This is a genomic window from Mesorhizobium sp. LMG17149 (genome assembly GCF_024518695.1).
Taxonomy (GTDB): Bacteria; Pseudomonadota; Alphaproteobacteria; order Rhizobiales; family Rhizobiaceae; genus Mesorhizobium.
On record NZ_JANIFL010000003.1, the window covers coordinates 57,187 to 114,280 of the forward strand.

The window sequence follows — 57,094 nt, forward strand, 5'->3', positions numbered from 1 at the left end:
ACGCCACGATGTAGCCGAGCCGCAGGCCCGGAGCCAGCGTCTTGGACATCGAGCCGACATAGACGACGCGGCCAGAACGATCGAGGCTCTTCAGTGCTTGCTGCGGTGCCTCGTCGAGAAGCTGGCTGTCATAGCCGTCCTCGATGATGATCTGGTTGTAGCGGTTGGCTCGCGCCAGAAGATCCTGCCGCCGCTCCGCCGACAACGGCACCATGGTCGGGCAATGATGGCTGGGCGTGACGAAGACGAAGCCGGAATCGTTGGGGATAGAAGCAGTTACGATGCCGGACTGGTCGACCGGCACCGGCTGTATCTCCGCGCCGGCAAGGCGGAAGATCGAGCGGGCATCGGGATAGCCCGGGTCTTCCATCGCCACCTTGGAGCCTTTGGACATCAGCAGCGTCGCCAGCATGTAGAGCGCGTTCTGGGCGCCCAGCGTGACGATGATCTCGTCCGGGTTGGCAAAGATGCCGCGCCGGGGCAGGAGCCGCGCCTGGATCTGCTCGATCAGCAGCGGATCGTCACGGTCGACCATGTCGGACGCCCAGTTACGGATTTCCAGCACGGCAAGGGCCATGCGGTTGCACTCGCGCCACTCGGCGGTCGGGAACAGCGCCGGGTCGAACTGCCCGTAGACGAAAGGGTAGGACGACTTGATCCAGTTCTCGTGCTTCGCTGGCGGCGGCATGTCGCTTGCGGCGATCTTGCGGCGTGCCTTCCAGTCGATCTCGTTGGCCTGGTCGGGCGCCTTCTGGTGCGGCTTGGCCGGTGTCGCCAGCACATCGGGATTGACGAAATGGCCACGCCGCTCGCGCGCCACCAGGAAACCCTGGTCGACGAGCTGCTGGAACGCCAGCACCACGGTTCCGCGAGCCACGCCAAGTTTTTCGGCCAGGATCCGGCAGGAAGGAAGCGGCATCGAAGCGGCGATCTGGCGGTCGAGAATGGCGGCTACGATGGCCTGGCGGATCTGCGCCTGCAGGGTTTGGCCGGATTCGGCCGAAATCCGGAACAGGCCGGACCATATCGCCGTGTCGTTTCGCTGTGGCATGGGAGATTTCCTCGATGGCCAGTCTTTTTCGCTTGGCTGGACCAGCCGAACGTAACCGTGGCACAAGGGGTTGCGCCAATCAATTTTTCTGATCGTTGGGATTTATGCCAGTGATCCTTCACGTCCTTTTGATGCCGCGTTGCGGCATCCTGGGGTGACGCGGCGCCTCATCCCGGCGATGACACCGTACGTGACGTCTGCGTGATCGCCGCGTGACGTCTGCGTCATCGCTGGGGTGACGGTGTGCGTCATCGCTGCGCATTGAAACGGGTGGAGTTCGGCCCGATAGATTGTCGCGACGACACGCGCCGGAAACATCCGGTCCGTAATGATGGCTCGAGGTCTCGGAGTTTGGCAGTGGATCAATCGTCCTTTCAAAAACAGCTCGCCGCCTTGCGTGACCACCGCGCGGCGGCGCCCGCCAGCATGCGCCAGGCCTTCGCCGCCGATCCCAAGCGGTTCGTGGAATTCTCCGCTGCCGACGGCGATCTGCTGCTCGACTGGTCGAAATGCGCGGTCGACGCGACCACCATGGAGCTGCTGGAAAAGCTCGCCCAGGCCGCCGATCTCGAAGGCCGCCGCGCCGCCATGTTCGCCGGCAAGAAGATCAACGTCACCGAGGACCGTGCCGTGCTGCACACGGCGCTGCGCAACCTGACCGGCAAGGGCGTCACCGTCGATGGCCAGGACGTCAAGGCTGACGTCATCGCCGTGCTCGACGCCATGGGCGCCTTTGCCGATGCCGTGCGCTCGGGCAAGGCGGCTGGCGCCACCGGCAAGAAGATCACCGACATCGTCAACATTGGCATCGGCGGTTCCGATCTCGGCCCGGCCATGGCGACGCTGGCGCTGGCGCCCTATCATGACGGGCCGCGCGCACATTACGTTTCCAACATCGACGGCGCCCATATCCACGACACACTGAAGGGCCTCTCCGCCGAAACCACGCTTTTCATCATCGCTTCCAAGACCTTCACCACCGTCGAAACGATGACCAACGCCGAAACCGCTCGGAAATGGGTGCAGGAAGCACTGGGTAAGGAAGCGGTCGGCAAGCATTTCGCCGCCGTCTCCACCGCACTCGACCTGGTGGCCAAGTTCGGCATCGAGCCGGATCGCGTCTTCGGCTTCTGGGACTGGGTCGGCGGCCGCTATTCGCTCTGGGGCGCCATCGGCCTGCCGGTGATGATCGCTGTCGGCCCGCGGAATTTTCGCGCCTTCCTCGATGGCGCGCATGAGATGGACGAGCATTTCCGCACCGCGCCGGTGCAGGAGAACCTGCCGGCGCTGCTTGGACTGGTCGGCTGGTGGCATCGCGTCATCTGCGGCTACCCGGCGCGCGCCGTCATCCCGTATGACCAGCGCCTGTCCAGGCTGCCGGCCTATCTGCAGCAGCTCGACATGGAATCGAACGGCAAGAGCGTCACCCTCGAAGGCACAGAGGTGACGACGCCGACCGGACCGCTGGTCTGGGGCGAGCCCGGCACCAACGGCCAGCATGCCTTCTTCCAGCTGCTGCACCAGGGCACCGATATCATCCCGGTCGAGTTCCTCGCCGCGGCCGTCGGCCACGAGCCCGATCTCAAGCACCAGCACGATCTGCTGCTCGCCAACTGCCTGGCGCAGTCGGAAGCGCTGATGAAGGGCCGCACGCTGGACGAAGCCCGCGCCCAGATGCTGGCCAAGGGCATGAAGCCGGCCGAGGTCGACAAGATAGCGCCGCACCGCGTCTTCTCCGGCAACCGGCCCTCGCTGACCATCCTCTACCGCAAACTCGACCCGCGCACCTTCGGCCGGCTGATCGCGCTCTACGAGCACCGCGTCTTCGTCGAGGGCACGCTGTTCGACATCAACTCCTTCGACCAGTGGGGTGTCGAGCTCGGCAAGGAACTGGCCACCGGCCTTCTGCCTGTCGTGGAGGGCAAGGAAAGTGCCGCGAAGCGGGACGCATCGACCGCAGGCCTTGTGGGATTCATCCACCATTTGCGTGGCGCGGAGTGAAAAGTTTGGCAGACATCAAGGGAATATTGTTCGACAAGGACGGCACGCTTGTCGATTTCAACGCCACCTGGCTCGGCGTTGCCGACTTCATGGCCATGGATGCGTCCGAAGGCGATCGCTGGAAAGCCGACAGGCTGCTGGCCGCCGCCGGCTTCGATTTCGCCAACAAGCGTTTCAAACCGGATTCGATCTTTGCGTCCGGCACCAATCTCGACGTCGTCGAATTGTGGTTTCCGCGCCTGTCCAACGAGGACCAGATGCTTGCGGTTGCCCGCTTCAACGAAATCACCTCGGTGCAGGGCTCGGCAATGGCCGTGGCGCTGCCGGGCATCGTCGACACGCTGACGGCACTGCACAGGAAATCTTACCGGCTTGGCGTCGCCACCAATGATTCGACCAGCGGCGCGGAAAAGACGCTGGTGACGCTCGGCGTCGCCCAATTGTTCGACGCGGCCTATGGCTACGACGCGGTGGCCAATCCGAAGCCGGCGCCCGACACCATCCTGGCTTTCAGCGACCTCACCGGCCTCAGGCCGGCGGAGATCGCCATGGTCGGCGACAACAGGCACGACCTCGAAATGGCGCGTGCCGGTGGCTGCGGGCTGGCAGTCGGCGTGCTCTCCGGCACCGGCACCCGCGAATCGCTGGCCGGCATTGCCGATGTGATCCTGGATTCGGTCGCCGACCTGCCGGATTTTCTCTCGGCGCGGGTCAAGGAGACGATCTGACGGCGGAGGCCGGGCAAATCAACTTGGGCTTTTCCCGCCAACGGCTGAGATTGGTGGAAAGGAGACGGGCTGTTCCTTCAAAGGCGGACTTTGGTCCACCGCCAGATTTGGGACCGCTACGCACCTGCAGAGGGGCGCGATCGATTTTGCACGATCAGGGCTACCTCGGACGTATGATGAGTTCCCCATTCGCACAAGGGCGCGAGTACTCCGGCCAGGCTTTGACCAAAGTCGGTTAGTTCATACTCGACGTGCGGCGGCACCGTCTGAAAGTCAATGCGACGAATAACGCCATCATCCGTCAGTTCTTTCAGGTGCTGGATCAGCATTTTCTCGCTCACGTTGGTAACGAGCCTGCGGAGTCGACCGGTGCGTTTGGGCCCGCTGGCCAGATGATAGACGACAAGCGGCTTCCACTTGCCTCCAAGGATGGCAAGAACCGCTTCCAGGCCGCATTGGAAATTTGTCTCGGTCACGTCGATCTCCGAATTTTGGCACTTACCAAATAGTCGGTACTGGTTTGCAGGTCTGTTCTGACTTACCTGGATCGGACGACGGTGTCGATGTGCAAAAGCCCAAAGGAAATCACCATGGCCAAGATCCTCGTAACCGGCGCAACCGGCAATATCGGCCGAAAAACTCTCCAACATCTCCTAAAGCGGTTGCCCGCCAGCGATCTCGTCGGCCTGGCCCGCGATCCCGCCAAGGCGGCCGATCTGGCGGCCGATAGGATTGAGATCCGCCAAGGCGACTATCTCGACTATGACGGACTGGTGCGCGCGTTCGAGGGCATTGATAAGCTAATGCTCGTATCCGCCACGGCCTTTACCGATCGCAATACCCAGCACCAAAATGCCATTAGCGCAGCTCGGCAGGCGGGCGTTAAGCACATCGTCTATATGCCGATCATCCACGAAGCAGGATCCGCCTTCACCTTGTCGGATATCACCGAGCAGGATCTGTTCGTCGAGGAAAAACTGAAGGCGTCCGGCCTAGCCTACACGCTCGTCCGTCATCCGCCCTTTATCGAGAGCATCCCATTCTACATCGGCGGAAACGCCCTGGAGACCGGGGTTCACGTGCCGGCTGGTGCGGGCAAGGCGGGCTATGCCAGCCGTGACGACCTAGCAGAGGCGCATGCCATTGTGCTGAGCCAAGACGGCCATGAATACAAGACATACTCGCTGTATGGCGATCCCGCCGTGTCCTTCGCGGATGTCGCACAGATCCTGTCGGATGTCAGCGGCAAGCGAGTGCCGTTTGTTTCCGGCTCGGATCACGATTACATCGCCCACTTAGTGGCGGCGGGTCTGCCCGAGCAGGCCGCCCGCTTCGCGCTTGTGTGGGTGCAAGGCATCAACGCCGGAGAATGGGGCGGCACGGCGGGGGATCTCGAGAAACTCTTGGGCCGCAAGCCGATGACAGCGGCCGAGTTCTTGCGGGCCAACCATGCGGCACTCCAAGCTTGAGACGGGGACCTTGAAGAACTGAGCGTTAGACAACGCAACATCGACATTGCCGGGGTGATGGCAGCAACGCGCCATCCCGCCGTTTTGCGACTCGCCGAGCCACCCTACGACGCCCGAATAACGCGCCTTGGATCATACCCCAATTTTGCGCCGCCGAATGTCAGCTCTGTATGGCAGCCTTCTGGCAGTCGTACTCACCTGACAAAGGTCCGGAACGAGGTCGAACCCGGCCATTCCGAGTGACTGGGATTGATCTCAGCGCCAGCGGTCATCCGCCTCGAAGGAAAACACACCGCTCGGCTTGGTCGCAGCTCCCTTCGCGTCGCCGAAATCCGGCACCTGGTATTCGGCGAGCAACCGCAGTCGGGGCAGCGGCAGATCGTTGCGACGGGGATCGCCGACCAGCACGTCGATGCCGGCTGCCAGGCAGCGATCGAGGAACGGGGTGACGCGTAAAGCAACGTCGCGCCCGTAGAAAACATCGCCTGCGAGCACGAGGTCAACTGCCGGCGGCGGGCCGGCGGTGATGTCTACGCCTATTACCGTGATGGCAACGCCGTTGGCGGCCGCGTTGAGCTCAAGAGCGGCAACGCCGTTGCGGTCGATCTCGGCGGCGATCACTTCGCGTGCCCCAGCCTTAGCTGCGGCGATGCCGACAAGGCCGGAGCCGGCACCAAGGTCGAGCACGCGGCGTCCCGCCACGGTTGTTGGATGGTCAAGGACATAGCGTGCGAGCACGGTGCCGCCGGCCCATGCATAGGCCCAGTAGGGCGGTTGTGGCTCCGGCGCGTCTTCCGCATCGTCTTCGGGCTCGACGAGCCGCCTCAGTCCGCTGCCGGGGTGAGCTGTATAAAACTGGATTTCTGGAAGCGCAGGCACGGGGACAAGGCGCATGTTCGCCTTGATGAAGGTTGCCGGGTCGAGGCGTGAGCATCGATTCGGAGCATCGTTGTCGGCAAGATCGCCGTCCACTATTCGCGCAGTGCTCGCCGCAGGATCTTGCCGACCGGCGTCTTCGGCAGCTCGGTCCTGAATTCTATGTATTTGGGCCGCTTGTAGCCGGTCAGGTTCTCGCGGCAAAAGGCGGTGAGCGTCTCTGCGGTCAGCGCCGGATCCTTCTTGACCACGAACAGTTTCGGCACCTCGCCCGAATGCTCGTCCGGCACGCCGACCGCCGCCACTTCGAGCACGCCCGGATGCATGGCCACGACTTCCTCGAGCTCGGTCGGATAGACATTGAAGCCCGAGACCAGGATCATGTCCTTCTTGCGGTCGACGATCTTGGTGTAGCCGCGCTCGTCCATGGAGCCCATGTCGCCGGATTTGAAGTAGCCATCCTTGGTCATCACCTTGGCGGTCTCATCGGGCCGGTTCCAGTAGCCCGCCATCACTTGCGGCCCTCGGATGCAGACCTCGCCGACCTCGCCGAGCGGCAAATTGTTGCCGTCGTCGTCGCGGATGGCGATCTCGGTCGAGGGCAGCGGCAAGCCGATGGTGCCGGTGAAGTCGCCGGCGGTGAACTTGTTGGCGGTGGCGACCGGCGAGGTTTCCGAGAGGCCGTAGCCTTCGGTGACCGAACAACCGGTCAGCGTCTTCCAGCGTTCGGCGACGCCCTTCTGCACCGCCATGCCGCCGCCCAGCGTCAGCACCAGCGGCTTGAAGTCGAGCTTGCGGAAATCCTCATTGTTGAGCAGCGCGTTGAACAGCGTGTTGAGGCCGGGAAAGATGTGCACCGGATACTTCTGCAGTTCCTTGACGAAGCCGGGAATGTCGCGCGGATTGGGAATGAGCACATTGCGGGCGCCTTGCTGCATGCCCATCAGTGCGTTCACGGTCAGCGCGAAAATATGATAGAGCGGCAGCGCGCAGATAAAGTTGGGGTGCGCCGGTTTCGGCTTGATCGTGTAGGCGTCCTCCATCCACTGCGCGTTCTGCGCGACGTTGGCGAGCACGTTTCTGTGCAGCAGTGTGGCGCCCTTCGACACGCCCGTGGTGCCGCCCGTATATTGCAGGAAGGCGACATCGTCGGCTTCCACCTTGGCCGGCTTGAAGCCCATGCCGGCGCCGGCCTTCATGGCGGCATTGAACTTGACATGGCCGGGCAAGGACCATGCCGGCACCATCTTCTTCACGCGGCGCACGACGAAATTGACGATGGTGCCCTTCAGGCCGCCGAGCATGTCGCCCATCGCGGCGACCACCACATGCTTGACCGCCGTCCTCGCGATCACCGCCTGCAAGGTGTTGGCGAAGTTTTCCAGGATGACGATGGCTTGCGCACCGGAATCCTTCAACTGGTGTTCGAGCTCGCGCGGCGTGTAGAGCGGATTGATGTTCACCACGACATAGCCGGCGCGCAAGATCGCCATCATCGCCACCGGATATTGCAGCACGTTCGGCATCATCAGCGCAACGCGCGCGCCTTTCTGCAGGCCCTTCGATTGCAGGTAGGCGCCGAAGGCCGCCGACAGCCGCTCGACATCGGTGTAGCTGATGGACTTGTCCATGCAGGTGAAGGCCGGCTGCGCGGAAAACTGCTTGCAGGCGCCGACGAGGAAATCGCCGATCGAGCTGTAGGGCAGGGCGCCGATCTCCGCCTGCACGTTTTTCGGATAGCTCTTGAGCCACGGCTTTTCCGGCAAGCCGGCGGCCAGCGCCGTCAATGCTTTAGGCAATCGGTTGGCGGTGGCGTCGGCCGGCCTTGCCGCCGGTGGGGCCTTCACCGCCGCCGCAGCCTTCGACGCCTGCTTGACAGCGGGCTTTGCCGCACCCGCTTTACTCCCCGGCGCCGTCTTTCCGGCCGCGGCCTTGGCCGGGGCTTTCACCGCCGGCTTTGTGCTTGCCCTTACGGGCGCCGCGGCCGCCTTCGGCGTGGCGGCTTTGGCAACGGGTGCTTTCGGCTTGGCAGTACCGGCTGCTTTCGACGGCGCCTTGGCTCCCGCTTTCACCGTCGTCGTCCTTGATGCTTTTGCCACCCGTTCCTCCCTGGACAAGTTTGTTCATTTGCGCCGCGCTCGCCCCTGAATTGACCTCGCCTCTGAATTGACAAGGGCGCCCTCCGCTGCGGCCGTTATACCCTATGTATTGCCTCCCTTGGTGACCGTGCAAGTCTTGCCCTTGCGGCAACACGGCGAAAGATTTGCCGTCGAAAGTCCTTGCCGCCGCCGGCGCTGCCAAATGGTGTCCTGGCGCATCCCTCGGCCGCTCGGAAGCGCGGGGAACATTTATATCGTCAGCTTGGCGATCAATAAAAAAATGCGGTTGTTAATAATCTCGTGAATGGAAGAAACTGCTAATTTTTTCTGCAATTTGGCAAAATAGCGGATTTTTTTCCTGCTTCCCGCGGGGTAAGCAAACGGGGTGTTCCAAAGCCGGAAAAACGGTGCTTATATGCGCGCTTCGCGAGCCTGATAGAGGGGCTTGGAAGAACATCAGGGAGTGCTCAATGAATAAGAAGCTGACTTTTGCAGCCGCGTTGCTGGCTGCAAGCGTCCTGGGCGGCATGGCGAATGCGAAAACTCTGGTCTACTGCGCGGAAGCTTCGCCGGAAGGTTTCGATCCGGCGCCGTATACCGCAGGCCAGACGTTCGACGCGTCATCGCGCACCGTCTTCAACCGCCTTGTCGAATTCGATCACGGCAAGACGACGACCTCGCCGGGCCTGGCCGAGAGCTGGACGATCTCCGACGATGGCAAGGAATATGTCTTCAAGCTGCGCAAGGGCGTCAAGTTCGCCGCGACCGACTATTTCACCCCGACGCGCGACTTCAACGCCGACGACGTGGTGTTCTCGTTCGAACGCCAGGTCGACAAGAACGGCCCTTGGTTTCAGTACATTCCGGGCATTGCATACCAGTATTACAATGACCAGTTCGGCGAAAACATCGCCAAGGTCGAGAAGGTCGACGACCTGACGGTGAAGTTCACCCTCAAGGAGCCGGCGATCACTTTCATTCCAACGCTGGGCATGGATTTCGCTTCGGTCGTCTCCAAGGAATATGCCGACAAGCTGCAGGCCGACAAGACGCCTGAGCTGTTCAACCAGAAGCCGATCGGCACCGGTCCGTTCATCTTCGTCGACTACCAGACCGACGCCGCCATCCGCTACAAGGCCAACCCGGACTATTGGGGCGGCAAGCAGAAGATCGACGATCTGGTCTTCGCCATCACCACCGATCCGGCGGTGCGCGCGCAGAAGCTCAAGGCCGGCGAATGCAACATCATGTCGTACCCGGCACCGGCCGACATCGCCGGCCTGCAGGCCGATCCGAACCTGAAGGTCGAGGAGCAGGAAGGCCTCAATGTCGGCGCGCTGATGTACAACACCCAGCAGAAGCCGTTCGACGACGTGCGCGTCCGCAAGGCGCTCAACATGGCCATCAACAAGAAGGCCATCATCGACGCCGTCTTCCAGGGCGCCGGGCAGGTGGCGATCAATCCGATCCCGCCGACCATGTGGTCCTACAACAAGGAAGTGAAGGACGATCCTTACGATCCGGATGCAGCCAAGAAGCTGCTTGAAGAGGCCGGCGTCAAGGACCTCAAGATGAACGTCTGGGCCATGCCGGTGTCGCGCCCATATATGCCGAACGCGCGCCGCACCGCCGAGCTGATCCAGGCGGACTTCGCCAAGGTCGGCGTCACCGTCGAGATCGTCAGCTACGATTGGGGTGAATACCTCAAGCGCGCTTCCGCGGTCGATCACGACGGCGCCGTCATCGTCGGCTGGACCGGCGACAATGGCGATCCGGACAACTTCCTCGGCGTGCTCCTGAGCTGCGCTTCCGTCGGTTCGAACAACCGCGCGGAATGGTGCAACAAGGACTTCGATGCGCTCATCAACAAGGCCAAGACCGTTTCGGACCAGGCCGAGCGCACCAAGCTCTATGAACAGGCACAGGTCATCTTCAAGGAACAGGCACCCTGGGCGACGCTCGCTCACTCCAAGGTGTTCATGCCGATGCAGAAGACCGTCACCGGCTTTGCGATGGATCCGCTCGGGATCCACCGCTTCGACGGCGTCGATATCGCCGAATAAGGTTGCGAAACGGGGGCGCCACCATGTGGTGACGCCCCCACTCGCCCGCCATGCTGCGTTATATCCTCGGCAAGCTCGCCCTCATCATCCCGACCTTCATCGGGATAACCATCCTCGCCTTTGGCTTCGTGCGCATCCTGCCCGGTGATCCGGTGCTGGTGCTTGCGGGCGAACGCGGCCTGTCGCCCGAACGTCACTCGGCGCTGATGCACCAGTTCGGTTTCGACCTGCCGATATGGCAACAATATCTGACCTATCTGACCAACATCCTCGGCGGTGATTTCGGCACCTCGTTTTCCACCAAGACGCCGGTGCTCAAGGATTTCCTGGTGCGCTTCCCGGCAACGGTCGAACTCGCCATCTTTGCCATGATCTTTGCCGTTGTCCTGGGTGTCGCCGCCGGCATCTTCGCCGCCATCCGCCGCGGCTCCTGGTTCGACCAGCTGACCATGGGCACGGCGCTGGCTGGCTATTCCATGCCGATCTTCTGGTGGGGCCTGCTGCTGATCATCGTGTTTTCTGGCACGCTGCACTGGACGCCGGTTTCCGGCCGCATCGACCTTCTCTATTTCTTCAAGCCGGTGACCGGTTTCATGACCATCGATTCGCTGATCTCGGGCCAGAAGGGCGCATTCCGCTCGGCACTGTCGCACCTCGTCCTGCCCACGATCGTGCTCGGCACTATCCCGCTCGCAGTCATCGCCAGGCAGACGCGCTCGGCAATGCTCGAAGTGCTGGGTGAGGACTATGTCCGCACCGCGCGTGCCAAGGGCCTGGCGCCGCGCCGCGTCATCGGCCTGCATGCCTTCCGCAACGCGCTGATCCCGGTCGTCACCACCATCGGCCTGCAGGTCGGCACGCTTTTGACCGGCGCCATCCTGACCGAGAGCATCTTCTCCTGGCCCGGCATCGGCAAATGGATGATCGACGCCATTTCCAAGCGCGACTATTTCACCGTGCAGGGCGGGTTGCTTTTGATCGCGCTGATCGTCATGTCGGTCAACCTCATCGTCGACGTGCTCTACGCCGTCATCAACCCACGCATCCGGGCCAACTGACATGAGCAACGAAGGCCCAGCCACCATCGAAGCCGCGACCGTCGTCAAGCCGCAGGACGCCAGGCTGCAGATGTTCGGCGAGTTCTGGCACTACTTCTCCGTCAACAAGGGCGCGGTGATCGGGCTCTTCGTCTTTGCGCTGCTGATCCTGATCGCCATCTTCGCGCCGCTGCTGGCGCCCCATTCGCCGGACGATCAGTTCCGCGACTTCTTCCTGACGCCGCCGGCCTGGCAGGAAGGCGGCAACGCGCAGTTCCTGCTCGGCACCGACGCTGTCGGCCGCGATATGCTGTCGCGGCTGATCTACGGCTCGCGGTTCTCGCTCGCCATCGGCTTCGTCGTCGTCACGTCAGCGCTGATCTCAGGCGTCATTCTCGGCCTGCTCGCCGGCTACTGCCGCGGCTGGGTCGACACGCTGATCATGCGCATCATGGACATCATCCTGGCCTTCCCGTCGCTGCTGCTGGCCCTGGTGCTTGTCGCGGTTCTCGGCCCTGGCCTCGTCAACGCCATGATCGCCATCGCCTTTGTGCTGCAGCCGCATTTCGCCCGGCTCACCCGCGCCGCCGTGATGGCCGAGAAGACCCGCGAATATGTCGTCTCGGCCAAGGTCGCCGGGGCCAGCCATCTCAGGCTGATGCTGGTCACCATCCTGCCCAACTGCATCGCGCCGCTGATCGTGCAGGCGACGCTGTCCTTCTCCAACGCCATCCTCGAGGCGGCGGCCCTTGGCTTCCTCGGCATGGGCGCGCAGCCGCCGACGCCGGAATGGGGAACCATGCTGGCCGAAGCGCGCGAGTTCATCCTGCGCGCCTGGTGGGTGGTGACCTTCCCGGGCCTCGCCATCCTGATCACCGTCTTCGCCATCAACCTGATCGGCGACGGCCTGCGCGACGCGCTCGACCCCAAGCTGAAGAGGTCGTGAGCATGCCTCTGCTCGAGATCAAGAACCTCACCGTTTCCTTCGACACCGCGGCCGGACCGTTCATGGCCGTGCAAGGCATCGACCTCTCGATCGAGCCGCGCGAAGTGCTGGCGATTGTAGGCGAGTCCGGTTCCGGCAAGTCCGTGGCGATGCTCGCGGTGATGGGCCTGTTGCCCAACACGGCAACCGTCAAGGCAGACCGCATGGCCTTCGACGGCGTCGATCTCCTGAAGCTCAGCCCGTCCGAACGCCGCAAGATCGTCGGCAAGGACATCTCGATGATCTTCCAGGAGCCGATCGCCAGCCTCAATCCGTGCTTCACCGTCGGCTTCCAGATCGAGGAGGTGCTGCGCTTCCATATGGGTATGGATCGCGCTCAGCGGCGGGCCCGCGCCATCGAATTGATGAAGCTGGTCGGCATCGCCGATCCGGAAGAACGGCTGAGCTCGTTTCCGCACCAGATGTCGGGCGGCCAATGCCAGCGCGTCATGATCGCCATCGCCATCGCCTGCAATCCGAAGCTGCTGATCGCCGACGAGCCGACGACGGCGCTCGACGTCACCATCCAGAAGCAGATCCTCGATCTGCTGGTTTCGCTGCAGGCAAAATACGGCATGGGACTGATCATGATCACCCACAATATGGGCGTGGTGGCCGAGACCGCCGATCGCGTCATCGTCCAGTACAAGGGCCGCAAGATGGAAGAGGCCGACGTGCTGTCGTTGTTCGAATCGCCGAAAAGCAATTACACGCGGGCGCTGTTGTCGGCTTTGCCGGAGAACGCCGTCGGCGACCGGCTGCCGACCGTTTCCGACATGCTGTTCGAGCCGGCGCCTTCGGCAGTTGGAGCCGCCTCATGAGCACCACGGTTCTCGAAGGCAAGAACATTGTCCGCGACTACCACATCGGTGGTGGCCTGTTCACCGGGCCGCGCACCGTGCACGCGGTCAAGGGCGTGTCCTTCAAGGTAGACAAGGGCAAGACGCTGGCCATCGTCGGCGAAAGCGGCTGCGGCAAGTCGACGCTCGCCCGCATCATCACGCTGATCGATCCGGCGACGTCAGGCGACCTGTTCATCGACGGCAACAAGGTCGACATCGCCAAGGGCGGATTGACCAAAGAGATGCGCCGCAAGGTCCAGATCGTCTTCCAGAATCCCTATGGATCGCTCAATCCGCGCCAGAAGATCGGCGACGTGCTGGGCGAGCCTCTGCTGATCAACACCGACAAGCCGGCGGCCGAGCGGCGCGACCTTGCGATGAAGATGCTGAAGAAGGTCGGCCTCGGCCACGAGCACTACAACCGCTATCCCCATATGTTCTCGGGCGGCCAGCGCCAGCGCATTGCCATTGCCCGCGCGCTGATGCTCAACCCAAGCCTGCTGGTGCTGGACGAGCCGGTCTCGGCGCTAGATCTTTCCGTGCAGGCACAGGTGCTGAACCTTCTCGCCGACCTGCAGGACGAGTTCCAGCTGACCTATGTCTTCATCAGCCACGATCTGTCCGTGGTGCGCTACATCGCCGACGATGTGATGGTGATGTATTTCGGCGAGGCGGTCGAATACGGCTCGCGCGACGAGGTCTTCGCCGACCCCAAGCACAGCTACACCAGGACGCTGTTCGCCGCGACCCCGCGTGCCGACGTCGCCTCGATCAAGGCAAGACTGGCGAAGAAGAAGGCGGCTTAACGTCTCTTCGTCATCCTAGGGCGGAGCGGCGCGAAGCGTCGCGCAGACTCTAGGATCCATGCCGTTACCTCAGCCGAAGGGTGCAGCGGAGCAGAATTCTGCACCGTGGCAACACTCGAACATCACGGCATGGATCCTCGGGTCTGCACTGCGTCGCTACGCTCCTTGTTCCGCCCGTGGATGACGACGCTGGAGAGGCCGCCTCTCACGACAGCTTCGCGATAATCGCGCGCAGTGCCTCGCCGAAACGGTGGATCTCCTCGACCGTGTTGTAGTGGACCAGCGAGGCCCGGATGGCGCCGCTGTCCATCGAGAGGTTGAGACGCTTCATCAGTCGCGGCGCATACATGTGGCCGTCGCGGATGCCGATCTGCATCTCGGCCATTTCCTCGACGATCCGCTGCGGCGACAGTGTGCCGATGTTGAAGCAGAAGGTCGGCACGCGCTCGGTGATGCGGGCCTCGTCGGCAACACCGTAGATGGTCGCGCCGCAACTTTTCAGCACGGCGAGCATCTCACGGGCCAGCACCAGCTCGTAGTCGCGGATGGAGCCCATGCCGGCAACGATGTTGTCGCGCCGGGAGCGGTTGTTGGACGGCGCCAGATTGCGGCCGATCAGTTCCAGATACTGCACGGCCGCATCCATGCCGGAGACGTTCTCGTAGATGAAGGTGCCGGCCTCGACCTTGTACGGCGGCTCGTTGGGGATGAAATCCTCGCGGAAGGTCGGCAGCCGCTTCAGCGTTTCGAAGCGGCCCCACAGGAAGCCCATATGCGGCGAGAAATTCTTGTAGCCGGAGCAGACGAGATAGTCGCAATCCCAGGCCTGCACGTCGATCAGCCCATGCGGTCCGTAATGCACGCAGTCGAGGAACACTTCGGCGCCGACCGCGTGCGCGATCTCTGCCACCGAAGCGACATCGACGATCGAGCCGATCGAATGCGCGGTGACCGTGCAGGCGACGAGGCGGGTACGGTCGGAAACCAGCGGGCGCAGATCGTCGACATGCAGATTGCCGTCCTCGCGCATGCGCCACCATTTGAACTTTGCACCGGCGGACTCCAGAGCCAGCCAGGTCGCGATGTTGGCGTCATGGTCCATGTCGGTGATGACGATCTCGTCGCGCTCCTGCAGCATCTGGCCGATGCCGAGGCTGACCAGGCGGATGAACGAGGTGGCGTTCATGCCGAAGCAGATTTCCGCCGGGCTATAGGCATTGATCAGCAGCGCGACGCTTGTGCGCGCATCGGCGACCGACTGGTCGACGGTGACGCTGCGGCCATAGCGGCCGCCACGCTGCACATTGTGCGAAACCAGATGGTTGGTCACCGCGTCGAGCACGCTCTGCGGGATCTGCGCGCCGGCGGCATTGTCCAAAAAGATGAAGTCGCCGGCCTGCTGCAAGGCCGGAAACATGGCGCGGATGGCGTCGACGGGGAACGCGGTGGCATTCGCATTGTCGGTTTGATGCTTGTTCACGGGGTAGGCTCCTGCGGAGGACTTGGGCGGGGTGGGATCGGTTGACGAGGTCAGCGCTTCTTTTCGGTCTTGAAGCGCTCTTCAAGCAGGCTGACGAGGCGGACCATCGGCCAGAGAAAGATGAGATAGACAAGGGCTGCGCCGATCAGCGGCGAGGGGTTGGCGTAGAGCGACTGCGCGTTGGTCGCCTCCTTCAAGAGTTCCGGCAGCGCCACGGTGGAGGCGAGCGAGGTGTCCTTGAACATCGAGACGCAGTTGCTGGTCATCGGCGGGATGACGACGCGGATCGCTTGCGGCAGCACCACCTTGCGCAAGGTCAAGAGGAACGGCAGGCCAAGCGCCTGCGACGCCTCGAATTGGCCACGCGGAATGCTTTCGATGCCGGAGCGGAACACTTCGGCCGAGTAAGCCGACATGATGAAGGCGAAGGCAGTCACCGCCGACGCCCAGGACGACAGGCGTATGCCGAGGAAGGGCAGCGCATAGTAGATCAGGATCAGCACGACCAGCACAGGCAGGGCGCGGAAGATGTCGGTGTAGCCGACCGCAAGCCAGCGCAGCGGCTTCGGCGCATAGAGCCGCACCAGGCTGATCCCCAGGCCGATGGGGATGCCGATGCCGATGCTCAAAATGCCGAGCAGCAGCGTGTTCAGGAAGCCGCGCAGCAGCGCCGGCAGGCTGGACATGATGACGTCGGGGTTGAAGAAGGTATCCAGCAGCGACATGGGAGCGTTCCCGAACCCGAGAGCAATCATGCTCAGGTTAAAACCAATATGCCTCGCAGATGGCGAGGCGGTCTGTGCGGAAGCCGGCGCTGGAGCATGAAATGAATCGTGCCGGCCTGGAAAGCCGGCACGATGTCAGCGCAGCTTTCAGCTCAGGCCTTCGGCAGCGGCATTTCCTTCATGGTCGAAGAGTCGGCGGGCGCGTCGCTGCCGAACCACTTCTTGTGGATGGCGGCCAACGTGCCGTCCTTCTTCATCGCGCTTAGCGCGTCGTTCAGCTTGCCGAGCAGCGGGTGGTCCTTGGTCATCATCAGGCCGTATTGCTCACCGGTCTTGATGCGCTCCTTGACCACCAGGTCCTTCATCTTGGTGAAGGAATACTCCATGCCCGGAATGTCGCTGACGGCGGCATCGACGCGGCCGGCGCTGAGGTCGAGCAGCAGGTTCTGCTGCGTGTCATAACCCTTCACATCGCTGAAGCCGTCGGCTTCCTGATGCGCCTTGACCCAGGTCTCGCCGGTCGAGCCGGACAGCACGCCGATGATCTTGCCCTTGAGGTCGGCCTCGGCCTTGATCGCGCTGTCGGTCTTGGTGGCGATGCCCATGTCTGAATCATAATAGGGCTGCGTGAACGACTGTGACTTCAGCCGCTCCGCCGTGATGGTGATCGACGAGATGGCGACGTCGATGCGCTTCGACGTGGTGGCGGCAAACAGCGCCTGAAAGCCGAGATCGGCGATGTCGGTGGTCATGCCGATGCGCTTGGCCGCTTCGTTGACGATGTCGACTTCGAAGCCTTCGAAAGTGCCGCCCTCGTTCTTGAATTCGAAGGGCGGATTGGTCGGATAGGCGCCGACATTCAGCACATCCGCGGCATAAGCGGTGGCGGGGCCGGCGGCGATGCCGATGGCGGCGGCAAGAAGAAGCAATTTGCGGCGCGTGAAGCTCATTTGTGTTCCCTCTGTTGTTGATCGGGCGGGTTGCTCCCGCACGGTTTTTTGCCGCCCCGCTTCACGCAGGGCGTCAATTCATGGCAGCGACCATGCGGTCACGGTTGGCGATTTTGTGTGTTGCAGACCGCGAATCCGCGCGCACGTCATCGAAGGCATGGCGCGTGTTGGATGATGACTGGGGCAGTATGAACGACAAGAACTGAGACTCCCATCCGGAGCACCCACGATGGACTGGCCGGCACGATGGACTGGTCTGCGCGATGGACTGGCCGGCAAGCCCGTCCCGCACGGCAATCGCCATCGACTCTGGAATGCTTATCCAAAGTGCGGCGCTTTTCAAGGCGAAAGTTTTAAGCTTAAAAAGCTGTGGTGTCCGTTGCGTCGCGGACACGGTGCGGACCACTGGAACCGATACCCGCAAGCGATGGCGACGCGAAGCTATTTCAGGCTTGAAATATCTTCGCACGGGCCTAGCGTGCGATCTTCGCCGGGAGGTCGCGACATGAACAAACCACATCCCTTGCACGGCCCGAACAGACTGAAGCTCGGCGTCTTTTCGACCAATGCCGATGGCGGCCTTGCTATCACAGACGTTCCGGAACGCTGGACGGCGAGCTGGCAGGACAATGTGACGGCGGCGCAGATCGCGGACCGGGCAGGTCTGGAGTTCATACTGCCGATCGCGCGCTGGCGCGGCTTCGGCGGTCGTAACAAGGTGCGGGAATGGTCGTTCGAGACCTTCACCTGGGCGGCGGCGCTTGCCATGGCCACCGAGCAGATCGGCCTGTTCATGACCGTGCATGTGCCGCTGGTGCATCCGCTCTATGCCGCCAAGGCGCTGGCGACGGTCGACCATATCAGCCAGGGCCGCGCGGGCTTGAACATCGTCTGCGGCTGGAACCCGAAGGAATTCGGCATGTTCGGCACGCCTTTGGTCGAGAAGGGCTACGACCAGGCGGCCGAATGGATCGAAATCCTGGAAAAGCTTTATGCCTCGGCCGAGCCGCTCGATTACGAAGGCACCTACTATCGCCTCAAGGAGGCTGTCAGCCGGCCGGCCAGCCTGCAGGTTCCGCGACCGGTGACCATGAACGCCGCGTTCGGCGGGCCGGGCCGCGATTTCGCCGCCGCCCGGTGCGACTATCTGTTCACGACTTTTTCCGAGATGAGCGATGCCGGCAAGCATGTCGCCGATATCAGCGAGCGGGCCGACAAGGCAGGTCGCGATGTCGGCGTCTACACTGTGGCGCATGTCGTCTGCCGCCCGACGATGGAAGAGGCGCAGGCCTATTATAACAGCTATGCGGTCGATATGGCCGATCACGAAGCTGTCGATGCCCATATGGCGGGCAAGAAGGAATTCTCGCAGTCGCACGACCCGCATGCCTATGACCGCTACCGGCAACGCTTCGCCGGCGGCGCCGGTACCTATCCGCTGATTGGAACGCCGGAAACGATCGCCGCCGACATGGCCGCCATCGCCGGGCATGGCTATCAGGGCATCGCGCTGTCCTTCGTCAACTACACCAGGGAGTTGCCCTATTTCTGCGATCACGTGCTGCCGATTTTGAGACAGGCGGGACTGCGCGAATAGTAGCTTTGCTCCGGGAAGCGGCTGCCTGTTGGCGGTCAGGGATTTCATCATCAGTTTAGGTAGAGCATTCGGAATTTGCCGAAGCCTCCCCAACTTCGTCATCCACGGGCGGAGCAGGAGCGAAGCTCCGTCGCGGAGACCCGAGGATCCATGCCGCGACATCGGCCAGCAAGTGCGACGGAGCAGAACCATGCATTGCTGCAACGCTTTGAGGTCCCGGCATGGATCCTCGGGTCTGCGCCGCGTCGCTTCGCTCCTTGCTCCGCCCGTGGATGACGAAGCGAGGGGCGTTTACTCCGGACGAACGAACTCCCTATTCCGGGATGACGGCAGTTGCCTGAATCTCCACCTTGGCCCGGTCCTCTACCAGCGCCACCACCTGCATGGCGGCCATCGCCGGAAAATGCCGGCCGATCACCTCGCGATAGGCCTCGCCGATGCCCCTGAGATTGGCGAGGTATTCGGCCTTGTCGGTGAAATACCAGGTCATCGAGGTGATGTGCTGCGGCCCGGCACCGGCTTCCGCCAGCACCGCGACGATGTTCTGAAGCGTTTGCCGCACCTGGCCGACAAAATCGTCGGTCTCGAACTGGCATTGCCCGTTCCAGCCGACCTGTCCGCCGACGAAGACGAGCTGCCCGCGTGCCGCGACGCCATTGGCGTAGCCGACAGGTTTTGCCCAGCCTTCGGGCTGCAGAATCCTGTGCATTCAAAACCTCCCGGTATTCCAAAACCCAATTTTCAAAATCGAACGCTCGTCAAAATCTCTGCCGTCAGGCCGCGCCCATCACTTGCCGCGCGATCACCACTTTCTGCACGTCGGAGGCACCCTCGTAGATGCGCAGCGCGCGGATCTCGCGATACAGGCTTTCGACGATATGGCCTTTGCGGACGCCGTCGCCGCCATGCAGCTGCACGGTCTTGTCGATGACCTCTTGCGCCTTGTCGGTGGCAAACAGCTTGGCCATCGCCGCCTCGCGGGTGACGCGGGGCGCGCCCATGTCCTTGGTCCAGGCGGCGCGGTAGACCAGAAGCGCCGCCGCATCGACGTCGAGCGCCATATCGGCGATGTGGCCCTGCACCATTTGCAGCTCGGCCATCGGCGCGCCGAACAGTTTGCGCTCGGCCACCCGTTTGATGCTTTCATCCAGCGCGCGGCGGGCAAAGCCGAGTGCCGCCGCCCCGACGGTCGAGCGGAACACGTCGAGCACCGACATGGCGATGCGGAAGCCGTCGCCGGGTCTGCCGATCAGCGCAGCGGCCGGCAGGCGGACCTGATCGAAAGACAGCCGTGCCAGCGGATGCGGCGCGATCACTTCCAGCCGTTCCGCGATGCCAAGGCCCCTGGCGTCGCCAGGCACGAGGAAGGCGGAAAGCCCCTTGGCGCCCGGCGCCTCGCCGGTGCGGGCAAAGACGACATAGAGGTCGGCGATGCCGCCATTGGAGATCCAGGTCTTTTCACCCGACAGAACGTAATTGTCGCCGTCGCGGGTCGCCGTCATTTCCGTGTTGGCGACATCCGATCCCGAGCGCGGTTCCGACAGGGCAAAGGCTGATATCGCCTTGCCGGCACGTGTCTTCGAAAGCCATTGCTGCTGCTCCGGCGTACCGAACAGGCTGAGCGCGCCGGTGCCAAGCCCCTGCATGGCGAAGGCGAAATCGGCCAACCCGTCATGACGGGCGAGTGTCTCGCGCGTGATACACAAAGTGCGGACGTCGAGGGGGCCAGGATTGTCTGGGTCGATCGCCGTCGGCTTCAGCCAGCCGTCTCGCCCGAGCTTGCTGACCAGCTCGCGGCAGGCGGCGTCGACATCATGGTGGGAGACCGGCAGGTTTTTCGCGCACCATACGTCGAGGCGCTCGGCGAGCTGACGATGGCGGTCTTCGAAGAACGGCCAATGGAGGAAGGAACGATCAGGCATGGGTGCTTCCACCACTATTCTCCAGGCCCTGCGCTCTACGGCGCCCCCCTCTGTCCTGCCGGACATCTCCCCCTCTAGGGGGGAGATTGGCAACGTCGACGTCGGCGCCCTTCTTGAGACGTTGGCGATTTGCGAAGGCGTGCGCGACAGCCGATCTCCCCCTTGGAGGGGGAGATGTCCGGCAGGACAGAGGGGGGCGCTGCCCCGCCGACGTCTCCACGGAACGCATCATCCTCAATCTCCCTCGAACACCGGCTTTTCCTTGGCCACGAACGCCTTGTAGGCGCGCTCGAAGTCGCGGGTCTGCATGCAGATCGCTTGCGCCTGCGCTTCCGCCTCGATCGCCTGGTCGAGACCCATCGACCATTCCTGGTTGAGCTGCGTCTTGGTGATGCCGTGCGCAAAGGTCGGGCCGGAGACGATGCGCGCCGCCATGTCGAGCGCGTCGGCCTCCAGCAAGGCGGCATCGACCAGCCGGTTATAAAACCCCCAGCGTTCGCCTTCATCAGCCATCATGGTGCGGCCGGTGTAGAGCAGTTCGGCGGCGCGGCCCTGGCCGATGATGCGCGGCAGGATCGCGCAGGCGCCCATGTCGCAGCCGGCGAGGCCGACGCGGGTGAACAGGAATGCGGTCTTGGCTTCCGGCGTGGCGATGCGGATATCGGAGCTCATCGCAATGATGGCGCCGGCGCCGACCGCGACACCGTCGACCGCAGCAATGATCGGCTTGCCGCAATTCAGCATCGCCTTGACGAAATCGCCGGTCATGCGGGTGAAGGCCAAGAGCTCCTTCATGTCCATCTTGACCAGCGGGCCGATAATGTCGTGGACATCGCCGCCGGAGCAGAAATTGCCGCCATTGGAGAGGAACACCACGGCGTCGACATCGTCGGCATAGACGAGGTCGCGGAACGTGTCGCGCAGCTCGGCATAGCTGTCGAAGGTCAGCGGGTTCTTGCGCTCCGGCCGGTCGAGCCGGACCTTGGCGATCCTGCCCTCGACCTCCCACAGGAAATGCTTCGGCTTGCGCCCGGCCATTGCGGTCATTCGCGTCCCTCCCAGTTGCTGCGAAACGAGGTCAGCATGCCGGTCAGCCGGCGCGCGTCGTCCTCGCTGACCTTGCCCAGCAATTCACCGATCCAGCCTTCATGCGCCGCGGCGATTGTGGCGAAGGCTTGCGTGCCTTCCTCGGTCAGCCGCACCATCGACGTGCGGCGGTCGCCATTGCGCCTCGCGCGGGCGACAAGTCCTTCCGAAACCAGCCGGTCGACGATGCCCGTGACATTGCCGTTGGAGACCAGCAGGAAGCGCGACAGGTCGCTCATCAGCATGCCTTCCGGCATCCTATAGAGTGCTGCCATCACGTCGAAGCGCGGCAGCGTCGTGTTGAACTCCTTCTTCAGCCGCTCGCGCAGCTCGGCCTCGATCGTGCGCGAGGCTCGCAGCAGCCTGATCCACAGCCGCAAGCGGTCCTTGCCGGGTCCCGACGGCGCGGGCAGGGGGCCGGCTACCATGTTTCGCCTCCTGAGATGGAAATCGCCTGTCCGGTTATCGATTGGGCGGCGTCGCCGCACAGCCACAGCACGGCGGCGGCGACCTCATCCGGCTGGATGAAGCGGCCTTGCGGGTTGTTCGAGGCGAGGCTTGACCGCGCTTGCTCGACCGAGCGGCCGGTCTTCTCGATGATGCGCTGGATGGACTCTTCCAGCATTTCGGTTTCCACAAAGCCTGGGCACACCGCGTTGACGGTGACGCCCGATTTCGCCGTCTCAGCGGCAAGAGCTCGCATCAGGCCGACGACGCCATGCTTGGCGGCGACGTAAGACGCGACGTAGGCGTAGCCTTTCAGGCCGGCGGTCGAGGCGATGAAAACAATTCGTCCTGTTTTCCGCACGGCCATGCCGGCCAGCGCCGGCTTCACCGTCAGGAAGGCGCCGGTCAGATTGACGTCGAGCGTTCGCTGCCAGTCGCTGAGCGCGGTTTTGTGCGCCGGGGCGCTGCCGGCCATGCCGGCATTGGCGACGACGATGTCGAAGGGTCCGCGCGCGGATTGCGCCCTCTGGTAGAGCGCCGCCATTGCCGCCTCGTCGGTGACATCGGCGGCGATGCCGAAGATGCGGTCGTTCTCGCCGGCCACTTTGGCGAGTTCCGCTTCCCGGCGGCCGCAGATGGTGACGTCGATGCCGGCAGCAGCCAGCGCCAGTGCGATGGCCCGCCCGACGCCGGAGCCGCCGCCTGTGACCAGCGCATGCTTGCCAGGGATCGTCGCGGCGGCCGTCATACTTTCAGCCCCGCTGCGGCGTCGCGCTCGGCCAGACGGTAGAGCTGGTCGCGCCCGGGCAGATAGGCATCCGGCCATTTGACACCACGGTCGCCGAGCGTGACGGCGGCATGCAGTGTCCAGTAGGGATCGGCGAGATGCGGCCGTGCCAGTGCGACGAGGTCGGCGCGGCCGGCCATCAGGATCGAATTGACATGGTCCGGCTCGTAGATGTTACCGACCGCCATCGTCGCCATGCCGACTTCGTTGCGGATGCGGTCGGAAAACGGCGTCTGGAACATGCGGCCATAGACAGGCTTGGCCAGTGCCGAGGTCTGGCCTGCCGAGACGTCGCAGATGTCGACGCCGGCCTCGAGCAGCAGCCGTGCGATCTCCACCGCGTCGGCCGGTGTGACGCCCTCGATGCCCACCCAGTCATTGGCCGAAATGCGCATCGAGATCGGCTTCTCCGCCCGCCAGGCAGCGCGCACCGCGCGGAAGATTTCGAGGGGATAGCGCATCCGATTGTCAAGCGAACCGCCATATTCATCCGTGCGCCGGTTGGTGACCGGCGTGATGAAGGACGACAAGAGATAGCCATGCGCAGCGTGGATCTCGAGCATGTCGAAGCCGCAACGATCGGCCATCTCGGCCGAAGCCACGAATTCGTCGCGCACGCGGTCCATGTCGGCGCGATCCATCGCCTTCGGCACCTGATTCTGCGGCGACCACGCCACGGCTGAGGCCGCCATCACCGGCCAGTTGTCTGAGACCAGCGGCACGTCGGTCCCCTCCCAGCCGAGCCGGGTCGAACCTTTGGCGCCGGAATGGCCGATCTGGGCGCAGATCTTGGCTTCGGTTTCGGTATGGACGAAGTCGACCAGCCGCTTCCACGCCACCTCATGTTCGGGCGCATAGAAACCGGGACAACCAGGCGTGATGCGGCCTTCCGGGCTGACGCAGGTCATCTCGATATAGATGAGGCCGGCGCCGCCCTTGGCCCGCTCGGCATAATGGGTGAAATGCCAGTCGGTCGGACAGCCGTCGACGGCCTTGTACTGCGCCATCGGCGAGACGACGACGCGGTTCTGCAGCCTCATGTCGCGCAGCTTGAACGGCGCGAACATCGGCGCGCGGCGCAGGTTGTTGCCGCCGGCACCCGCCTGGCGTTGGAACCATTCTTCGGCGCTTTCAAGCCATTTGGCATCGCGCAGCCGCAGATTCTCGTGACTGATACGCTGCGAGCGGGTCAAAAGCGAATAGTTGAACTGCACCGGATCGAGGCCGAGATAGCGCTCGACCTCCTCGAACCATTCGAGCGAATTGCGCGCCGCCGATTGCAGCTTCAGCACCTCGGTGCGGCGGGCATCCTCATATCTACGGAAGGCGGCGTCGAGGTCCGGCTCGGTTTCGACATACTCGGCCAGAGCCACGGCACTTTCCAGGGCCAGCTTGGTGCCGGAGCCGATCGAGAAATGCGCTGAGGCCGCCGCATCGCCCATCAGTGCCAGATTCTTGTACGACCAGCGCTCGCACAGCACGCGCGGAAAATTGATCCAGGCGGAACCACGGATATGGTTGGCATTGGTCATCAGCGCGTGGCCGCCGAGGTGTTTTTCAAAGATCCGCTCACAAACGGCGATCGATTCCTGCTGCGACATCGCGCCGAAGCCGAAGGCAGCCCAGGTCTGTTCGCTGCACTCGACGATGAACGTCGCGGTGTCGCTGTCGAACTGGTAGGCGTGCGCCCACACCCAGCCATGCTCGGTCTTCTCGAAGATAAAGGTGAAGGCGTCGTCGAACTTCTGGTTGGTGCCGAGCCAGACGAACTTGCATTTGCGGGTGTCGATGTCGGGCTTGAAGATGTCGACGAAAGCGTTGCGCGCCCTGGAGTTCAGGCCGTCGGCCGCGACGACCAGATCATGCGTCTCCATGTAGGGCTTGGGATCGGCAATGTCGGTCTCGAACATCAGCTTGACGCCGAGTTCGCGCGCCCGGCGCTGCAGCAGGACCAGCAGCCGCTTACGGCCGATGCCGCAGAAACCGTGACCTGACGAGACCGTGCGCACGCCGTCATGGATGACGGCGATGTCGTCCCAGTAGGCAAAGTGCTTCTTGATCCAGACAGCGCTGACCGGGTCGTTTTTCGACAGATTGTCGAGCGTCTCGGCCGACAGCACGACGCCCCAGCCGAACGTGTCGTCGGCGCGGTTGCGCTCGAACACCGTCACATCGTGCGCGGCGTCCCTCAGCTTCATCGAAATGGCAAAGTAGAGGCCAGCTGGTCCGCCGCCGAGAACCGCAACCTTCATGTCTGCGATCTCCTCTTCGCTTGCTGGAGTTCAGTATCGCGCCGGCGACAAGATATTTCAAGCTTAAAGTTTTATATCAAAACGATTGTCCTGACATGGCGAAAGCGCGCCTGCGTGTCATCGCGCAAGCGCGCTGCCGGATCACTTTTCCGGGTTCTTCGGGCTCCACAGCACCGTCTCGGCGTCCTTCTCATAGGCCATTCCGTCGGGATAGCTGATCGCTTCCAGCTGCAGCCCCCACGGCGCCTGGAAATAGAGGATGGTCTGGCCGGCCGCCGGCCCTTCCTTGACCGGCAGCGGCCCCATCCGCGTCTTGACGCCCTTGCCTTCGAGATAGGCTTTGGCGGCAGCGACGTCGTCGACATAGAAGGCGATGTGGAAGCCGCCAATGTCGCTGTTCTTCGGCGTCAGGTTCTTCTGGTCGGGCGCGGTGTATTTGAACAGCTCTATGTTCGATCCATAGCCGCAGCGGACCATGGTGACCTCTTCGATCACCGCCTTCGGGTCGACGCCCAGGAGATCCTGCATGAAGGTGCCCTTGTCGTCGGCGAACGGACCGAACGACATCGCCTTCTTGCAGCCGACCACTTCGGTGAAGAAGTCGACCGCTTGCTTCATATCGGGAACGGTGATGCCGGTGTGGTCGTGGCCGCGCATGCCCGGGATCGAATCCGCCGAGGCCATGCCGGCGCTGCCGAGCATCGCGGCGGCCAGCGTTGCAATTGCGATAGTGGTCTTCATGTCAGTCCTCTCCATTTGGCGGGACTTGGGTCTTTTGGTCGCACGCCCGAGGCCCGCTCTTCGGCGTGCGTATGCATTCATGTCGGCGCCTTGGCGGCGGAAGGAATGTCCAGCCAGCTCGCATCGATCTCGGGCAGCGGAATGGCCGCGATGAGATCGCGCGTGTAGGCCTGCTGCGGCTTGTCGAACAAGGCGTCGGTGGCGCTCGCTTCGACGATCACGCCTTCGCGCATGACGATCACTTGCCGGCACAGCCGCCGGATGACCGACAGATCGTGGCTGATGAAAGCGACGGTCAGCCCCATTTCCGCCGCCAGCTTTTCCAGCAGCGTCAGGATCTGCGCTTGCGTCGACACGTCGAGCCCTGAGACGATCTCGTCGGCCAGCACGAATTTCGGCGACAGCGCCAGCGCCCGCGCAATGCCGACGCGCTGGCGCTGGCCGCCCGATAATTCGTGGCGATAGCGGTTGGCGAAGCTTTGCGGCAGGCCGACGCGCTGCAGCGCCTCGGCAACGCGCGCCTTGAGATTGTCGCCGAGGCCATTTTGCTTGAGTGGCGCGGCGATGATGCTGGCAATGGTGCGGCGCGGGTTGAGCGACGACATCGGATCTTGAAAAATCATCTGCAGATTGCGCCGCAGTGGCCGCAGTTCCGCCTCCGGCAGATGCGTGATGTCGCGGCCGTCGAAAGTAATGTTGCCTGCGCTGGGTTCCAGCAGGCGCACCAAAGCGCGGCCGAGCGTCGACTTGCCGGAACCGGATTCGCCGACGATGCCGGTCACCGAGCCCCTGGGCAGGTCGAAATCCAGGCCCTTCAGGATTTCGACCAATGGCGCGCGGCCGATCAGTGGCTTGCGCGTCATGTCGGGCAGCGCGACCTTCAGCCCGCGCACGGAGAACAACGGTTCAACCATGCGGCCGCCTCCAGGCTTGGTCGGCGGCAGCGATCTCCGAAGCAAGCCCGGCCAGCACCGCCTCGTCCACCGGCTTCAGCGAGGCGAAAGGATCGGTGTAGCGTGGCGTCGCCGCCATCAGCGCTCGCGTGTAGGGATGCTGCGGTGCTGCGAAGAGGGCAGCCGTGTCGGCCTCCTCCACCACCTTGCCGGCATAAAGCACCGAGACCCTCTGGCTGATCTTGGCGACGACGCCGAGATCATGGGTGACGAACAGGATCGCCGTGCCATGCTCGCGCTGCAACTGCACGATCAGCCGCAGGATTTGTTTTTGCACGGTCACATCAAGCGCCGTGGTCGGCTCGTCGGCGACGATCAGCCTTGGCTCTGCGGCGAAGGCGGCAGCGATCAGCACGCGCTGGCGCATGCCGCCGGAAAGTTCGTGCGGATAGCTCTTCAGCACGCGGTCGGGATCGCGGATCTGCACCTCGTCCAGCAATTGCCGGATGCGGGTATCGGCCTTCTCGCCACTCCAGCCGAGGATGCGCACCAGCCGGTCGGTCATCTGCGAGCCGATGCGCCGCGACGGGTTGAGCGCGGTCAGCGGGTCCTGCGGGATCAGCGCCGTGCGCGCCCCGATCAGCGTGCGTCGTGCCTTGGGTTGCAATTTGCCGAGGTCTTCACCCTCGAGCAGCATGTCGCCTTCGACAATGCGCACGCTCGACGGCAGCACACCGAGCACCGCCTTGCCGATCATCGTCTTGCCGGCGCCGCTTTCGCCGACCAGCGCGCGCACTTCGCCGGGCTGAACGACAAGCGACACCGAGCGCAATACGCGCTGGCCGTTGGGCAGCACCGCGCTCAAACCCCTGATGTCGAGGCAGGCGCTCATCGCAGCACCGGATCGAAACGCGTCTTCAGCGCCTCGCCGAACTGGCTGAACGACAGCACGGTCAGGATCAGCGTGATCAGCGGGAACACCAGCACCCACCACGCCTGGTGGATCGACAGCCGGCCCTCGGCGATGATGCCTCCCCAGGTCGGATCGTCGGTCGAGATCGACAGATTGACGAAGGACAGGATCGCCTCGACGATAACGGCGATGCCCATTTCCAGCGACAGCAATGCGACGATCGACGGCACCACATTGGGCAGCACTTCGCGCAGCATGATGCCGATGCGGCCGTAGCCGGCAATGCGGGCATTCTCGACATAGTCCATGCGCGACTGACCCATTGTCTCGGCACGGATCACCCGGCAGAAACGCGTCCAGTCGATGATGGCGATGGCCAGCATGACGGAACTCAAGCCCGTGCCGAGCACCGCCACCAGCAATATGGCGAACAGCACCGGCGGAAAGGCCATCCAGACATCGACGACGCGCGAGATGATGCGGTCGGCCCAACCGCCGAAATAGCCTGCGATCAGGCCTAGCGTCGAGCCGACCAGGCACGCAGCGACGGCTGCGGAAAAGGCGACGATGAAGGCGATGCGGCCGCCAAAGATCAGCCTCGACAACAGATCGCGGCCGAGGCTGTCGGTGCCGAGCCAATAGCCGGGTTCGGCTCCATTCATCCAGAATGGCGGCAACCGCTCCAGCATCAGATCCTGCGCCAGCGGATCCTGCGGCGCGACCAGCGGCGCGAAGATTGCCGCCAGAAGCGCCAGCAGCAGCCAGCCGCCGGCCAGCCACAGGCGTGGCGACACACCTCGCCTTCGAGCACGGCCCTCATCCATGGCGCAGCCTCGGATTGAGCAGCGCATACATCATGTCGACGCTGAGGTTGATCAGCACGAACAGCAGCGCGAAGACCAGCACGATGCCTTGAATCAAAGGCAGGTCGCGGTTGATGACCGCGTCGATCGCCATATTGCCGAGGCCCTCATAGGAGAACAGCCGTTCGACGATGACGGTGCCGCCGATCAGGAAGGTGAACTGCACGCCGACCAGTGTCAGCGTCGGCAAAGCGGCATTCTTCAAGGCCTCGCGCAGGATGACCTGCGTTTCCGAAAAACCCTTCACCCGTGCCAGCACGACGTAGTCGAGGTCGAGCACTTCCTTCAGCGACTGTTTCAGCAGCTGCGAGATGATTGCTGCCAGCGGCAGCGCCAGCGCCACGGCCGGCATCAGCATGTGCTTCAGCAGATCCCAAGTGAGGTCGAGGCGCAGGCGCAACAGGCTCTCGAACAGATAGAACTGGGTGACGAAGGGCAAGTCGAGTTGCGGCGACACCCGCCCGGAAATGTCGAAGATCGGCACCAGAACGCCGAACAGAAGGATCAGCACCAGACCCCACAGGAAATCGGGAATGGACAGCGCCGCGCCACTGGCGATGTCGATGCCGGCCTCGACCGCCGTGCCGCGCTCGCGCGCGCCGATCACCGCCGTCGTGCCGCCGAGCGCCACCGCCATGATGAGCGCGACGATGGCAAGCTCCAGCGTCGCCGGCAGCCGGTTGAAGACGAGACCCAGCACATCCTGCCGCAGCGAAATCGAAGTGCCGAAATCGCCCCGGGCCACGCCCGACAGCCAGATGAAGAATTGCTGGACGATGGTCTTGTCGAGGCCGTAGAGCGCGCGCAGCCGGGCAATGTCGGCATCCGTCGCGCCGGGCGGCAGCATCATGGCGATCGGATCGCCGGGTGCGACGCGGATCACGACAAAGACGACGACGGCCACGCCGAACAGCGTGATCAGCATCGTCAGAAGACGGATCATGAATCTTTGCAGGAGCATTCTGGCGCAGGCCTAATGCGTTTCAGTGATTAATAGAACGAACAGCCCCCTCATCCGGCCGCTTCGCGGCCACCTTCTCCCCGAGGGGAGAAGAGGTCGCTGACGGCTGAACCAGTCTCTTCTCCCCAGCGGGGAGAAGGTGGCCCGAAGGGCCGGATGAGGGGCCCTGCGCAAGTTGGGAGAAGACACGCCGTCTCGCGACGGGGCGCCTTCCCATATTGGTCAGGCCGGGGTCATCAGGGCCGGCAGCAGCGCGCCGGACACATGCTGCACCACATTGACGCCCTTGGCATGCACGATCGGCTGCGCATACTGCATCAGCGGCAGCACATAGGCCTGCTCGGCGATGTATTTGTCGACAGCCTTCCAGCCGGCGATGCGCTTGGCCTCGTCCTTTTCGCCCCACAGCGGGTTGATCATGTCGATCAGATCCTGGCTGTCCCACACCGAATGCGGGCTCGGGCCATACATGGCAAAGCCGGTCGAGGTGGTCGGATCGCCGATGGCATTGCCCCAATTGTAGAAGGCGGCCGGCGCAAGCTTGTCGGCGGCGCGCAGTTCGTAGTGCTTGGCGATCTCGTAGACCTCGATCGTCGCCTCGATGCCGACCTTGCGCCACATGCCGACGATCGCCTGGATCATCTCATAGTCCTTGGGCTTGAAGCCCTTGGTCGTCTGGATGGTGAACTTGACCGGCTTTTCCGGCGAATAGCCGGAAGCGGCGAGCAATTCCTTGGCCTTTTCCGGATTGTGCTCGACCTTGATCGACGCGTCGTAGGATGCGTATTCCGGCGTTTCCAGCGTATCGATCGGCTGCCCGTAGCCGCGCAGCAGGCGATCGACCAGCAGCTTCTTGTCGACGGCCATCACGGCGGCCTGGCGGACGTTCTTGTCCAGCATCGCCTCGATGTCGTTGAAGAAGATCATCCCGATGTCGGAAACGTTCTTGCACGAGCCGGCAAGCCCGTCCTTGGCGATCAGCCGGTCATACTCCTCATAGGGAATTTCGAGCGTCACCTGCGAGGAGCCGGATTCGATCTCTGCGACTCGGCTTGCCGCGTCGGCGACGAACTTGATCGTCACATTCTCGAAGGCCGGCTTGCCGCCCCAATAGTTCGGATTGGCCTTGAGCCGCAGGAAGGCGTTGCGCTCGAACTTTTCGACCATGTAGGGGCCGGTGCCGATCGGCGCCTTCTCGAAACCTTCGGCGCCGACCTTCTCGTAATAGGCCTTCGGCATGATGTAGCCGGTCAGGAACGACATCCATTTGAAATAGACCGGGTCGAACTGCACGACGTCGCCGGTGATCTTGTTGCCGTCGATCTTGAAGTTGTTGACGTTCTTCCAGACGAACTGGATCGGGTTGCCGGTCTTTTCGTCGCCTGCCCGCTGCAGCGACCAGACGACGTCCTCGGCCGTGAACGGCGAGCCGTCATGCCAGGTCACGCCCTCGCGCACCGTCATCATGATCTTGGTGCGGTCGTCGTTCCAGCCCCATTCGGTGAGCAGGCCCGGCGCGAAGGAAAGGTCGGGCTTCTGTGGGATGAACTGGTCGAACACCGACTGGTACAGCCCCTGGATGGTCGGGTTGACGGCCGAGGGGCCGGTGGTTGGATCCCAGGATGGCAAGTTGACGTTGTAGGCGATGGTCAGTTCGCCGGCAGCCGCCCTAGCGATCGGCGGCAGGCCGACGGCGGCCACCCCGAGTGCCGCGGCGCTGTATCCCAGCAATTCACGTCTGTTGATTGTCATGGTCGTTCCCCTTGTTGGTTTTGTTTCTGCGCGCGGCGTCTTCAGGTCATTGGTTCAGGCTTCTTGGGCAGCAGCGCCTTGCCCCTTGCAGCCTCAAGGAAATCCTCGGCTCCTACCTCCCGCCAAGCTGTTGTGCGAGCATGAAGCCCGACGCCGCACCGGTGCCGGCGCCCGGCCATGTCGCCGCTCCAGTGAGGTGCAGATGCGCCACCGGCGTGTTCCAGCCGGCATAGCCGCGCGCTGGGCGGAACAGGAAGTTCTGCGCCAGATGATGGCTGCCGCAGACCTGGTCGCCGCCGATGAGGTTCGGGTTTTCACGCTCGAGATCGATAGGCGAGAACACCGCTCGACCCAGGATCTTGTTTCGCAGGCCGGGTGCGTAGGTCTCGATGATGTCGAGGACGCGGTCGGCGTAGACGTCCTTCACCTTGTCCCAATGGTCCGATGCGATCTTGCCGGCGGCATCGCCTGTGATTTCGGCGGGCAGCATGCGCACCTGCACCCACAGCACATGCTTTCCCTGAGGCGCCCGCGACGGGTCGATCGCCGTCGGCTGGCCGACGACCAGCACCGGCTCGTCCGGCAGCATGCCCGCCATCGCCTGCTGATAGGTGCGCGACATGGCGTCGAGCGAGGGCGACAGATGCACATAGGCAAACTGCCGAAGCTCCGCTCCGGCGCGCCAATCGGGTAGATCGTCCAGCGCCAGATGGATCATCATCGTGCCCGGTGCGTGGCGGAACTTTTGCATCGCCGTATCGAAGCCGGCATCGCCCGAACCGTTCGCCAGCAGCTTGCCGGTCAGCGCCTTGGGCGCGACGCCGGCGATGACCGCCTTGGTGGCGCTATGCGTTTCACCCGAAGCGAGCCGCACGCCGGTCGCCTTGCCGGCTGAAACCGTGATTTCCGCTACCTCGGCCCCGGTGACGATCTTGCCGCCGGCGGAGGTCACCATGCCCGACAGCGCCTTGATGATGGTGTCGGCGCCGCCCTTGCCCAGCACCATGCCGAAACTCTGGTTGGCCATCGATTCCAGATAGGGGAAGACGGCACCGCCGGCGATGTCGGGCGCGAAGTCGAGATGCATGCCCCAGGTGGCGAGCGTTGCCCTGATATGCGGCGACTCGAAATTCTCCTCCAGCCAGGCGCGGGGCGAGGACAACAGCAGCCGGCCCGTATCGAGCGCCCCGGACATGCCCTTCTTGCGCCACAGGTTCCACGCCGTGCCGGCAAGCGCGCTGGCGCGCATCGGCGATCCCAGCAGCCGGAACAGGTGTTCGGCCTCAGCCGGGAAGGCGGCAACCAGCCTGCGCCATGTCTGGGCGTCGGCGGCGGAGAAGGCGGCGATGCGCGCGGCGGTCTTTTCCAGATCGTTGCTGACGCCGAACCAGCGTCCGTCGGGGAAGGCGCTGGCGAAACAGTCGACGACCGGGGCGAACTCCAGCCCCTGCGCTTTCAATTCATTTGCATATTTCCGGTGGAAGGCCGAGCCGGCGAAGAGGCTCAGATTCATCGCGCCGAAATCGTGGCGGAAGCCGGGAAGGGTGAATTCGCGTGTCTGGACGGCGCCGCCGATTGTTGCACTGCCCTCGAAAATCCCGGTTTTCCAGCCTTTGAGCGCCAAATGCGCGGCGCATGCCAGACTGTTGTGGCCCGCCCCGACAAAGATGGCGTCGAACTCGCTCACGCCTCGTCCCCATTTCCTTTATGCTTAAAGATAATTGCAGATGCATATGTTTTCGTCTAGTAGGATATTAAGGGCCGAGACGAGCCTTGATCATCACACGAAAGAGGGAACTTCAAACCATGGACACCCAAAAACTCCTCGGCGAAGTCGCCGGCCAGCTTCTTTCAGGCGCCATCAAGGTGGTCGACCTGTCGGCGCCACTCGGGCCGGACACGCCGTTGATCAAGCTGCCGCCAGAACTCGCCGTCGACACGCCGAAGGTCGAGATCCACAACATCTCCCGTTACGACAAGAACGGTCCGTGGTGGGCCTGGAACTGGCTGAAGCTCGGCGAGCATTCGGGCACGCATTTCGATGCGCCGCAGCATTGGATCAGCGGCAAGGATTATCCGGACGGCGCCACCGACACCATTCCGGCGCAGAATTTCGTCGGCCCGGTCAATGTCATCGACTGTTCGAAGGAAGCCGCCGCCGACCACGATTTCCTGCTCACCGTCGACCACATCAAGGCTTGGGAAGCCGAGCATGGCGCGATCAATGCCGGCGAATGGGTGGTGATGCGCACCGACTGGTACAAGCGCAACGGCTCGGAAGCCGAGTTCCTCAACGCCAACGAGACCGGCCCGCACACGCCGGGGCCGACGGCCGAAGCCATCCAGTTCCTGATCAGCAAGGACATCAAGGGCTGGGGCTCGGAGACGATCGGCACGGATGCCGGCAAGGCCGGCGGCATGGAGCCGCCATTCCCGGCGCACACGCTGATGCACAAGGCCAACCGCTACGGTCTTGCCAGCCTCTGCAACCTCGACCAGCTGCCGCCGAAGGGCGCCATCCTGATCGCGGCGCCGCTCAAGATCGAACATGGCACCGGCAGCCCGATCCGCGCGCTGGCGCTGGTTTCGAAGGGCTAAGCGAAAGCGTTTGCCGTGACCCAGCCGGATCACATCATCGTCGGCAGCGGCATCAACGCACTGGTCTGCGCGGCGATGCTCGGGGGCAAAGGGGCGCGTGTGCTCGTCCTGGAGCGCAACGACCGCATCGGCGGCTGCCTGCGCACCGAGGAGATCACCGCGCCCGGCTTCATCCATGACGTGATGGCGACGACCTTCGTGCTGTTCATCACCTCGCCGGCCTTTGCGGCACTGGGCGCCGACCTCGCGCGCCACGGGCTGGAGTTCTGCCACACGGGAACGCCGACCGGCGTGCTGCGGCCGGACGGCAGCCATGCCGTGCTCAGCACCGACCGTGCCGCCAACGTCGTCGCCCTTAATGCGATCGCGGCAGGCGAGGGCGACCGCCACGCGGATGATGTCGGCGGCATCGAGCGCAATGCCGGCCTGCTGTTCGGCCTGCTCGGCGGCAGCCTGTGGTCCTATCCGACAGCGAAGCTGCTGGCCGGTGATGGCTGGCGCCGTGGCCCGCGTGGCCTTGCCGCCTTTCTCGGCGAGGCACTCGTGCCGGCGCGCGGCTGGCTCGAAAGCACCTACCAGTCCGAAACCATCCGTGCGTTGTGGGCACCCTGGGTACTGCATGCTGGATTAGGCCCTGAAGATGCGTTCTCCGGCCAGATCGCCAGGGTTATCGCTTTCGCGCTTGAGGCGGCGGGCGCGCCGATCGTCAAGGGTGGCGCGCAGAACCTGCTGGCGGCCTTCGAGGCTTTGATCCGGGAACGCGGCGGCGACACCCGCACCGGCGCCGACGTCGCTTCGATCGTTCAAAGCAATGGCCGGGCAACCGGCGTGCTGCTGGCCTCGGGTGAGACAATCACGGCCAACAAGAGCGTCATCTGCTCGGTCACCCCGACGCAGCTCTATGGCAGGCTGCTTGGCGCGGATGCTCCCAAAGCCGATGTCGAGGCGACGCGGAAATACCGCTATGGCAAAGGCAATTTCCAGATCCACTACGCCCTGGACAAATCGCCAGCATGGCGGGGCGAAGGCCTGGACAAGGTGGCACTGCTGCATCTGACGCCTGGGCTGGATGACGTCTCGAAAGCCTGCAACGAGGCGGCGCGCGGTATGCTGCCGGAGGTGCCGACCATCTGTGTTGGCCAGCCGCATGCGCTCGACCCGTCGCGCTGCCCGGAAGGCAAGGCGGTCCTCTGGCTGCAACTACCCGAGGCGCCTCGCCACATCAAGGGCGACGCCGCCGGCAAGCTGCAGGCACCAGCGGACGGGCAATGGACCGATGTGCTGCGCGAAGCCTATGCCGATCGCGCTGAAGCGATCCTCGCCAGCCATATCGAGGGCTTCAAGGACAGCGTCATTGCGCGGCGCGCCTATTCGCCGGCCGATCTCGAGGCGATGAACATCAATCTGGTCGGCGGCGATCCCTATGGCGGTTCCTCGACCATCGACCAGTCCTTCCTTTGGCGGCCGTTCAAGACCAGCCGCAACCATCAGACCGGCATCAAGGGCCTCTACCATATCGGCGCCTCGACCCACCCGGGGGCCGGCCTTGGCGGCGGTTCCGGCTTTCTCCTGGCGGGGAGGCTGTGATGGAAGAGAAGGTCACTGAGAAGCGCCAGCGCATTTCGACCCTGGGGCAGATCGGCCTGCAGCAATTCGCGCCCTATCTGATGAACCGCATCATGGGCCGCTACAACGCCACCTTGCGCGACGATTTCCGCAAGCAGGGCCTGACCATTCCGCAGGTGCGCACGCTGGCCGTGCTGTCGGTCACCGACGGCATCACCGTCAACGACCTCTCGGTCTATACGGTGATCGAGCAGTCGACCTTGAGCCGGACGCTCGACTCACTGGAGGGCCAGGGTCTGGTACGGCGCGAGCAGGGCGTCACCGACAGCCGCATCCGCCATGTGTTCCTGACCGATGAGGGCCGCGCCGAGTTCACCCGCGCCTGGCCGGCCATGCACGATGCCTTCGAGGCGATGTTCGACGACATCGACGACGCCGAATATTCCGCACTCATCGCCACGCTTTTGAAGATGCTGAAGAACATTCGCAAGCACGACATCTAGCATGACCCCGAAAAGTGGATCCCGGTTTTCGGAAGAGGTCATGCTCAAGCAGATAGACCTACGCGCCGCCAGCCTCAGGCGGTAACGGAAGGATTGAAAAAATGGCCGAACGGTCTTTTGCCAAGGAAGTCGAGAAACTCCGGCTCGGCGCCGGCGAGGAGTTTGCCGGCGAAGGCATCCTCGCTATCACCAAGGCGCTGCTGCAATGCGGCGTCGGCTATGTCGGCGGCTATCAGGGCGCGCCGATCAGCCATCTGATGGACGTGCTGGCCGACGCGCAGGATATCCTGGGCGAGCTCGGCGTGCATTTCGAGGCCAGCGCCTCGGAAGCCACCGCCACCGCCATGCTGGCCGCCTCGGTGCACTACCCGATCCGTGGCGCCGCGACCTTCAAGTCGACGGTCGGCACCAATGTCGCCTCCGATGCGCTCGCCAATCTCGCCTCCGGCGGGGTCACCGGCGGCGCGCTGATCATCGTCGGCGAGGACTACGGCGAGGGCTCCTCGATCATGCAGGAGCGCAGCCACGCCTTCGCCATGAAAAGCCAGGTCTGGCTGCTCGACCCGCGCCCCAATCTGCCATCGATCGTCAAGGCGGTGGAGGACGGTTTCGAACTGTCGGAGATTTCCAACACGCCGGTCATGCTGCAGGTGCGCATCCGCTGCTGCCACGTCCACGGCCATTTCATCGCCAAGGACAACAAACGGCCGCCGATGACTGTCGCCGATGCGCTTGACGCACCGCGCCGCGACACCGGCCGCATCGTGCTGCCGCCAGCGTCCTTCCTGCATGAGAAGGAGAAGGTGCAGAAGCGCTGGCCGGCGGCGGTGGACTTCATCGCCAAGAACAAGATCAACGAGTTCTTCGGCTCGGATCATGGTTCGGTCGGCATCGTCCTGCAGGGCGGCATGTACAATTCGGTCATCCGCGCGCTGCAGCGGCTCGGCCTTGCCGACATTTATGGCGACACCGACGTGCCGCTCTATGTGCTCAACGCCGTCTATCCGCTGATCGATGACGAGTTCCTGTCATTCTGCGAGGGCAAGCAGGCGGTGCTGGTCGTCGAGGAAGGCCAGCCCAACTACATCGAACAGGCCTTTGCTTCGATGCTGCACAAGGCCGGTCGCGGCACCAGGCTGGTCGGCAAGGAGTACCTGCCGATGGCCGGCGAATACACCGGCCAGGTCATGCTTGACGGCATCGGCGCCTTCCTGCGCGCCGATGCGCCGCATCTTCTGCCCGGCGAAGTGCGCGCGCCCAACAAGGTCGGTGACGGCGTCGACGCAGCCGACCTGATCAATGTCGTGCCGGGCCGTCCGCCGGGCTTCTGCATAGGCTGCCCGGAACGGCCGATCTTTGCCGCGACCAAGCTGGTCGAGCAGGAACTCGGCAAGCACCATATCGCATCCGACATCGGCTGCCATTTGTTCTCGATCATGCCGCCTTTCGAACTCGGCGCCACCACCATGGGCTATGGCCTGGGCCCGGCCTCCGCCTCAGCCTTCAATTCGCCCGATGCCAAGCGCCGCTCGATCTCCTTCGTCGGCGATGGCGGCTTCTGGCACAACGGCCTGACCTCTTCGATCGGCAATGCGGTTTTCAACAAGAACGACGGCGTCATCGTCATCGTCGACAATTTTTACTCGGCGGCCACGGGTGGGCAGGACATCCTCTCGTCCCGCGCCGGCAACAAGACCAAGTCGACGAAACATCCGATCACCGAGGCGGTCAAAGGCATGGGTGTCAAATGGCTGCGCCATGTCGACCGCACCTATGACGTGACCAAGATGCAGGACACGCTGCGCGAGGCGCTGACGACGGACGAGAAAGGGCCGAAGGTCATCGTCGCCTCGTCCGAATGCATGCTCAACCGGCAGCGCCGCGAAAAGCCGCTGGTCGACAAGGCGATCAAGGGCGGGACCCGTGTCGTGAAACCGAAATTCGGTGTCGATGAGGATATCTGCACGGGCGACCATGCCTGCATGCGGCTGTCCGGCTGTCCCTCGCTGTCGGTCAAGTCAACAGACGATCCGCTGCGCGACGATCCGGTCGCTCATATCGACCAGAGCTGCGTCGGCTGCGGCAATTGCGGCGAGGTCGCCGATGCGGCAGTGCTCTGCCCATCCTTCTACCGCGCCGACGTCGTCCACAATCCGAGCCGCTGGGACCGTTTCCTGGAAGCCGCGCGCCGCGCCACCATCAGCCTGTTGCAGCGACGCCGCGAAAGCCGGCGGCTGACCTTCGCCGATGCTTGACGCTGTCCCCCCACTTCGCGCCCGCGCCGGCGCTCAGGATAGCGAGCGTGTCATCAAGCTCGCCGTGCTGGCGGTCGGCGGCCAGGGCGGTGGCGTGCTCGCCGACTGGATCACCGATGTCGCCGAGCGCAACGGCTATGTTGCGCAATCGACCTCGGTCGCCGGTGTCGCCCAGCGTACCGGCGCCACCATCTATTATGTCGAGATGGCCCGCGACACCGGCCGGCTGCCGGTCTTTGCCCTGTCGCCGTCGCAGGGCGATGTCGACATCCTGATCGCCGCCGAATTGATGGAAGCCGGCCGTGCCATCATTCGCGGCTTCGTCACGCCCGACCGCACCACGCTGATTGCCTCGTCGCACCGCATCGCCGCCGTGTCGGAAAAGATCGAACCGGGCGATGGCCGGGCTTCGTCCTCCAAGGTGCATGCGACGGCGGAAGCCGCATCGAAGCGCTTCATCGCTTTCGACATGGAAAAGATCGCAGCCGACAATGGCTCGATGATCTCGGCCAGCCTGCTTGGCGCGCTAGCGGGGTCCGATGCGCTGCCCTTCACCCGCGAGAGCTACGAACAGGCGATCGGTGCCGGCGGCCGGGGCGTCAAGGCCAGCCTTGCTGCCTTCGGCGCTGCGTTTGACCGCGCGCGCGGCACGGCAGCACCGGCGCAGAAGCCGGCTGAGCCCGCGATTGTCGAATCTGCCCTGGGCACAGGACAGGTGAGTGGCCCGCAAAACCTGCTGCAGGGCTGGCAGGCCTTGGCTGACCGCATCGACCTGTTGCCGGTAGCCGTACGCGACATGGCACTTCGGGGCTTGAGAAAGGTCGTCGACTATCAGGACATCGCCTATGGGCGCGAGTATCTCGACCGGTTGGACAAGGCCGTCGCGCTGGACGGGCCGCTTCAGGGCTATGGCCTGTCGATCGCTGCTGCCAAGCATCTGGCCAACGCGCTATGCTACGACGACATGATCCGCGTCGCCGATCTCAAGACGCGCTCGACGCGCGGCAAACGTGTGCGCCGCGAGGTCGGCGTCAAGGACGGCTCGATCCTGCAGGTGACCGAATATTTCCACCCGCGCATCGAGGAGTTCTGCGGCACGCTGCCGGCGGGTCTGGGCAGCTACATCGAGGACCGCCCGAAGCTCGCCGCCCTTCTCGATCGCCGCATCAATCATGGCCGCCGCATCCGCACCGACAGTTTTGCCGGCTTTGCCGCTTTGTGGTTCATCGGCGGCCTGCGCCGCTGGCGCCGTAGTCTGCTGCGCCACAAGGTCGAGGTCGCGCATCTCGATCGCTGGTACGCGCTGGCTCTCGACCATGTGCCCCAGGACTACGCACTGGCCGTCGAGATCCTCAATTGCCGCCGGCTGATCAAGGGCTACAGCGACACCCATGTCCGGGCACAGTCGAAATTCGACCGCGTGCTGTCGGCGCTCGACCTGGTCAAGGGCCGAGCCGACGCCGCCGACTGGATCCGCCGCCTGCGCGAGATGGCGCTGAAGGACGAGAAGGGCGACATGCTCGACGGCGCGCTGAAGACGGTGGCGACGCTGGGGCCGGACCCAATCGGCTGAGATATCTAGCGGGCGTCCACGGATTGGAGCGGCGCTAACCTTAACTCCGGGCTGGCTGACAGGATTGCCCGTGCGCCGGCGCTGACGCGGGGCCAGGTGCCTGGCCCCGCCGTGCTTCGATCAGTTATGGTGCCAGCGGCGCCAGTGATGGTGCGGGTGCCAGCCATAGACCGGAGCGTGCCAGTAATGGTAGTGCGGGCGCACGACGACGACGCCGTTCGGCACGCAACGGCCCCATCGGTTCGGGTGCCAGCCGATGCCGCACCCCCAGCGGACATGCTCGACCAATGCCGGGGCGGCCGGATGGGTTACAGACATGACGGGCATCGCGCTGGACGCGGTGGCGGTCACGACAGTTCCACTGACCGCCAGGATAGCGGCTGCTGCATAGTTTTTCAGGCGACTCATAATTGGGCTCCGAGTGCATTCGAGTTTGAAGATGGCCGCCCGGCACGGTGCGATCGGGCAGGCTTGTCCCTTCTCTTCATTAAACGGCGTCTCGAGCATTTTCCGTCGGTCGTCATGGCGATTTTTTCGGCGCCACGGCAGCGCGGCGTTCCATGTGGCGCAGCAATGCCTGTGCCAGCACGCTCCGGTTTTCGGGTGATGTGTTCGCCGCGAAGTCGACAATGGCCTGCTCGAGCCGGGTGCGAACCGTCGCGTCGGCGTTGCGTGCCCGCTCCAGGGCCGCCGACACGGCGGCCTTGTCCATGACAGGCTGTTGCAGCAGGTCCGCTGCCTGCTGCCTGGCCTGCTGGCCATCGAGAATGATCTGACGGGACTGCACGCGAACCTGGCGCAGCGCCTCGCGGAACGCCTTGCGATCCTGGTCGGGAAGTTGTCGGCCGGCCGATTCCAGCGAGACACCTGTTTTGGCATTTCTCAGCCAGACCGCACCGCCGACGAATGCGCCGGCAAGAAAGACGTTCAGCACCACGGAAGCAATAACCAGACCACGGACCCAGCGCGTGCTCATAGGCTTTCCTCACCGTTCTCGGCAGCGGGGCCGGCATCGCCAAACGCCGTCGCATTGGCATCCAGCACATAATGGTCCGGCTGGACCTCCGGCGTGACGATGGTCACCAGGGCCAGCCCTGCCACGGCACCGGCCAGACCAATGCCGGCAAGTCCCAGCCCCAGCCACCAGAACCGCTTACGCCGGCGCTGGACGAGGTGCCGGCCGGCAGCCTGCAGAATGCTGCCGTGCAGTGCCTTGTCCGGGGCGTCGACGCGGTAGCTGTCGAGCAGCGCGTCAAGTGTCCCGGCCTGCCTCAAGATGGCCTTGCCCGCGCCGCTCGCGGCAAAGACCGTGCCGGCCATTCGCTCAGCCTCGGGCCATCGCCGCAAGTCGCCGCCATAGGCCTGGGCCAAGACGGCAAAGCGCCTGGCATCCATTGCGGGTTCGTTCCTGGATCCTTCAGCCATGTGTCGCCCCCTTGCCCGTCGGCGCCGGGCGCCAAGCGGCACCAGCAAGGCGCAATGGCCGTGGTGCGTTGGTGCTTGCCCGGTGCTTACTCATCGGCGCCATCCCCCGCCAGGATCGCCTGCAGCGACCGCCGGCCGCGCGCAAGCAGGCTCTCCAGGGCATCGACGCTGATCTGCAAGGTCGCTGCCGCCTCGATATTGGACATCTCCTGATAGTAGACCAGAACGATGGCTTCGCGCTGGCGCGGCGCTATGGCTTGCAGCGCCCGTTCGACCCGAAGCGCTTCCTCCTGGCGAGGGGCATCGGGAAGTGCCGCGGGGTCGACCATCTCCGGCAGGTCGCCGGTCACCCACTCGCGCCTGCGACGCAGCCGGTCGTAGCAAAGGTTGAGCGTCACCCGGTGGATCCAGCTGTCGAAGCGCGCATTGCCGCGCCGCCAGCTCGCGGCATGGCGCCAGATCCGCACGAAGGTTTCCTGGGCGACATCCTCGGCCTCCGCCGCATCGCCGAGCATGCGCACGGCAAGCGCCAGGATACGCGGCAGCTTGCGCGCGACGAGGGTTTGCACCGCTGCCGGCTCGCCGGCGCCAACACGGCGAACCAGCTCCTCGTCCGGATCCGCAGCCATCAGTCGGCGCACTCCCGATATTCATCGCGCGTCATTGCCTCTTGGTCATTGCTCCCTGCTTGACCTCTTGGTCATTGCTTCGGCTTGGGAGCGGTTTTGTGGCCCGGCAGTTCGTCGGCCGTCAAAATGCCGTCGGCATCTTGTCCAGCCGGGCGAAGCGCCTGGCGAAGAATGCATCGAGTTCGGCGCGATCGATGAAGCCGTCATGGTTGGAATCGATCCGCGCGAAGGATTTGGCGGCGTCGCCCTTGACGTTGCGCTTCGTCTGAAAGGCCTCCCATTCCAGCAGGCTGATCTTGCCGTCGCCATCCGTGTCGGCCGCCATGATCGCCTTTTCGCGCCGCTTCTGGAATTTGGCCAGCGTGATGTCGGACCTGGTCCCCGAAGCGCCTGGCGCGGCAAGTGGCGCGGCGGTCGGCGGTGCAGGCGGCGTCGTTGCCTGGGCGAAAGCCGCAACGGTCTGCAAACTCAAGGCAACGACTGATATCGAACGACTGACCATGTTGTGCGTCTCCAGGTTGGCGCGACGCAGACGGCTTGTGCCGCCATCGCGCTTCAACCGTTAAACGCCGCGACCCGGAAAATCCGTCGGTCGCGCCTGCTGATCCGTTCACGCCCGGACAAAAGAGGGTGCCCATCCCGGCTCGATCGAGATGGAAGGAACTCTAGTCCGACTGGTCGGCCGCAATCAGTTGTTCGGGCTTGAACCCGGCATGTTGCGGGGTCCACACCTCGCCCTCGCGATTGAACCAGTGGCACAGATACATGCCCGAAGCTGCGCCATCGCTGATCGTCATCCTGGGGCCTCCGGATTTCAGCCTGACGACGTCTCCGGTCTTGAAATTGTTGGGCATTTTTGACCTCCCGTGCTGGGGCCATGAGTTTCACACCAAACCGGGGTCTCGACAATGGCAGATCTGCCAGGCCGGCGTCGCAATCCTTTGCACCAGCTGCGAAGGGGCAGACAGACGACAAAAATGGAGGAGGAATGGTGCCGCTTGCGTGACTCGAACACGCGACCCCCGCATTACGAATGCGGTGCTCTACCAACTGAGCTAAAGCGGCCCAGGAAGCCAAGGCCTCCAGGATGCGGCGGTGATAGACGCAACCGGGCGCGAATTCAAGATGCGACTTGGCAATTCCTGCGTCGGCGTCGTGGCACCCTCGAAAGCCGGCCGCCGCCTTGTCCGCCAGTCAGTCGCCAAGGGAATGCGGCGCACGGTGCGTGTGCTCCCTGTGCGCGAAAATCGGCGAAACATGCTGATTTTGTTGCCGGAACAGCGCCGGAATGGACTTTGCACACCTCTGCGAGGCAGAATACGCCGCTCGCCCGTTGATTGATTGGTCGCCTGCGGCTAACGATCACGGCAAGGTTGGCAAAGACAGAGGGACCCGCTTGGACGCGATCGAAAAAGCGATCCGGAACGCCTTGGAGAAAGGCAATGCCGAGGACCGCGCGTTTCGCGAGAGGGTCTATCGCTCGGCTTTTGCCGCGCTTGATCGCGCGCTCCAGGCCAATCCCGGTGTGACCGTTGAGGTCGCCATCAAGCGCCGCAAGGCAATCCAGGCGAAAATCACCGAAATCGAATCCGAGTTCCTGCCGGCGGTGCCGGATGTCGGCCCCCAGGGCGATGCACCGGCGGTCGAACTCGGAGCGGACTCGGCGCCCGCGGTCGAAACCGGCCGACAGGCATCGTCCCCCGACGTCGTCGTCGACGGACCCGTGCAATCCGCTGCCGATGCGCCGCGCTCGCGCGTCCTGCCCGTCGTTCCCGACATCATGCCGGACGCCACGCTTCCCGATGCCCCGGCCATCGACATGTCGGTTCCGGCCTCGGCCGGCGCGACGACGGAAGTGGCGCCTGACCGCGATGAACGGCGCATAAGGGGACGTCGCCTGCCGCTGACCGCCATCTTCCTGACCGTGACACTGCTCGCCGCGGTTGGCATCGGCCTGTTCTTCGCCGTGCAGACCGGCGTGTTCAAGACATCCGCGCAACTCGACACCGCCCCGCCGCAGGCGCCGCCGACCGTCGAGGACGACGATTTCACACCGGCCGACGGCGGTCCGGCAAAACCCGGCGCCGCGGACCAGGCGCGCGACTGGATCAATGTGTTTTCGCCGGCCGATGCATCCCATGTCAGCGCGCCGTCTGACGCCAGGGCCGAGGTGATGAAGGACGATACCGGTTCGTTCCTGCGCATCCGTTCCGGCGCGTCCGGTTCGGCGATCAGTTTCGACGTCGGACAAGGCGTGCTGGAGAAGCTGGCCGGCAAACATGCCGTGTTCGACATCATTGCCCGCTCCGAAGAAGGCAAGGAGACGCAGATTTCGGTCGACTGCAATTTCGGCGAACTCGGCGACTGCGGCCGCAAGCGCTATGCGGTCGGCCAGCAGCAGAACGAATATCTGTTCGATGTGCAGTTTCCCGACAAGCGTCCGGGCTCGGCCGGCACCATTGCCATCAATTCAGACTTCGACAAGCAGGGTAAGGCCGCGGACATCTACGAAATCCGCGTTTCGATCGAGCCGTAAGAGCGCTGAACGGTCTAGCGGTCGAGCAGCGCCTGTAGCGTCTCGATGCGGTCGGCCTCGTTGGCCGGCTTGTCCCAGCGCAGCCGCGAAATGCGGGGAAAGCGCATGGCGACGCCGGATTTGTGCCGGGTCGAGCGGTTCAGCCCTTCGAAGGCGACTTCCAGCACAAGGCCGTTGTCGCGGTCAGCCCGCACCGAGCGCACCGGCCCGAAACGCTCGATCGTGTTGTCGCGGACATATTTGTCGATCTGCTTCAACTCCTCGTCGGTGAAGCCGAAATAGGCCTTGCCGACCGGCACCAGTTCCTCTTCGCCTTCGGCACCTGTCCAGACGCCGAACGTATAGTCGGAATAGAAGCTCGAGCGTTTGCCGTGGCCGCGCTGGGCATACATCAGCACCGCGTCCACCGTGTGCGGATCGCGTTTCCATTTGAACCATGGACCTTTCGGCCGGCCGGCGACATAGGCTGAGTCCCAGCGCTTCAGCATGACGCCTTCGATGATCGGATGCGGCGGCACCCGGCGCAGTTCCTCAAGCGTTTGCCAATCCGTGAAGTCGACGAATGGCGAAAGATCGAAACGGCTCGGGTCGAGCGTTCCGACAAACGCTTCCAGCCGGCCGCGCCGCTCGCGAAACGGCAGCGCGCGCAGATCCTCGCCGCCGACCTGGAGCAGATCGTAGCAGCGCATGAAGGCCGGGTATTGCTGCTGCATCTTCGGTGTCACCGTCTTGCGATTCAGCCGTTGCTGCAGATCCGAGAAGGTTCCCGTCGCCTCTCGGGGATCGCCGACAAGCAGTTCGCCGTCCAGCGTTGCGGAAAAATGCATGGCATCGGCGAGGTCCGGAAAGGCGCCGGAAACATCGTCACCGGTGCGCGAATAGAGCCGGCGGATGCCGCCCTCGGCCACCGCCTGGACACGGATGCCGTCCCATTTCCATTCGGCGGCATAATCCGCCGGATCGAGCTTTTCGAGATCGCCGTCACCGACCGGGTTCGACAGCATCACCGGGCGAAACAATGCCAACGCCGTGTTCCTGGGCTTTTCGGCCTTGCCTTCCAGCCACGCGAACAGCGCTGTGTAAGGCGGCGTCAACCCGTGCCAGAGTTCCTCGATCTCGGCCACGTCGACCTTGCCGAAATCGGCCAGCGCCTGTTTGGCCAGCCGCGCCGACATGCCGATGCGCAGGCCGCCGGTGACCAGCTTGATGATGGCAAAGCGTGCCGAGATGCCGGCGCTGTCGAGCAGCCCTGCCAGCACCTTCGGCCCGTCGGAGCGGCTTGCCGCCTGCAGTTTGGCCACGACGTCGCCAAGCGTCGGCTCGCGGTTCGGGATGTTTCCGGGCGTTTGCGGCCAGACCAGCGACACCGTTTCGGCGAGATCGCCGACATAATCGTGGGAATAGCCGAACAGCACCGGATCCATGCGTTCGGTGACCAGCATGCGCAGCATCGCCGGCTTGACCGCGGCGATGTGGAGATCGCCGGTGATGGCAGCCAGCGCCAGCCCGCGATCGGGATCCTCCACGGCGCGGAAATAGTCGGTCAGCAAGGTCAGCTTGCCGTTGCGCGACGGCGTCAGCACCAGGCGGTCGAGAAGCTCGGCGAAGCGGTTCATGGCTTCAATCGCCCTCGTCTTCGTAGCCGACCAGATGCAGCGGCCGGGCGGCGATGCCTTCGAGCTCGCACCAGCGCACCAGCGCTTCCTCGCGGCCATGCGTCACCCAGATCTCCTCGGCTCCGGTCTCCCTGATGGTGGCGGTCAACTCATCCCAGTCGGCATGATCGGAGATGATCAGCGGCAGCTCGACGCCGCCTTGCTTGGCGCGCTGGCGAATGCGCATCCAGCCCGACGCGAAGCACGAGATCGGATCGGGAAAACGCCGCGCCCAGCGGTCGGCGAAGGCCGATGGCGGGCCGACGACGATGGCGCCGGTAAAATCATCCTTGCCGCCGCTTTCGACGGTCGCCGGTTCGAGGGTGCCGAGATCGATGCCTTGGCTCTGGTAGTACTCACTGAGTTTGGCCAGCGCGCCATGGATGTAGAGCGGCCTGTCGTAGCCGGCGTCGCGCAACAGCCGCGTCACCCTTTGCGCCTTGCCCAGCGCATAGGCGCCGACCAGATGCGAGCGCTCGGGGAACTGCGCTGCCGATTTCAGCAGGCGGGCGATTTCTTCTGTGTCGGGCGGATGGCGAAACACCGGAAGGCCGAAGGTCGCTTCGGTGATGAACACATCGCACGGGATCGGCTCGAATGGCGCGCAGGTTGCGTCCCTCTGCCGCTTGTAGTCGCCGGAAGCGACGATGCGCGTGCCCTGATGCTCGACGGATATCTGCGCCGAGCCCAGCACATGGCCGGCTGGATGGAAGCTGACGCTGATGCCATTGAGTGCAATCGTCTCGCCGAGTTGTGCCGCTTGCGTCGTGCCAGCGAAATTCTCACCGTAGCGCAGGCCCATAATGTCGAGCGTTTGCCGCGTCGCCAGCACCGAGCGGTGGCCGGAACGCGCATGGTCGGAATGGCCATGCGTGATCAATGCCCGGTCGACCGGCCGGACCGGGTCGATGAAGAAATCGCCCGGCGGGCAATAGAGGCCCTCGGGCCGGGGATGAAGCAGGTCGCTGGCGCGCATGATCCCCAAGATAGGATATAATTCCGCGGCGGGAAGCCTGTTGTAAGTCACTGCTGACTCCCGCATAGAGCACCGCCGGCTCGATCCGCCGGCAGGACCCATCGCCATGAAACCGCTTCAGGCCTCGTCCGGCGACTTGAACGCCGATCGCCGTGCCGATTATGCCGAGATGCTGCACGCGGACGGGGACCATGCGGCGGCGGCGGAATTGCTGCTCGGCGCCCTGGAAATGACACCGCAATGGGCGATGGGCTGGTTTCGCCTCGGCGAGATGCAGCAGGCGGCGGGCGCGGCGGAGCTGGCCGCGCAGGCCTGGACGATGTCGCTGCAACTCGATCCATCGGATCGTCAAGGCGCTGCACTGAACCTGCAATTGATCGGCAAGGCGCCGGCGCCCGACGCGCTCCCCAGCGCCTTCGTCGAGACCTTGTTCGACCACTATGCCGAGAGCTTCGATGAGTCCCTGGTCGGCAGGCTGGGTTACCGCCTGCCTGAAATGCTCGACCAGGCCATTCGAGCGGCAAGGCCAGGACGCTTCCCGCTCGCTCTGGATCTCGGCTGCGGCACCGGCCTGATGGGGCAGATGCTGCGGCCGATCGTCGACCGGCTGGAGGGGTATGACATTTCGGCCAAAATGCTGAGAAAGGCGCGGACCAAGGGCGTCTACGATTTCCTCGACAAGGCCGATCTGCGGGATTTTCCCTATGCCGGTCCGAAAGCCGATCTGGTGACGGTGGCCGATGTTTTCATCTATGTCGGCGCGCTGGACGGCGTGGTGAAGACGATTGCCCGCTTGCTGGCGACGGACGGCCTGTTCGCGTTTTCCGTCGAAACGCTGGCTGGCGATGGCGATTTCATGCTGCTGCCGTCGCGCCGCTATGCGCATGCGCAACACTATGTGCGCGACGTCCTGGCCGCCAACGGGCTTTCGGTCCTCTCACTGGAGCCAACCGTCATCCGGCAGGATCGTGGGGAACACGTCAACGGGTTGGTCGTTGTGGCCGGGGCTCCGAACTCAGCCCGACAAAGGACCTGACGACAGCCAGTTCGGCGGTGTCGGCAGCTTTTGCCGGCAGCGATAGGAATTTTTTCTTGACACCCTGCCCTCAGCTATGGTACATTTTCGCCCATGGTGCTGATTTGCGCCAGTGACCCGCCGCGCAGGCGGGTTTTTCGTTTGATGCTCCGTCAGCCACGCGCCAGCGGAGGGGCAGCCTCGCCGCTTCTTGCTGTGAAAAAGTCCGATTTGCATGCGCGACTGATATTTGCGATCTGCTCGCATCAGGGCGGGATATCAGGAGGAGCATAGCCGATGCGCTGGAACATGATGATCTTGGCCTCTTGCCTGCTGACCGCCGGCTGTGTCGGCGGCACCTCGATGTCGGAACAGCAGGATGCGAACGTCCAGTCCTCCCTGCAATACGACACCGTGCCGTGCGATCAGTTGCTGGCGCAGCGCAACGGCTTGGCGCAGCAATACAACCTTCCGGCGAAGGCCAAGCCGACATTCTCCAATCCGGCGATGGGCTTCGGCCCGTTCACACCTGACATGCGCTCCAAGGCCAAACGCGATACCGACAAGGCAAGCGGTGAGATCGATGCCATGAACCGGTCGATCGATCGACGCGACTGCGGCCAGCCGGACAAGCAGAAGAAGCTCGCTCTGCCTGGCTAATACCCCGCCTTGCGGTCCACCAGATTGTCCAGCTTTTCACCGCGTTCGAAGGCGTCCATCTGGCGCAGCATGATCGGCGCCAGATGCACCGGGTCGGAGGTCGCTGCCGCGTGCGGCGTCACGAACACTTTTGGATGCCCCCACAGCGGACTGGTCTTCGGCAGCGGTTCGACCTCGAACACGTCGAGGCTCGCCTCCTTCAATGTGCCGTCATCCAGCGCCCGCAAAATGTCGGCATCCTTCTGCAGACGGCCGCGCCCGGCATTGATCAGCACCGAACCGCCGAGGCCGTTGCGTTTCCGCAATTCCTTCAGCACGCCGTAGTTGATAATGCCCTTGGTCTCCGGCGTCAGCGGCAAAAGCACCACCAGGATGTCGGTGGCCTTGAGGAAGGGGATCAGTCCAGCTTCGCCGGAATAGGTCGCGACGCCTTCCATGGCCTTGTCGGTGCGCGACCAGCCATTGACGGCAAAGCCGAGCGACAAAAGCACCGAGGCCGCGGCGCGGCCGAGACTGCCGAGGCCCATGATGCCGACCGAAATGTCACCGGCAGGCCTCTGCTGCGGCTCGTGCCAGATCTTCTTCGGCTGCTGCGACCGGTAGAGCAGGCCCTGGCGGTGATGATCGAGAACCCGCCAGACGACATATTCGGTCATGTACTGGGTGAGATTGTCGGCGACGACCTTGACGATCGGCACATCGGGCAGGCCGGGATCGGCGAAGATATGATCGACGCCGGCGCCGATCGAAAAGATGGCGCGCAGATTGGGCAGCGACGACAACAGGTTCGGCTTCTGCTTCCACACCACGGCATAGGTGATCGACGGGTCGCTGGCGCCGTCAGGCTCCAGCACCACCTCGCGCTCGGCCGACAGGAGCTCGCGCCAGCGCTGCGGATGAAAGCCGGTGACGGCAAGCAGGATACGGCCTTTTTCCATTGCGGTCTTTTAGTCCCTCTCTACGCAAATCACTCGCTGACGATGCCGACCGGTGCCGTCTCGATCTTGAAGGCGGCCGAGATCAGCGCCCGAGTATAGTCGGTTTGCGGATTTTCAAAAATCTGCTGGGAAGGACCAGCTTCGACGATCCTGCCATTGCGCATGACGATGACGTCGTTGGCGAGCGCGCGGATGACTTTCAAATCATGGCTGATGAAGAGATAGGCGAGATCGTGCTTGGCCTGCAGGCTGCGCAGCAGATCGACGACCTGCGCCTGCACGCTCATGTCGAGTGCCGATGTCGGCTCGTCCAGCATGACGAAGCGCGGGTTGAGCACCATGGCGCGTGCGATGGCAACGCGCTGGCGCTGGCCGCCGGAAAACTCGTGCGGATAGCGGTTGCGTGTCGCCGGATCGAGCCCGACCTCCTTCAGCACGGCGGCCACCTTGTCGTCGCGCTCGTCGGGCGACAGCTTCGGCTCGTGGATTTTCAGGCCTTCCTCGATGATCTCGGCGATCGACATGCGCGGGCTGAGCGAGCCGAACGGATCCTGGAAGACGATCTGCAATTCGCGCCTGAGCGGCCGCATGGCGTTGAAGGACAGCTGGTTGATGTCGCGGCCGTTGAACTGGATCGTGCCGGTCGACGAGATCATGCGCGCCAGCGCCAGGCCGAGCGTCGTCTTGCCGGAGCCGGATTCGCCGACCACGCCGAGCGTCTGGCCGGCGCGCACGGTGACATCGATGCCGTCCACCGCCTTCACATTGTCGACGGTGCGGCGGAAGAAGCCCTGCTTGATCGGGAACCAGACCTTTATGTCCTTGCCGGTCATGACCGGCTTGGCGGCGGCATTGGCGGCCGGCGGCTTGCCCTTCGGCTCGGCCGCCAGCAGATGCCTTGTATAGGCATGCTGCGGATTGGCGAAGATCTCTTTGGTCGGCCCGGTCTCGACTATCTTGCCCTTGGTCATCACGCAGACACGGTCGGCGATCTTGCGCACGATGCCGAGATCATGGGTGATGAACAGCATCGACATGCCCTTGCGGCTCTTCAGCCCGGCCAGCAGTTCGAGGATCTGCGCCTGCACGGTGACGTCGAGCGCCGTCGTCGGCTCGTCGGCGATCAAAAGTTCGGGCTCGTTGGCCAGCGCCATGGCGATCATCACGCGCTGGCGCTGGCCACCGGACAACTGGTGCGGATAGGCATCGAGGCGCTTGTGCGGATCGCGGATGCCGACCTCGTTGAGCAAGGCCAGCGTGCGCTCCTTGGCCGGGCGGTCGGCCATGCCCTGATGCAGCTTCAGGATCTCGACGATTTGATGCTCGATCGTGTGCAGCGGATTGAGCGAGGTCATCGGCTCCTGGAAGATCATGGTGATCTTGTTGCCGCGCACCTGCCGCAACTGCTTCTCGTTCATCGCCAGCAGGTCGGCGCCCTGGAACAGGATCTTTCCCGAGGGATGGCTGGCGCTTGGATAAGGCAACAGCTTCAGCACCGAAAGCGCCGAGACCGATTTGCCGGAACCGGATTCGCCGACCAGCGCCACTGTCTCGCCCTTGGCGATGTCGAACGAGATGTGGTCGACGGCCAACGACTGGCTGCCGCCCTGGCTGAAGGCGACGCTGAGATCCTGTACGCTGAGCAAGGGGGCTTCGCTCATCTGAACGTCTTGCGCGGATCGAAGGCGTCGCGCGTCGCCTCGCCGACGAAGACCAGCAGCGACAGCATCAGCGAGATGACGACGAAGCCGGAAATGCCGAGCCACGGCGCATTGAGGTTCCGCTGCGCCTGCTTGAGCAGTTCGCCGAGCGAGGCGGAGCCGGGCGGCAGGCCAAAGCCGAGGTAGTCGAGCGAGGTCAACGTCGAGATCGAGCCTGAGAGCAGGAAGGGCATGAAGGTCAATGTCGCCACCATGGCGTTGGGCAGCAGGTGCCGGAACATGATGGTGCGGTTGGGCACGCCGAGCGCCCGGGCCGCGTTGACATATTCGAAATTGCGGGCGCGCAGGAACTCGGCCCGCACCACACCGACCAGCGCCACCCAGGAGAACAGCAGCATCAGGCCGAGCAGGATGAAGAAGCCCGGCGGCAGGATGGCGGCGACGATGAGCAGGAGATAGAGCACCGGGATGGCAGACCAGATTTCGATGAAACGCTGGAACAAGAGATCCGTCCAGCCGCCGAAATAGCCTTGCACGGCGCCGGCCGCGACGCCGATCAAGGCCGAGCCGGCGGTCAGGATCAGGCCGAACAGCACCGAAATGCGGAAGCCGTAGATGACGCGCGCCAGCACGTCGCGCGCCTGGTCGTCGGTGCCTAGCCAATTCCAGTTGCCGACCATGCAGGCCGGGTCGGCGGCACCCTTCGGATACTGGTTGCAGCGCTTCGTGGCGTCATACTGCCAAGACGGCCTGGCCGGCGCTGCTTCCGGAATGGCGTTGTTGACGGTCTGATAGGAGTAGCGCACCGGTGGCCAGATCATCCAGCCATTGGCGTTGATCTCGTCCTGGATGACCGGGTCGCGATAATCGGTGACGGCATAGAAACCGCCGAATTTTTCCTCGGGGTAGGCGACCAGCACCGGAAACAGGATCTCGCCCTTGTAGGAGGCGATGATCGGCTTGTCGTTGGCGATGAACTCGGAAAACAGCGACAGCACGAACAGGACGAGGAATATCCACAGCGACCAGTAGCCGCGCCGGTTGGCTCTGAAGTTCTGCAGGCGCCGCTTGTTGAGCGGCGACAGAAACGGCCGCTTGATCCGCGCGGGAGCCGCGCCCACGGGGACTGTAGCCTCCGACATCAGACGTCTCTCCGCTCGAAATCGATGCGCGGATCGACCCAGGTGTAGAGCAGGTCGGACAAGAGACCGACGAACAGCCCCAGCAGCGAGAAGATATAGAGATTGGCGAACACCACCGGATAGTCGCGCTCGACCACCGACCGGAAGCCGAGCAGGCCGAGGCCATCGAGGGAGAAGATGTTCTCGATCAGCAGCGAGCCGGTGAAGAAGGCCGAGATGAAGGCGCCGGGAAAGCCGGCGATGACGATCAGCATGGCGTTGCGGAAGACGTGGCCGTAGAGCACCTGCCGTTCCGACAGGCCCTTGGCCCGCGCCGTCACCACATACTGCTTGCGGATTTCTTCGAGGAACGAGTTCTTGGTCAATAGCGTCGTCGTGGCGAAGGCCGACAGCACCAGCGCGGTCAGCGGCAAGGTCATGTGCCAGAAATAGTCGACGATCTTTCCCCACCAGGACAATTGATCCCAATTGTCCGAGGTGAGGCCGCGCAGCGGAAACCAGTCCCAGAAAGACCCGCCGGCAAACAGCACCATCAGCATGATGCCGAACAGGAAGCCCGGAATGGCATAGCCGACAATGACGACGCCGCTGGTCCAGACGTCGAAGGGAGTGCCGTCCTTGACCGCCTTGCGGATGCCGAGCGGGATCGAGATCAGGTAGGACAAAAGCGTGATCCACAGCCCGATCGAGATCGACACCGGCATTTTTTCCAGGATCAGGTCGAGCACCGAAATGTCGCGGAAATAGCTGTCGCCGAAATCGAAGCGGGCATAGTTCCACAGCATCATGCCGAAGCGCTCGAGCGGCGGCTTGTCGAAGCCGAACTGCTTTTCCAGCTTCTTGATGAATTCCGGATCGAGCCCCTGCGCCCCGCGATATTTCGAACTGACGTCACCGGCGACATCCAGGTTGCCCCCAGAACCCGCGTCGCCGCCACCGCCGCCGAGGCGGTCGCTGCCGCCCTGATTGGTCAGCCGGGCGATAACCTGCTCGACCGGGCCGCCGGGGGCGAACTGGATAACGGCGAAGGATATCGCCATGATGCCGAACAGGGTCGGGATCATCAACAGGATGCGGCGCAGGATATAGGCGCCCATCAGGCCTTTTGCCCCGCTTGAGCGAACATCTCAGCCTTTGCCAATTTTTGCCGCCTTGCCCTTATCGAACCACCACAGCGTCTCGACCGGAAAGCCGAAATCGGGCTTCTGTTCGACAAAGCCGAACATGTCCCAATAGGCGACGCGGTGATTCGCCAGATAGTATGTTGGAATCCAGTCGAGCCGCGCGCGCAAGACCCGGTCGAGCGCTCTGAGCGCCGTGACGAGTTCTATACGGTCTTTCGCCTTGCCGGCTGCCGCGATCAGGGCGTCGATGGCCTTGCTTTCCGTGCCCGGATAGTTGCGCTGCCCCGGGATTTTCGCCATCCGGGAATCATAGAGCATCTGCAGGCTGTCGTCGGTCGGCGTCGCCCCGATCGACCAATGCAGCAAGGCAAGATCGAAGTCGTAATTGCTGTGCCGCTGCTCATACTGCGCCGAATCGATTTGCCGGATCGATGCGTCGATCCCGATCGCCTTCATATTCTCGGACCAAGGGGTGTAGATGCGAACGATGCCGTCGTCCTCCGCCAGCATTTCGACCCGCAGCCGCTCACCCTTGTCGTTGACGACGAAACTGCCATCGCGCTTCCAGCCGGCCTGCGCAAGCAATCTCGAAGCCTCGCCCAGCAGCTTGCGGTCATGGCCCGAACCGTCGGAAAGGGGCTGCGTCACCGCTTCACCAAAAACCTCTGGCGGCAATTCGGCCCGGAACGGCTCCAGCAGGGCCAATTCCTCAGGCGAGGGCAGGCCTTCGGCCTTGTAATCCGACCGTTCGAAGTTCGATTGAGAACGCTCGTAGGAGCCGTAAAACAGCGCCCGCTTCATCCATTCGAAATCGAAGCACCTGGCGATCGCCCGCCGCACCCGCTCATCGCGGAATTGCGGACGACGCTGGTTCAGTGCGACGCTCTGCATATCCGGCGTCTTCTCGCCGGGAAATTCCCGTTTGACGACCTTGCCGTCCTTCAGCGCCGGAAAGTCATATCCGGTCGCCCATACCCGCGAGGTGAATTCCTCGCGAAAATGCGTGTCGCCTTTCTTGAAGGCTTCGAACGCCGCCTGCCGGTCAAGATAGAAGTCGATGCGGATGCGGTCGAAATTGTAGAGGCCGCGGTTCACTGGGAGATCGCGGCCCCAATAGTCGGCCACGCGGTCATATTCGACAGTCTGTCCGGCCGCCACGCGTCCAATCTTGTAGGGACCCGAGCCAAGCGGCGGTGTCATGGTCGAGGCATCGAAATCATTGGCCGTGTAAAAGGCCTTGGAGACGATCGGCATCCCCACGATCGCCAGGATGTTTTGCGCTGACTGTTCGCCGTTGAAAGTGAGGTTGACGGTGGCGGGATCGACCGCAACCGCGTCGGTCATGTACCGCAACGCCTGGGAAAGGTTCGGATGGCCCTTGTCCTTATAAAGCTTCAGCGCGAAGACAACGTCGTCCGCGGTCAGCGGCGAGCCGTCATGGAAACGCGCTTGCGGTCGCAGGGCGAAGCGGAAACCGTTGCGGTCTGGCGACAGGGTAACGGTTTCGGCGAGCAGGCCGTAGGCCGCATCCGGCTCATTGAGCGCGCTTGTCATCAGGGAATCGAAACAGAGTTCGGCGCGCGGCGGAGCCTCTCCCTTCAACACCAGGAAATTCAGGGTGTTGAAGGTCAGGAAGCTCTGATTGAGGGTCGAGTTCGGCGGCGCGAAATTCATCTGGCCGCCCTTTGGGGCGTCAGGGTTGACGTAGTCGAAATGCGCGAAATCGGGTTTGTATTTGAGGTCGCCGAAGGCCGACAGGCCATGCAGCTTGGTGCCGGTCGCAATGTCGGCGAAGGCCCGGCCGGGCAACAAGGCGGCGGCTGCCGCGGCACTGCCCAGGGCCAGGAAGTCGCGTCGGGCAAGGGCCGCCATCAATTGCCGCCCTTGTATTTGGCCGCCAGCGCCTTCTCCTTGTCCGGGTCGATCCACCAGGAATCGATGTCGGCTCCGGCATAGGCAGGCTGCTTGTCGGGGAATTTGAACTTGTCCCAATAGGCCAGCCACACCGCCGACCGGTAATATTGGGGAACCACGTAGAAGTTCCACAGCAGGATGCGGTCGAGCGCATGGGTGGCGGCGACGAGATCGTCGCGATCCGTCGCGAAGATAATGCGATCGACCAGCGCGTCGACGGTCGGGTCCTTGATGCCCATCAGATTGCGCGAACCGGGCGAGTCGGCAGCTTTCGAGCTCCAGAAGTCGCGCTGCTCGTTGCCCGGCGATTCCGACTGCTGCAGCATCCCGGTAACGACATCGAAATCGAAATTGTTGACGCGGTTGATGTACTGCGTCTGGTCGATGATGCGCAAAGTGGCGTCGACACCGATCTTGCGCAGATTGGCGATGTAGGGGCTGGCGATGACCTGGTCGGTGTCGTTCCAGCCGAGGATTTCGAACTTGAACGGCGCGCCGGTCTTGGCATTGACCATCTTGCCGCCCTTGATCACCCAGCCCGCCTTGGCGAAGAGATCGACCGCCTGTTTCAGGTACTTCCGTTCCGCCTGCGGCGAATCATAGACCGGCAGCTTGAATTCCTGGGTGAAAAGTTCGGGCGGCAGCTTGTCGCGGTATTTTTCCAGGATCTCCAGTTCCTTGCCTTGCGGCAATCCGCTCGACGCCAGTTCGGTGCCCTGGAAATAGCTCGACGTGCGGGTGTTGAAGCCGAAGAACAGCGTGCGGTTCATGCTCTCGAAATCGAACGGAATGGTCAGCGCTTCACGCACCAGCCGGTCCTGGAACAGCGGCCGCCGCTGGTTGAGGACGAAGCCCTGCATCGGTTCCGGCGCCTGGGTCTGGAAATCCTTCTTGATGACATCGCCGGCTTGGAATGCCGGGAAATTGTAAGCCGTCGCCCATTTGCGCGAACTGTATTCGCGGTTGATGTCTTCCAGCCCACCCTTGGTGAAGGCGAGCCAGGCAGCGTTGTCGTCCAGGATATAGGTGTAGCGTCGGGTGTCGAAGTTCTCACGGCCGATCTTCACCGGCAGCTTGGCCGCCCAATAGTCCGGCACACGCTGCCAGATGATTTCCGAGCCCGGCTTGAAGCTGGCGATCTTGTAGGCGGCCGAACCGAGCGGAATTTCCAGCGTCGGCTTGGTTACGTCCCGCTTCTTGCCGTTGGCATCGGTGCCTTCCCACCAATGTTTCGGCAGCACGGCAAGGTCGCCGATGATCTTGGGCAGTTCGCGATTGCCCTTCTGGTTGAAATGGAACTCCACCTCGCGATCCGAAATCGCCACCGCATCGGTGACATTTTCAAAATAGCGGCTGTATTGCGGGCTGTTGGCCTTGAGCACATGAAATGACCAGATCACGTCATCGACGGTGATCGGCTGGCCGTCATGCCATTTGGCGCGCGGATCGAGCCGGTAGGTCGCGGAGGAATAATCATCAGGATATTTGTAGGCATCGGCGATCAGCGGATGGCTGGTGCTGCCTTCGTCGGTCGCTTGCTCCATCAGCGTGTCGTAGAGCAGGCCGCCGCCGAACCCGACGAGGCCGGCGGCCGGTGA

General features: G+C 63.5%; 51 protein-coding genes and 1 tRNA gene (2 of these 52 running past the window's edge). 17 read left to right on the top strand and 35 right to left on the bottom strand.

Annotation, left to right across the window (positions count from 1 at the left end):
• On the bottom strand, positions 1-1,051 hold the 5' portion of the coding sequence (locus tag NP945_RS06540; RefSeq protein ID WP_024503382.1) for a PLP-dependent aminotransferase family protein. 443 nt of this gene lie to the left of the window's left edge; only the first 1,051 of its 1,494 coding nucleotides appear in the window; it begins with the start codon at positions 1,049-1,051; its stop codon lies off the left edge, out of view.
• Between the two features lie 351 nt (positions 1,052-1,402).
• Between NP945_RS06540 and pgi the strand changes: the two genes are divergently transcribed.
• On the top strand, positions 1,403-3,052 hold the full coding sequence (gene pgi, locus NP945_RS06545) for a glucose-6-phosphate isomerase (protein WP_306283091.1): 1,650 nt from the start codon (positions 1,403-1,405) through the stop codon (positions 3,050-3,052).
• A 5-nt stretch (positions 3,053-3,057) separates the two neighbouring features.
• Entirely contained in the window at positions 3,058-3,780 is a 723-nt protein-coding gene (locus NP945_RS06550; RefSeq protein WP_127398955.1) for an HAD family hydrolase, read from the top strand.
• Between the two features lie 116 nt (positions 3,781-3,896).
• Here the strand turns inward: NP945_RS06550 and NP945_RS06555 are convergent, their stop codons facing one another.
• Complete coding sequence (locus tag NP945_RS06555; RefSeq protein ID WP_256745888.1) at positions 3,897-4,256, bottom strand: helix-turn-helix domain-containing protein; 360 nt, start codon at positions 4,254-4,256, stop codon at positions 3,897-3,899.
• A 114-nt stretch (positions 4,257-4,370) separates the two neighbouring features.
• Between NP945_RS06555 and NP945_RS06560 the strand changes: the two genes are divergently transcribed.
• Positions 4,371-5,249, top strand: a complete 879-nt coding sequence (locus NP945_RS06560) for an NAD(P)H-binding protein (protein WP_256745889.1) — start codon at positions 4,371-4,373, stop codon at positions 5,247-5,249.
• A gap of 255 nt (positions 5,250-5,504) precedes the next feature.
• On the opposite strand, the gene NP945_RS06565 is transcribed toward NP945_RS06560, so the two are convergent.
• Positions 5,505-6,221 carry a methyltransferase gene (locus NP945_RS06565; protein WP_372337957.1) on the bottom strand — a complete coding sequence of 239 codons (717 nt, stop codon included), beginning with the start codon at positions 6,219-6,221 and terminating at the stop codon, positions 5,505-5,507.
• Positions 6,221-8,224, bottom strand: a complete 2,004-nt coding sequence (locus tag NP945_RS06570) for a long-chain fatty acid--CoA ligase (RefSeq protein ID WP_256745890.1) — start codon at positions 8,222-8,224, stop codon at positions 6,221-6,223. The genes NP945_RS06565 and NP945_RS06570 overlap by 1 nt, the downstream gene beginning before the upstream one ends.
• A 470-nt stretch (positions 8,225-8,694) precedes the next feature.
• Between NP945_RS06570 and NP945_RS06575 the strand changes: the two genes are divergently transcribed.
• From NP945_RS06575 to NP945_RS06595, 5 genes are all read left to right on the top strand, one after another.
• Positions 8,695-10,287 (top strand): ABC transporter substrate-binding protein, encoded by a 1,593-nt coding sequence (locus NP945_RS06575; RefSeq protein WP_256745891.1) that lies wholly within the window; start codon positions 8,695-8,697, stop codon positions 10,285-10,287.
• A 50-nt stretch (positions 10,288-10,337) separates the two neighbouring features.
• Positions 10,338-11,345 carry an ABC transporter permease subunit gene (locus tag NP945_RS06580; protein ID WP_256745892.1) on the top strand — a complete coding sequence of 336 codons (1,008 nt, stop codon included), beginning with the start codon at positions 10,338-10,340 and terminating at the stop codon, positions 11,343-11,345.
• A gap of 70 nt (positions 11,346-11,415) precedes the next feature.
• The gene (locus NP945_RS06585) at positions 11,416-12,270 is read left to right on the top strand and encodes an ABC transporter permease subunit (RefSeq protein ID WP_224618710.1); all 855 of its coding nucleotides are present in this window, start codon (positions 11,416-11,418) and stop codon (positions 12,268-12,270) included.
• Between the two features lie 2 nt (positions 12,271-12,272).
• Positions 12,273-13,130, top strand: a complete 858-nt coding sequence (locus tag NP945_RS06590; protein WP_256746147.1) for an ABC transporter ATP-binding protein — start codon at positions 12,273-12,275, stop codon at positions 13,128-13,130.
• Positions 13,127-13,957 carry a dipeptide ABC transporter ATP-binding protein gene (locus NP945_RS06595; RefSeq protein WP_023811483.1) on the top strand — a complete coding sequence of 277 codons (831 nt, stop codon included), beginning with the start codon at positions 13,127-13,129 and terminating at the stop codon, positions 13,955-13,957. The genes NP945_RS06590 and NP945_RS06595 overlap by 4 nt, the downstream gene beginning before the upstream one ends.
• Positions 13,958-14,162: 205 nt before the next feature.
• Here the strand turns inward: NP945_RS06595 and NP945_RS06600 are convergent, their stop codons facing one another.
• The 3 genes from NP945_RS06600 to NP945_RS06610 form a co-directional block, all read right to left on the bottom strand.
• Positions 14,163-15,437 carry a cysteine desulfurase-like protein gene (locus NP945_RS06600; RefSeq protein ID WP_256745893.1) on the bottom strand — a complete coding sequence of 425 codons (1,275 nt, stop codon included), beginning with the start codon at positions 15,435-15,437 and terminating at the stop codon, positions 14,163-14,165.
• 50 nt (positions 15,438-15,487) lie between these two features.
• The gene (locus tag NP945_RS06605) at positions 15,488-16,162 is read right to left on the bottom strand and encodes an amino acid ABC transporter permease (RefSeq protein ID WP_023811481.1); all 675 of its coding nucleotides are present in this window, start codon (positions 16,160-16,162) and stop codon (positions 15,488-15,490) included.
• A 152-nt stretch (positions 16,163-16,314) separates the two neighbouring features.
• Positions 16,315-17,112, bottom strand: coding sequence for an ABC transporter substrate-binding protein (locus tag NP945_RS06610; protein WP_027039649.1), 798 nt, complete (start codon positions 17,110-17,112; stop codon positions 16,315-16,317).
• 505 nt (positions 17,113-17,617) lie between these two features.
• Between NP945_RS06610 and NP945_RS06615 the strand changes: the two genes are divergently transcribed.
• Positions 17,618-18,709, top strand: coding sequence for an LLM class flavin-dependent oxidoreductase (locus NP945_RS06615; RefSeq protein ID WP_256745894.1), 1,092 nt, complete (start codon positions 17,618-17,620; stop codon positions 18,707-18,709).
• Positions 18,710-19,022: 313 nt separating this feature from the next.
• On the opposite strand, the gene NP945_RS06620 is transcribed toward NP945_RS06615, so the two are convergent.
• From NP945_RS06620 to NP945_RS06680, 13 genes are all read right to left on the bottom strand, one after another.
• Complete coding sequence (locus NP945_RS06620) at positions 19,023-19,418, bottom strand: RidA family protein (protein ID WP_023811478.1); 396 nt, start codon at positions 19,416-19,418, stop codon at positions 19,023-19,025.
• 64 nt (positions 19,419-19,482) lie between these two features.
• A complete protein-coding gene (locus tag NP945_RS06625) occupies positions 19,483-20,631 on the bottom strand; it encodes an acyl-CoA dehydrogenase family protein (RefSeq protein WP_256745895.1) in 1,149 nt (382 codons plus the stop codon).
• Between the two features lie 234 nt (positions 20,632-20,865).
• Positions 20,866-21,678 carry an enoyl-CoA hydratase family protein gene (locus NP945_RS06630; protein WP_256745896.1) on the bottom strand — a complete coding sequence of 271 codons (813 nt, stop codon included), beginning with the start codon at positions 21,676-21,678 and terminating at the stop codon, positions 20,866-20,868.
• Positions 21,675-22,145, bottom strand: a complete 471-nt coding sequence (locus tag NP945_RS06635) for a MarR family winged helix-turn-helix transcriptional regulator (RefSeq protein ID WP_127271381.1) — start codon at positions 22,143-22,145, stop codon at positions 21,675-21,677. The genes NP945_RS06630 and NP945_RS06635 overlap by 4 nt, the downstream gene beginning before the upstream one ends.
• A complete protein-coding gene (locus NP945_RS06640; protein ID WP_256745897.1) occupies positions 22,139-22,912 on the bottom strand; it encodes an SDR family NAD(P)-dependent oxidoreductase in 774 nt (257 codons plus the stop codon). The genes NP945_RS06635 and NP945_RS06640 overlap by 7 nt, the downstream gene beginning before the upstream one ends.
• Positions 22,909-25,203: a bifunctional salicylyl-CoA 5-hydroxylase/oxidoreductase gene (locus NP945_RS06645; protein ID WP_256745898.1), complete on the bottom strand. Its 2,295-nt coding sequence runs from the start codon at positions 25,201-25,203 to the stop codon at positions 22,909-22,911. The genes NP945_RS06640 and NP945_RS06645 overlap by 4 nt, the downstream gene beginning before the upstream one ends.
• Before the next feature lie 141 nt (positions 25,204-25,344).
• Entirely contained in the window at positions 25,345-25,944 is a 600-nt protein-coding gene (locus NP945_RS06650) for a VOC family protein (protein ID WP_128308725.1), read from the bottom strand.
• A 77-nt stretch (positions 25,945-26,021) separates the two neighbouring features.
• A complete protein-coding gene (locus tag NP945_RS06655) occupies positions 26,022-26,858 on the bottom strand; it encodes an ATP-binding cassette domain-containing protein (RefSeq protein ID WP_256745899.1) in 837 nt (278 codons plus the stop codon).
• On the bottom strand, positions 26,851-27,729 hold the full coding sequence (locus NP945_RS06660; protein WP_256745900.1) for an ABC transporter ATP-binding protein: 879 nt from the start codon (positions 27,727-27,729) through the stop codon (positions 26,851-26,853). Before NP945_RS06660 ends, NP945_RS06655 begins: the two co-directional genes overlap by 8 nt.
• On the bottom strand, positions 27,726-28,574 hold the full coding sequence (locus tag NP945_RS06665; RefSeq protein ID WP_256745901.1) for an ABC transporter permease: 849 nt from the start codon (positions 28,572-28,574) through the stop codon (positions 27,726-27,728). Before NP945_RS06665 ends, NP945_RS06660 begins: the two co-directional genes overlap by 4 nt.
• Complete coding sequence (locus tag NP945_RS06670) at positions 28,567-29,574, bottom strand: ABC transporter permease (protein WP_256745902.1); 1,008 nt, start codon at positions 29,572-29,574, stop codon at positions 28,567-28,569. The genes NP945_RS06665 and NP945_RS06670 overlap by 8 nt, the downstream gene beginning before the upstream one ends.
• Before the next feature lie 222 nt (positions 29,575-29,796).
• A complete protein-coding gene (locus NP945_RS06675; RefSeq protein WP_128287531.1) occupies positions 29,797-31,326 on the bottom strand; it encodes an ABC transporter substrate-binding protein in 1,530 nt (509 codons plus the stop codon).
• 112 nt (positions 31,327-31,438) lie between these two features.
• Complete coding sequence (locus NP945_RS06680) at positions 31,439-33,013, bottom strand: NAD(P)/FAD-dependent oxidoreductase (RefSeq protein WP_256745903.1); 1,575 nt, start codon at positions 33,011-33,013, stop codon at positions 31,439-31,441.
• 119 nt (positions 33,014-33,132) lie between these two features.
• Between NP945_RS06680 and NP945_RS06685 the strand changes: the two genes are divergently transcribed.
• The 5 genes from NP945_RS06685 to NP945_RS06705 all read left to right on the top strand — a co-directional run bounded on the left by NP945_RS06685 (position 33,133) and on the right by NP945_RS06705 (position 39,821).
• Positions 33,133-33,924 (top strand): cyclase family protein, encoded by a 792-nt coding sequence (locus NP945_RS06685; protein WP_256745904.1) that lies wholly within the window; start codon positions 33,133-33,135, stop codon positions 33,922-33,924.
• A gap of 15 nt (positions 33,925-33,939) precedes the next feature.
• Positions 33,940-35,511, top strand: a complete 1,572-nt coding sequence (locus tag NP945_RS06690) for an NAD(P)/FAD-dependent oxidoreductase (RefSeq protein ID WP_256745905.1) — start codon at positions 33,940-33,942, stop codon at positions 35,509-35,511.
• Positions 35,511-35,993, top strand: coding sequence for a MarR family winged helix-turn-helix transcriptional regulator (locus NP945_RS06695; RefSeq protein WP_127270494.1), 483 nt, complete (start codon positions 35,511-35,513; stop codon positions 35,991-35,993). The genes NP945_RS06690 and NP945_RS06695 overlap by 1 nt, the downstream gene beginning before the upstream one ends.
• Before the next feature lie 101 nt (positions 35,994-36,094).
• Entirely contained in the window at positions 36,095-38,248 is a 2,154-nt protein-coding gene (locus NP945_RS06700) for an indolepyruvate ferredoxin oxidoreductase subunit alpha (protein ID WP_127271584.1), read from the top strand.
• Positions 38,241-39,821, top strand: a complete 1,581-nt coding sequence (locus NP945_RS06705; protein WP_127269061.1) for an indolepyruvate oxidoreductase subunit beta family protein — start codon at positions 38,241-38,243, stop codon at positions 39,819-39,821. Before NP945_RS06700 ends, NP945_RS06705 begins: the two co-directional genes overlap by 8 nt.
• A 120-nt stretch (positions 39,822-39,941) precedes the next feature.
• On the opposite strand, the gene NP945_RS06710 is transcribed toward NP945_RS06705, so the two are convergent.
• The 7 genes from NP945_RS06710 to NP945_RS06740 all read right to left on the bottom strand — a co-directional run bounded on the left by NP945_RS06710 (position 39,942) and on the right by NP945_RS06740 (position 42,940).
• Positions 39,942-40,229: a GCG_CRPN prefix-to-repeats domain-containing protein gene (locus tag NP945_RS06710; protein WP_127269062.1), complete on the bottom strand. Its 288-nt coding sequence runs from the start codon at positions 40,227-40,229 to the stop codon at positions 39,942-39,944.
• Between the two features lie 112 nt (positions 40,230-40,341).
• Positions 40,342-40,797 carry a periplasmic heavy metal sensor gene (locus NP945_RS06715; protein ID WP_127269063.1) on the bottom strand — a complete coding sequence of 152 codons (456 nt, stop codon included), beginning with the start codon at positions 40,795-40,797 and terminating at the stop codon, positions 40,342-40,344.
• Positions 40,794-41,246, bottom strand: a complete 453-nt coding sequence (locus tag NP945_RS06720) for a hypothetical protein (RefSeq protein WP_127269064.1) — start codon at positions 41,244-41,246, stop codon at positions 40,794-40,796. Before NP945_RS06720 ends, NP945_RS06715 begins: the two co-directional genes overlap by 4 nt.
• 86 nt (positions 41,247-41,332) lie before the next feature.
• Positions 41,333-41,875: an RNA polymerase sigma factor gene (locus NP945_RS06725; protein ID WP_127269065.1), complete on the bottom strand. Its 543-nt coding sequence runs from the start codon at positions 41,873-41,875 to the stop codon at positions 41,333-41,335.
• Positions 41,876-41,996: 121 nt separating this feature from the next.
• A complete protein-coding gene (locus NP945_RS06730) occupies positions 41,997-42,377 on the bottom strand; it encodes an acid-shock protein (RefSeq protein ID WP_256745906.1) in 381 nt (126 codons plus the stop codon).
• A 163-nt stretch (positions 42,378-42,540) separates the two neighbouring features.
• Positions 42,541-42,729: a YodC family protein gene (locus NP945_RS06735; protein WP_023811455.1), complete on the bottom strand. Its 189-nt coding sequence runs from the start codon at positions 42,727-42,729 to the stop codon at positions 42,541-42,543.
• 135 nt (positions 42,730-42,864) lie between these two features.
• Positions 42,865-42,940 (bottom strand) — tRNA-Thr (locus NP945_RS06740).
• 331 nt (positions 42,941-43,271) lie between these two features.
• On the opposite strand from NP945_RS06740, the gene NP945_RS06745 reads away from it, so the two are divergent.
• On the top strand, positions 43,272-44,411 hold the full coding sequence (locus NP945_RS06745; RefSeq protein ID WP_027039623.1) for a hypothetical protein: 1,140 nt from the start codon (positions 43,272-43,274) through the stop codon (positions 44,409-44,411).
• A gap of 14 nt (positions 44,412-44,425) precedes the next feature.
• Here the strand turns inward: NP945_RS06745 and NP945_RS06750 are convergent, their stop codons facing one another.
• Positions 44,426-46,027 (bottom strand): cisplatin damage response ATP-dependent DNA ligase, encoded by a 1,602-nt coding sequence (locus tag NP945_RS06750; protein ID WP_256745907.1) that lies wholly within the window; start codon positions 46,025-46,027, stop codon positions 44,426-44,428.
• 4 nt (positions 46,028-46,031) lie between these two features.
• On the bottom strand, positions 46,032-47,042 hold the full coding sequence (locus tag NP945_RS06755) for a ligase-associated DNA damage response exonuclease (protein WP_256745908.1): 1,011 nt from the start codon (positions 47,040-47,042) through the stop codon (positions 46,032-46,034).
• A gap of 106 nt (positions 47,043-47,148) precedes the next feature.
• Between NP945_RS06755 and NP945_RS06760 the strand changes: the two genes are divergently transcribed.
• Both NP945_RS06760 and NP945_RS06765 read left to right on the top strand, forming a co-directional pair.
• Positions 47,149-48,078 (top strand): class I SAM-dependent methyltransferase, encoded by a 930-nt coding sequence (locus NP945_RS06760; RefSeq protein ID WP_256745909.1) that lies wholly within the window; start codon positions 47,149-47,151, stop codon positions 48,076-48,078.
• A gap of 276 nt (positions 48,079-48,354) precedes the next feature.
• A complete protein-coding gene (locus NP945_RS06765) occupies positions 48,355-48,717 on the top strand; it encodes a hypothetical protein (RefSeq protein WP_127326244.1) in 363 nt (120 codons plus the stop codon).
• Here the strand turns inward: NP945_RS06765 and NP945_RS06770 are convergent.
• The 6 genes in view from NP945_RS06770 to NP945_RS06795 are tightly spaced (at most 30 nt apart) and all read right to left on the bottom strand, a layout consistent with a single transcriptional unit that may run on beyond the window.
• Positions 48,714-49,655, bottom strand: a complete 942-nt coding sequence (locus tag NP945_RS06770) for a glyoxylate/hydroxypyruvate reductase A (protein WP_127321001.1) — start codon at positions 49,653-49,655, stop codon at positions 48,714-48,716. The two genes, NP945_RS06765 and NP945_RS06770, sit on opposite strands and share 4 nt — an antisense overlap.
• A 29-nt stretch (positions 49,656-49,684) precedes the next feature.
• Positions 49,685-51,316: an ABC transporter ATP-binding protein gene (locus tag NP945_RS06775; RefSeq protein WP_128287542.1), complete on the bottom strand. Its 1,632-nt coding sequence runs from the start codon at positions 51,314-51,316 to the stop codon at positions 49,685-49,687.
• Positions 51,313-52,458 (bottom strand): ABC transporter permease, encoded by a 1,146-nt coding sequence (locus NP945_RS06780; RefSeq protein WP_256745910.1) that lies wholly within the window; start codon positions 52,456-52,458, stop codon positions 51,313-51,315. Before NP945_RS06780 ends, NP945_RS06775 begins: the two co-directional genes overlap by 4 nt.
• Entirely contained in the window at positions 52,458-53,555 is a 1,098-nt protein-coding gene (locus NP945_RS06785) for a microcin C ABC transporter permease YejB (protein WP_127807988.1), read from the bottom strand. The genes NP945_RS06780 and NP945_RS06785 overlap by 1 nt, the downstream gene beginning before the upstream one ends.
• A gap of 30 nt (positions 53,556-53,585) precedes the next feature.
• The gene (locus NP945_RS06790; RefSeq protein ID WP_256745911.1) at positions 53,586-55,454 is read right to left on the bottom strand and encodes an extracellular solute-binding protein; all 1,869 of its coding nucleotides are present in this window, start codon (positions 55,452-55,454) and stop codon (positions 53,586-53,588) included.
• A protein-coding gene (locus NP945_RS06795) for an extracellular solute-binding protein (RefSeq protein WP_256745912.1) crosses the window boundary here: on the bottom strand, positions 55,454-57,094 show its 3' portion. 237 nt of this gene lie beyond the right edge of the window; the window shows 1,641 of its 1,878 coding nt (coding positions 238-1,878); its start codon lies beyond the right edge, outside the window; it ends in the stop codon at positions 55,454-55,456. The genes NP945_RS06790 and NP945_RS06795 overlap by 1 nt, the downstream gene beginning before the upstream one ends.

What these genes read in the sequence shown, in the direction of transcription:
- NP945_RS06700 (WP_127271584.1), top strand. Translation starts at nt 36,095, where the DNA reads ATGGCCGAACGGTCTTTTGCCAAGGAAGTCGAGAAACTCCGGCTCGGC.
- NP945_RS06720 (WP_127269064.1), bottom strand. Translation starts at nt 41,246, where the DNA reads ATGGCTGAAGGATCCAGGAACGAACCCGCAATGGATGCCAGGCGCTTT.
- NP945_RS06785 (WP_127807988.1), bottom strand. Translation starts at nt 53,555, where the DNA reads ATGGGCGCCTATATCCTGCGCCGCATCCTGTTGATGATCCCGACCCTG.
- NP945_RS06650 (WP_128308725.1), bottom strand. Translation starts at nt 25,944, where the DNA reads ATGAAGACCACTATCGCAATTGCAACGCTGGCCGCCGCGATGCTCGGC.
- NP945_RS06775 (WP_128287542.1), bottom strand. Translation starts at nt 51,316, where the DNA reads ATGAGCGAAGCCCCCTTGCTCAGCGTACAGGATCTCAGCGTCGCCTTC.
- NP945_RS06655 (WP_256745899.1), bottom strand. Translation starts at nt 26,858, where the DNA reads ATGGTTGAACCGTTGTTCTCCGTGCGCGGGCTGAAGGTCGCGCTGCCC.
- NP945_RS06765 (WP_127326244.1), top strand. Translation starts at nt 48,355, where the DNA reads ATGCGCTGGAACATGATGATCTTGGCCTCTTGCCTGCTGACCGCCGGC.
- NP945_RS06645 (WP_256745898.1), bottom strand. Translation starts at nt 25,203, where the DNA reads ATGAAGGTTGCGGTTCTCGGCGGCGGACCAGCTGGCCTCTACTTTGCC.
- NP945_RS06640 (WP_256745897.1), bottom strand. Translation starts at nt 22,912, where the DNA reads ATGACGGCCGCCGCGACGATCCCTGGCAAGCATGCGCTGGTCACAGGC.
- NP945_RS06770 (WP_127321001.1), bottom strand. Translation starts at nt 49,655, where the DNA reads ATGGAAAAAGGCCGTATCCTGCTTGCCGTCACCGGCTTTCATCCGCAG.
- NP945_RS06605 (WP_023811481.1), bottom strand. Translation starts at nt 16,162, where the DNA reads ATGTCGCTGCTGGATACCTTCTTCAACCCCGACGTCATCATGTCCAGC.
- NP945_RS06715 (WP_127269063.1), bottom strand. Translation starts at nt 40,797, where the DNA reads ATGAGCACGCGCTGGGTCCGTGGTCTGGTTATTGCTTCCGTGGTGCTG.
- NP945_RS06665 (WP_256745901.1), bottom strand. Translation starts at nt 28,574, where the DNA reads ATGGATGAGGGCCGTGCTCGAAGGCGAGGTGTGTCGCCACGCCTGTGG.
- NP945_RS06790 (WP_256745911.1), bottom strand. Translation starts at nt 55,454, where the DNA reads ATGGCGGCCCTTGCCCGACGCGACTTCCTGGCCCTGGGCAGTGCCGCG.
- NP945_RS06635 (WP_127271381.1), bottom strand. Translation starts at nt 22,145, where the DNA reads ATGGTAGCCGGCCCCCTGCCCGCGCCGTCGGGACCCGGCAAGGACCGC.
- NP945_RS06590 (WP_256746147.1), top strand. Translation starts at nt 12,273, where the DNA reads ATGCCTCTGCTCGAGATCAAGAACCTCACCGTTTCCTTCGACACCGCG.
- NP945_RS06615 (WP_256745894.1), top strand. Translation starts at nt 17,618, where the DNA reads ATGAACAAACCACATCCCTTGCACGGCCCGAACAGACTGAAGCTCGGC.
- NP945_RS06630 (WP_256745896.1), bottom strand. Translation starts at nt 21,678, where the DNA reads ATGACCGCAATGGCCGGGCGCAAGCCGAAGCATTTCCTGTGGGAGGTC.
- NP945_RS06675 (WP_128287531.1), bottom strand. Translation starts at nt 31,326, where the DNA reads ATGACAATCAACAGACGTGAATTGCTGGGATACAGCGCCGCGGCACTC.
- NP945_RS06610 (WP_027039649.1), bottom strand. Translation starts at nt 17,112, where the DNA reads ATGAGCTTCACGCGCCGCAAATTGCTTCTTCTTGCCGCCGCCATCGGC.
- NP945_RS06560 (WP_256745889.1), top strand. Translation starts at nt 4,371, where the DNA reads ATGGCCAAGATCCTCGTAACCGGCGCAACCGGCAATATCGGCCGAAAA.
- NP945_RS06755 (WP_256745908.1), bottom strand. Translation starts at nt 47,042, where the DNA reads ATGCGCGCCAGCGACCTGCTTCATCCCCGGCCCGAGGGCCTCTATTGC.
- NP945_RS06695 (WP_127270494.1), top strand. Translation starts at nt 35,511, where the DNA reads ATGGAAGAGAAGGTCACTGAGAAGCGCCAGCGCATTTCGACCCTGGGG.
- NP945_RS06780 (WP_256745910.1), bottom strand. Translation starts at nt 52,458, where the DNA reads ATGTCGGAGGCTACAGTCCCCGTGGGCGCGGCTCCCGCGCGGATCAAG.
- NP945_RS06685 (WP_256745904.1), top strand. Translation starts at nt 33,133, where the DNA reads ATGGACACCCAAAAACTCCTCGGCGAAGTCGCCGGCCAGCTTCTTTCA.
- NP945_RS06575 (WP_256745891.1), top strand. Translation starts at nt 8,695, where the DNA reads ATGAATAAGAAGCTGACTTTTGCAGCCGCGTTGCTGGCTGCAAGCGTC.
- NP945_RS06620 (WP_023811478.1), bottom strand. Translation starts at nt 19,418, where the DNA reads ATGCACAGGATTCTGCAGCCCGAAGGCTGGGCAAAACCTGTCGGCTAC.
- NP945_RS06585 (WP_224618710.1), top strand. Translation starts at nt 11,416, where the DNA reads ATGTTCGGCGAGTTCTGGCACTACTTCTCCGTCAACAAGGGCGCGGTG.
- NP945_RS06625 (WP_256745895.1), bottom strand. Translation starts at nt 20,631, where the DNA reads ATGCCTGATCGTTCCTTCCTCCATTGGCCGTTCTTCGAAGACCGCCAT.
- NP945_RS06710 (WP_127269062.1), bottom strand. Translation starts at nt 40,229, where the DNA reads ATGAGTCGCCTGAAAAACTATGCAGCAGCCGCTATCCTGGCGGTCAGT.
- NP945_RS06580 (WP_256745892.1), top strand. Translation starts at nt 10,338, where the DNA reads ATGCTGCGTTATATCCTCGGCAAGCTCGCCCTCATCATCCCGACCTTC.
- NP945_RS06750 (WP_256745907.1), bottom strand. Translation starts at nt 46,027, where the DNA reads ATGAACCGCTTCGCCGAGCTTCTCGACCGCCTGGTGCTGACGCCGTCG.
- NP945_RS06670 (WP_256745902.1), bottom strand. Translation starts at nt 29,574, where the DNA reads ATGCTCCTGCAAAGATTCATGATCCGTCTTCTGACGATGCTGATCACG.
- NP945_RS06725 (WP_127269065.1), bottom strand. Translation starts at nt 41,875, where the DNA reads ATGGCTGCGGATCCGGACGAGGAGCTGGTTCGCCGTGTTGGCGCCGGC.
- NP945_RS06660 (WP_256745900.1), bottom strand. Translation starts at nt 27,729, where the DNA reads ATGAGCGCCTGCCTCGACATCAGGGGTTTGAGCGCGGTGCTGCCCAAC.
- NP945_RS06760 (WP_256745909.1), top strand. Translation starts at nt 47,149, where the DNA reads ATGAAACCGCTTCAGGCCTCGTCCGGCGACTTGAACGCCGATCGCCGT.
- NP945_RS06595 (WP_023811483.1), top strand. Translation starts at nt 13,127, where the DNA reads ATGAGCACCACGGTTCTCGAAGGCAAGAACATTGTCCGCGACTACCAC.
- NP945_RS06735 (WP_023811455.1), bottom strand. Translation starts at nt 42,729, where the DNA reads ATGCCCAACAATTTCAAGACCGGAGACGTCGTCAGGCTGAAATCCGGA.
- NP945_RS06705 (WP_127269061.1), top strand. Translation starts at nt 38,241, where the DNA reads ATGCTTGACGCTGTCCCCCCACTTCGCGCCCGCGCCGGCGCTCAGGAT.
- NP945_RS06730 (WP_256745906.1), bottom strand. Translation starts at nt 42,377, where the DNA reads ATGGTCAGTCGTTCGATATCAGTCGTTGCCTTGAGTTTGCAGACCGTT.